At 67.3% G+C, this 55,072-nt stretch carries 59 protein-coding genes and 1 tRNA gene (2 of these 60 cut by a window edge); 24 read left to right on the top strand and 36 right to left on the bottom strand.

Annotated elements, in window-relative coordinates; all coding sequences use genetic code 11:
- Positions 1-497: the 3' portion of an efflux RND transporter permease subunit gene (locus ASG37_RS01830; RefSeq protein WP_055755562.1), read on the top strand. 2,710 nt of this gene lie to the left of the window's left edge; only the last 497 of its 3,207 coding nucleotides appear in the window; its start codon lies beyond the left edge, outside the window; the stop codon is at positions 495-497.
- Positions 498-503: 6 nt separating this feature from the next.
- On the opposite strand, the gene pncB is transcribed toward ASG37_RS01830, so the two are convergent.
- Positions 504-1,808 (bottom strand): nicotinate phosphoribosyltransferase, encoded by a 1,305-nt coding sequence (gene pncB, locus ASG37_RS01825; protein ID WP_055755561.1) that lies wholly within the window; start codon positions 1,806-1,808, stop codon positions 504-506.
- 3 nt (positions 1,809-1,811) lie between these two features.
- On the bottom strand, positions 1,812-2,492 hold the full coding sequence (locus ASG37_RS01820; RefSeq protein WP_055757197.1) for an NUDIX hydrolase: 681 nt from the start codon (positions 2,490-2,492) through the stop codon (positions 1,812-1,814).
- A gap of 68 nt (positions 2,493-2,560) precedes the next feature.
- Here ASG37_RS01820 and ASG37_RS01815 point away from each other — a divergent pair, with 68 nt between their 5' ends.
- Both ASG37_RS01815 and ASG37_RS01810 read left to right on the top strand, forming a co-directional pair.
- Positions 2,561-3,193: an isochorismatase family protein gene (locus tag ASG37_RS01815; RefSeq protein ID WP_055755560.1), complete on the top strand. Its 633-nt coding sequence runs from the start codon at positions 2,561-2,563 to the stop codon at positions 3,191-3,193.
- A gap of 74 nt (positions 3,194-3,267) precedes the next feature.
- Positions 3,268-3,897 carry a response regulator gene (locus ASG37_RS01810; RefSeq protein WP_235525099.1) on the top strand — a complete coding sequence of 210 codons (630 nt, stop codon included), beginning with the start codon at positions 3,268-3,270 and terminating at the stop codon, positions 3,895-3,897.
- Positions 3,898-3,907: 10 nt separating this feature from the next.
- On the opposite strand, the gene ASG37_RS01805 is transcribed toward ASG37_RS01810, so the two are convergent.
- The gene (locus ASG37_RS01805) at positions 3,908-7,021 is read right to left on the bottom strand and encodes an ATP-binding protein (protein ID WP_055755558.1); all 3,114 of its coding nucleotides are present in this window, start codon (positions 7,019-7,021) and stop codon (positions 3,908-3,910) included.
- 236 nt (positions 7,022-7,257) lie between these two features.
- Positions 7,258-8,334 (bottom strand): GNAT family N-acetyltransferase, encoded by a 1,077-nt coding sequence (locus ASG37_RS01800; protein WP_055755557.1) that lies wholly within the window; start codon positions 8,332-8,334, stop codon positions 7,258-7,260.
- Positions 8,335-8,418: 84 nt separating this feature from the next.
- Here ASG37_RS01800 and ASG37_RS01795 point away from each other — a divergent pair, with 84 nt between their 5' ends.
- The 4 genes from ASG37_RS01795 to ASG37_RS01780 all read left to right on the top strand — a co-directional run bounded on the left by ASG37_RS01795 (position 8,419) and on the right by ASG37_RS01780 (position 12,647).
- Entirely contained in the window at positions 8,419-8,880 is a 462-nt protein-coding gene (locus ASG37_RS01795; RefSeq protein ID WP_055755556.1) for a DUF2721 domain-containing protein, read from the top strand.
- Positions 8,877-9,296, top strand: a complete 420-nt coding sequence (locus ASG37_RS01790) for a DUF4345 domain-containing protein (protein WP_055755555.1) — start codon at positions 8,877-8,879, stop codon at positions 9,294-9,296. Before ASG37_RS01795 ends, ASG37_RS01790 begins: the two co-directional genes overlap by 4 nt.
- A 345-nt stretch (positions 9,297-9,641) precedes the next feature.
- Complete coding sequence (locus tag ASG37_RS01785) at positions 9,642-11,540, top strand: ribonucleoside-diphosphate reductase subunit alpha (protein WP_055755554.1); 1,899 nt, start codon at positions 9,642-9,644, stop codon at positions 11,538-11,540.
- A gap of 162 nt (positions 11,541-11,702) precedes the next feature.
- Complete coding sequence (locus ASG37_RS01780) at positions 11,703-12,647, top strand: class I SAM-dependent methyltransferase (protein WP_055755553.1); 945 nt, start codon at positions 11,703-11,705, stop codon at positions 12,645-12,647.
- A gap of 68 nt (positions 12,648-12,715) precedes the next feature.
- Here ASG37_RS01780 and ASG37_RS01775 read toward each other — a convergent pair whose 3' ends face one another.
- Positions 12,716-12,991, bottom strand: a complete 276-nt coding sequence (locus ASG37_RS01775; RefSeq protein WP_055755552.1) for a DUF2171 domain-containing protein — start codon at positions 12,989-12,991, stop codon at positions 12,716-12,718.
- Between the two features lie 53 nt (positions 12,992-13,044).
- Between ASG37_RS01775 and ASG37_RS01770 the strand changes: the two genes are divergently transcribed.
- Positions 13,045-13,242, top strand: a complete 198-nt coding sequence (locus ASG37_RS01770; RefSeq protein ID WP_055755551.1) for a hypothetical protein — start codon at positions 13,045-13,047, stop codon at positions 13,240-13,242.
- An 87-nt stretch (positions 13,243-13,329) separates the two neighbouring features.
- Positions 13,330-14,379 (top strand): ribonucleotide-diphosphate reductase subunit beta, encoded by a 1,050-nt coding sequence (locus ASG37_RS01765; protein ID WP_055755550.1) that lies wholly within the window; start codon positions 13,330-13,332, stop codon positions 14,377-14,379.
- A gap of 237 nt (positions 14,380-14,616) precedes the next feature.
- Here the strand turns inward: ASG37_RS01765 and ASG37_RS01760 are convergent, their stop codons facing one another.
- Positions 14,617-14,952, bottom strand: coding sequence for an HNH endonuclease (locus tag ASG37_RS01760; protein WP_235525098.1), 336 nt, complete (start codon positions 14,950-14,952; stop codon positions 14,617-14,619).
- Positions 14,953-15,140: 188 nt separating this feature from the next.
- Here ASG37_RS01760 and ASG37_RS01755 point away from each other — a divergent pair, with 188 nt between their 5' ends.
- Positions 15,141-15,449: a hypothetical protein gene (locus tag ASG37_RS01755; RefSeq protein WP_055755549.1), complete on the top strand. Its 309-nt coding sequence runs from the start codon at positions 15,141-15,143 to the stop codon at positions 15,447-15,449.
- A gap of 332 nt (positions 15,450-15,781) precedes the next feature.
- Here ASG37_RS01755 and ASG37_RS01750 read toward each other — a convergent pair whose 3' ends face one another.
- Positions 15,782-16,414, bottom strand: coding sequence for a hypothetical protein (locus ASG37_RS01750; protein WP_055755548.1), 633 nt, complete (start codon positions 16,412-16,414; stop codon positions 15,782-15,784).
- Between the two features lie 318 nt (positions 16,415-16,732).
- Between ASG37_RS01750 and ASG37_RS01745 the strand changes: the two genes are divergently transcribed.
- On the top strand, positions 16,733-18,016 hold the full coding sequence (locus tag ASG37_RS01745; protein WP_055755547.1) for an NAD(P)/FAD-dependent oxidoreductase: 1,284 nt from the start codon (positions 16,733-16,735) through the stop codon (positions 18,014-18,016).
- 178 nt (positions 18,017-18,194) lie between these two features.
- On the opposite strand, the gene ASG37_RS01740 is transcribed toward ASG37_RS01745, so the two are convergent.
- On the bottom strand, positions 18,195-18,497 hold the full coding sequence (locus tag ASG37_RS01740) for a hypothetical protein (RefSeq protein WP_055755545.1): 303 nt from the start codon (positions 18,495-18,497) through the stop codon (positions 18,195-18,197).
- An 11-nt stretch (positions 18,498-18,508) separates the two neighbouring features.
- The gene (locus ASG37_RS01735) at positions 18,509-21,361 is read right to left on the bottom strand and encodes a M16 family metallopeptidase (RefSeq protein ID WP_055755546.1); all 2,853 of its coding nucleotides are present in this window, start codon (positions 21,359-21,361) and stop codon (positions 18,509-18,511) included.
- A 329-nt stretch (positions 21,362-21,690) separates the two neighbouring features.
- On the opposite strand from ASG37_RS01735, the gene ASG37_RS17530 reads away from it, so the two are divergent.
- Both ASG37_RS17530 and ASG37_RS01730 read left to right on the top strand, forming a co-directional pair.
- The gene (locus ASG37_RS17530; RefSeq protein ID WP_156349015.1) at positions 21,691-21,930 is read left to right on the top strand and encodes a hypothetical protein; all 240 of its coding nucleotides are present in this window, start codon (positions 21,691-21,693) and stop codon (positions 21,928-21,930) included.
- A 93-nt stretch (positions 21,931-22,023) separates the two neighbouring features.
- Complete coding sequence (locus ASG37_RS01730) at positions 22,024-22,485, top strand: hypothetical protein (RefSeq protein ID WP_156460574.1); 462 nt, start codon at positions 22,024-22,026, stop codon at positions 22,483-22,485.
- Between the two features lie 122 nt (positions 22,486-22,607).
- Here the strand turns inward: ASG37_RS01730 and ASG37_RS01725 are convergent, their stop codons facing one another.
- Positions 22,608-23,609, bottom strand: coding sequence for a hypothetical protein (locus ASG37_RS01725; RefSeq protein ID WP_055755542.1), 1,002 nt, complete (start codon positions 23,607-23,609; stop codon positions 22,608-22,610).
- On the bottom strand, positions 23,606-24,382 hold the full coding sequence (locus tag ASG37_RS01720; RefSeq protein WP_055755541.1) for a glycosyltransferase family 2 protein: 777 nt from the start codon (positions 24,380-24,382) through the stop codon (positions 23,606-23,608). Before ASG37_RS01720 ends, ASG37_RS01725 begins: the two co-directional genes overlap by 4 nt.
- A 78-nt stretch (positions 24,383-24,460) precedes the next feature.
- On the opposite strand from ASG37_RS01720, the gene ASG37_RS01715 reads away from it, so the two are divergent.
- From ASG37_RS01715 to ASG37_RS17525, 3 genes are read left to right on the top strand one after another with little or no spacing between them, the layout of a single operon-like run.
- Positions 24,461-25,516 carry a glycosyltransferase gene (locus tag ASG37_RS01715; RefSeq protein ID WP_055755540.1) on the top strand — a complete coding sequence of 352 codons (1,056 nt, stop codon included), beginning with the start codon at positions 24,461-24,463 and terminating at the stop codon, positions 25,514-25,516.
- Positions 25,513-26,280, top strand: coding sequence for a glycosyltransferase family 2 protein (locus ASG37_RS01710; RefSeq protein WP_055755539.1), 768 nt, complete (start codon positions 25,513-25,515; stop codon positions 26,278-26,280). Before ASG37_RS01715 ends, ASG37_RS01710 begins: the two co-directional genes overlap by 4 nt.
- A 22-nt stretch (positions 26,281-26,302) precedes the next feature.
- A complete protein-coding gene (locus tag ASG37_RS17525) occupies positions 26,303-26,749 on the top strand; it encodes a hypothetical protein (RefSeq protein ID WP_156349013.1) in 447 nt (148 codons plus the stop codon).
- A 36-nt stretch (positions 26,750-26,785) separates the two neighbouring features.
- Here ASG37_RS17525 and ASG37_RS01705 read toward each other — a convergent pair whose 3' ends face one another.
- The 7 genes from ASG37_RS01705 to ASG37_RS01675 form a co-directional block, all read right to left on the bottom strand.
- Positions 26,786-26,983, bottom strand: a complete 198-nt coding sequence (locus ASG37_RS01705; protein ID WP_055755537.1) for a sulfurtransferase TusA family protein — start codon at positions 26,981-26,983, stop codon at positions 26,786-26,788.
- On the bottom strand, positions 26,980-28,356 hold the full coding sequence (der, locus tag ASG37_RS01700) for a ribosome biogenesis GTPase Der (RefSeq protein WP_055755535.1): 1,377 nt from the start codon (positions 28,354-28,356) through the stop codon (positions 26,980-26,982). The genes ASG37_RS01705 and der overlap by 4 nt, the downstream gene beginning before the upstream one ends.
- Before the next feature lie 193 nt (positions 28,357-28,549).
- Positions 28,550-29,881: a PQQ-like beta-propeller repeat protein gene (locus tag ASG37_RS01695; protein WP_055755533.1), complete on the bottom strand. Its 1,332-nt coding sequence runs from the start codon at positions 29,879-29,881 to the stop codon at positions 28,550-28,552.
- 30 nt (positions 29,882-29,911) lie between these two features.
- Entirely contained in the window at positions 29,912-30,607 is a 696-nt protein-coding gene (locus ASG37_RS01690; RefSeq protein WP_055755531.1) for a tetratricopeptide repeat protein, read from the bottom strand.
- A 214-nt stretch (positions 30,608-30,821) separates the two neighbouring features.
- Complete coding sequence (gene panB, locus ASG37_RS01685; protein ID WP_055755530.1) at positions 30,822-31,682, bottom strand: 3-methyl-2-oxobutanoate hydroxymethyltransferase; 861 nt, start codon at positions 31,680-31,682, stop codon at positions 30,822-30,824.
- A gap of 23 nt (positions 31,683-31,705) precedes the next feature.
- Positions 31,706-32,146: a hypothetical protein gene (locus ASG37_RS01680; RefSeq protein WP_055755529.1), complete on the bottom strand. Its 441-nt coding sequence runs from the start codon at positions 32,144-32,146 to the stop codon at positions 31,706-31,708.
- A gap of 73 nt (positions 32,147-32,219) precedes the next feature.
- Positions 32,220-32,570 carry an ArsC family reductase gene (locus ASG37_RS01675; protein ID WP_055755528.1) on the bottom strand — a complete coding sequence of 117 codons (351 nt, stop codon included), beginning with the start codon at positions 32,568-32,570 and terminating at the stop codon, positions 32,220-32,222.
- Between ASG37_RS01675 and ASG37_RS01670 the strand changes: the two genes are divergently transcribed.
- Positions 32,564-33,037: a hypothetical protein gene (locus ASG37_RS01670; RefSeq protein ID WP_156349012.1), complete on the top strand. Its 474-nt coding sequence runs from the start codon at positions 32,564-32,566 to the stop codon at positions 33,035-33,037. The two genes, ASG37_RS01675 and ASG37_RS01670, sit on opposite strands and share 7 nt — an antisense overlap.
- Positions 33,038-33,263: 226 nt before the next feature.
- Here the strand turns inward: ASG37_RS01670 and ASG37_RS01665 are convergent, their stop codons facing one another.
- Positions 33,264-35,024 carry a methyl-accepting chemotaxis protein gene (locus ASG37_RS01665; RefSeq protein ID WP_055755526.1) on the bottom strand — a complete coding sequence of 587 codons (1,761 nt, stop codon included), beginning with the start codon at positions 35,022-35,024 and terminating at the stop codon, positions 33,264-33,266.
- Positions 35,025-35,189: 165 nt separating this feature from the next.
- On the opposite strand from ASG37_RS01665, the gene ASG37_RS01660 reads away from it, so the two are divergent.
- Together ASG37_RS01660 and ASG37_RS01655 are read left to right on the top strand one after the other, a co-directional pair.
- Positions 35,190-35,618, top strand: coding sequence for a hypothetical protein (locus ASG37_RS01660; RefSeq protein WP_055755525.1), 429 nt, complete (start codon positions 35,190-35,192; stop codon positions 35,616-35,618).
- A 9-nt stretch (positions 35,619-35,627) separates the two neighbouring features.
- On the top strand, positions 35,628-36,446 hold the full coding sequence (locus ASG37_RS01655; RefSeq protein WP_055755524.1) for a ferredoxin--NADP reductase: 819 nt from the start codon (positions 35,628-35,630) through the stop codon (positions 36,444-36,446).
- Positions 36,447-36,685: 239 nt separating this feature from the next.
- On the opposite strand, the gene ASG37_RS01650 is transcribed toward ASG37_RS01655, so the two are convergent.
- From ASG37_RS01650 to ASG37_RS01625, 6 genes are all read right to left on the bottom strand, one after another.
- Entirely contained in the window at positions 36,686-38,821 is a 2,136-nt protein-coding gene (locus ASG37_RS01650; RefSeq protein ID WP_055755523.1) for a TonB-dependent siderophore receptor, read from the bottom strand.
- Positions 38,822-38,860: 39 nt separating this feature from the next.
- Positions 38,861-39,322 (bottom strand): GNAT family acetyltransferase, encoded by a 462-nt coding sequence (locus tag ASG37_RS01645; RefSeq protein WP_156349011.1) that lies wholly within the window; start codon positions 39,320-39,322, stop codon positions 38,861-38,863.
- The gene (locus tag ASG37_RS01640; protein ID WP_156349010.1) at positions 39,292-40,176 is read right to left on the bottom strand and encodes a hypothetical protein; all 885 of its coding nucleotides are present in this window, start codon (positions 40,174-40,176) and stop codon (positions 39,292-39,294) included. The genes ASG37_RS01645 and ASG37_RS01640 overlap by 31 nt, the downstream gene beginning before the upstream one ends.
- An 83-nt stretch (positions 40,177-40,259) precedes the next feature.
- Entirely contained in the window at positions 40,260-40,832 is a 573-nt protein-coding gene (locus tag ASG37_RS01635) for a hypothetical protein (RefSeq protein ID WP_055755521.1), read from the bottom strand.
- Between the two features lie 95 nt (positions 40,833-40,927).
- Entirely contained in the window at positions 40,928-41,233 is a 306-nt protein-coding gene (locus ASG37_RS01630) for a hypothetical protein (protein WP_235525097.1), read from the bottom strand.
- A 107-nt stretch (positions 41,234-41,340) separates the two neighbouring features.
- Complete coding sequence (locus ASG37_RS01625; protein ID WP_055755520.1) at positions 41,341-42,084, bottom strand: Bax inhibitor-1/YccA family protein; 744 nt, start codon at positions 42,082-42,084, stop codon at positions 41,341-41,343.
- Positions 42,085-42,200: 116 nt separating this feature from the next.
- Here ASG37_RS01625 and thpR point away from each other — a divergent pair, with 116 nt between their 5' ends.
- The 4 genes from thpR to ASG37_RS01605 all read left to right on the top strand — a co-directional run bounded on the left by thpR (position 42,201) and on the right by ASG37_RS01605 (position 44,996).
- The gene (gene thpR, locus ASG37_RS01620; RefSeq protein ID WP_055755519.1) at positions 42,201-42,734 is read left to right on the top strand and encodes an RNA 2',3'-cyclic phosphodiesterase; all 534 of its coding nucleotides are present in this window, start codon (positions 42,201-42,203) and stop codon (positions 42,732-42,734) included.
- 185 nt (positions 42,735-42,919) lie between these two features.
- Positions 42,920-43,237, top strand: coding sequence for a glycine zipper 2TM domain-containing protein (locus tag ASG37_RS01615; protein WP_055757189.1), 318 nt, complete (start codon positions 42,920-42,922; stop codon positions 43,235-43,237).
- A 79-nt stretch (positions 43,238-43,316) separates the two neighbouring features.
- Positions 43,317-43,742, top strand: a complete 426-nt coding sequence (locus tag ASG37_RS01610; protein WP_055755518.1) for an OsmC family protein — start codon at positions 43,317-43,319, stop codon at positions 43,740-43,742.
- A gap of 81 nt (positions 43,743-43,823) precedes the next feature.
- Positions 43,824-44,996, top strand: a complete 1,173-nt coding sequence (locus ASG37_RS01605; RefSeq protein ID WP_055755517.1) for a glycosyltransferase — start codon at positions 43,824-43,826, stop codon at positions 44,994-44,996.
- Here ASG37_RS01605 and ASG37_RS01600 read toward each other — a convergent pair.
- From ASG37_RS01600 to yajC, 4 genes are read right to left on the bottom strand one after another with little or no spacing between them, the layout of a single operon-like run.
- Positions 44,984-45,349 carry an Mth938-like domain-containing protein gene (locus ASG37_RS01600; protein WP_055755516.1) on the bottom strand — a complete coding sequence of 122 codons (366 nt, stop codon included), beginning with the start codon at positions 45,347-45,349 and terminating at the stop codon, positions 44,984-44,986. The genes ASG37_RS01605 and ASG37_RS01600 overlap by 13 nt on opposite strands.
- 2 nt (positions 45,350-45,351) lie before the next feature.
- Positions 45,352-46,314, bottom strand: coding sequence for a protein translocase subunit SecF (secF, locus tag ASG37_RS01595; RefSeq protein WP_055755515.1), 963 nt, complete (start codon positions 46,312-46,314; stop codon positions 45,352-45,354).
- Between the two features lie 12 nt (positions 46,315-46,326).
- Positions 46,327-47,919: a protein translocase subunit SecD gene (secD, locus tag ASG37_RS01590; protein WP_055755514.1), complete on the bottom strand. Its 1,593-nt coding sequence runs from the start codon at positions 47,917-47,919 to the stop codon at positions 46,327-46,329.
- Positions 47,919-48,263, bottom strand: a complete 345-nt coding sequence (gene yajC / locus ASG37_RS01585; RefSeq protein ID WP_055755513.1) for a preprotein translocase subunit YajC — start codon at positions 48,261-48,263, stop codon at positions 47,919-47,921. The genes secD and yajC overlap by 1 nt, the downstream gene beginning before the upstream one ends.
- A 160-nt stretch (positions 48,264-48,423) precedes the next feature.
- Between yajC and ASG37_RS01580 the strand changes: the two genes are divergently transcribed.
- Positions 48,424-48,500, top strand: a tRNA-Pro gene (locus tag ASG37_RS01580).
- 39 nt (positions 48,501-48,539) lie between these two features.
- Here ASG37_RS01580 and folP read toward each other — a convergent pair.
- The 7 genes from folP to glmM all read right to left on the bottom strand — a co-directional run.
- Positions 48,540-49,622 (bottom strand): dihydropteroate synthase, encoded by a 1,083-nt coding sequence (folP, locus tag ASG37_RS01575; protein ID WP_055755512.1) that lies wholly within the window; start codon positions 49,620-49,622, stop codon positions 48,540-48,542.
- A 179-nt stretch (positions 49,623-49,801) separates the two neighbouring features.
- Positions 49,802-50,917: a site-specific DNA-methyltransferase gene (locus ASG37_RS01570; protein ID WP_055755511.1), complete on the bottom strand. Its 1,116-nt coding sequence runs from the start codon at positions 50,915-50,917 to the stop codon at positions 49,802-49,804.
- Positions 50,918-51,101: 184 nt separating this feature from the next.
- Positions 51,102-51,695 carry a ribonuclease HII gene (locus ASG37_RS01565; RefSeq protein WP_055755510.1) on the bottom strand — a complete coding sequence of 198 codons (594 nt, stop codon included), beginning with the start codon at positions 51,693-51,695 and terminating at the stop codon, positions 51,102-51,104.
- Positions 51,688-51,996: a hypothetical protein gene (locus ASG37_RS01560; RefSeq protein ID WP_055755509.1), complete on the bottom strand. Its 309-nt coding sequence runs from the start codon at positions 51,994-51,996 to the stop codon at positions 51,688-51,690. Before ASG37_RS01560 ends, ASG37_RS01565 begins: the two co-directional genes overlap by 8 nt.
- Complete coding sequence (gene thiD / locus ASG37_RS01555; RefSeq protein ID WP_055755508.1) at positions 51,989-53,143, bottom strand: bifunctional hydroxymethylpyrimidine kinase/phosphomethylpyrimidine kinase; 1,155 nt, start codon at positions 53,141-53,143, stop codon at positions 51,989-51,991. The genes ASG37_RS01560 and thiD overlap by 8 nt, the downstream gene beginning before the upstream one ends.
- A gap of 215 nt (positions 53,144-53,358) precedes the next feature.
- Positions 53,359-53,544 carry a DUF1272 domain-containing protein gene (locus ASG37_RS01550; protein WP_414887741.1) on the bottom strand — a complete coding sequence of 62 codons (186 nt, stop codon included), beginning with the start codon at positions 53,542-53,544 and terminating at the stop codon, positions 53,359-53,361.
- A gap of 190 nt (positions 53,545-53,734) precedes the next feature.
- Positions 53,735-55,072: the 3' portion of a phosphoglucosamine mutase gene (glmM, locus tag ASG37_RS01545; protein ID WP_055755507.1), read on the bottom strand. 3 nt of this gene lie beyond the right edge of the window; 1,338 of the gene's 1,341 nt are visible here — the last part of the coding sequence; the start codon falls outside the window, past its right edge; it ends in the stop codon at positions 53,735-53,737.

The raw sequence follows: 55,072 nt of genomic DNA, 5'->3' as shown, positions 1-55,072 counted from the left end.
TGATCGTCGTGCCGCTGTGCTTCGCGGGCGTGTTCGCGCTGCTGTATCTGGCGCTCGGTGGCTGGGTGCGGGCCGCCGTGGTGTTCAGCGCGGTGCCGATGGCGCTGGCCGGTGGGGTCTTCGCGCTGCTGTTGCGCGGTATCCCCTTCTCGATCACCGCGGCGGTCGGCTTTATCGCGCTGTCGGGGGTCGCGGTGCTGAACGGCCTCGTCATGATGAGCGCGATCGGCCGGCGGCAAGCGACCGGCGTGGACGCCGCCACCGCGATCGTCGACGGGGCGATGGAGCGGGTCCGCCCGGTGCTGATGACCGCGCTGGTCGCCAGCCTCGGCTTCGTGCCGATGGCGCTGGCGACCGGCACCGGCGCGGAGGTCCAGCGCCCGCTGGCCACGGTCGTGATCGGCGGGTTGATGACCGCAACTGCGCTCACATTGCTGGTGCTGCCCGCAATCGTTGCGCTCATCGCCCGGCGTGGCAGCACGGCGGTCGCGGCGTAGCGACGGCTACACCGCGACCGGCTGCGCCACGCGCCCGCCTTCGCCGAAGATGCGCAGGTAGCGGGCGATGTCCTCCGGCCGCCCGGTCGCCTTGGCCGGGTTGTCGGACAGCTTGACCGCGTGGCGTCCGTTCGCCTCGACCACCTTGCACACCAGCGAGATCGGCTCCAGCCCGCCGGCGCCCAGCGGATCGCAACCGCGAAAGTCGTTGGTCAGGTTGGTGCCCCAGCCGAAGCTCATCCGCACCCGGCCATGGAAGTGGTGGTAGGTCGCGGTGATGCTGTCGACATCCATTCCGTCGGAAAAAATCAGCAACTTGCTGCGCGGATCGACGCCCTGGGCGTGCCACCATGCGATGATCTGCTCGCCGCCCTCGATCGGCGGCATGCTGTCGGGGCGGAAGCCGGTCCACTGCGCCAGCCACGCCGGCGCATCGCGTAGGAACGCGGTGGTGCCGAACGCATCGGGCAGCGCGATCAACAGGTTGCCGCCATAATGCCGCCGCCACTCCTCCAGCACGCGATAGGGTGCGGCGGCGATGCCGGCATCGTCGTCGGCCAGTGCCGCCTCGACCATCGGCAGTTCATGCGCGTTGGTGCCGACTGCCTCCAGCCCGGCCTGCATCGCCAGCAGCACGTTCGACGTGCCGATGAAGCGGTCGCCCAGCCCCTCCTGCAACGCCTCGACGCACCAGCGCTGCCACAGAAAGCCGTGCCGCCGCCGCGTGCCGAAGTCCGACAGGACCAGATCGGGCAGGTCGCGCAACCGCTCGACCTTGTCCCACAACCGCGCCTTCGCCCGTGCATAGGTGACGTCGAGCGCGAAGCGGCCGTGATCGGCCAGCGCCGCGCGGGCACGCAGTTCGTTGAGGATGGTGAGCGCCGGGATTTCCCATAGCGACGTCTCAGCCCATGGCCCCGCGAAACGCAGCTCATATTGCCCGTCGCGCACCGACAGCTCGTATTCGGGGAGGCGAAAGTCGGCCAGCCAGTCGATGAACCCCGGCGCGAACATCCGTTCGACCCCATAGAAGCTGTTGCCCGCCAGCCAGATCAGCTCCTGCTTCGAGAAGCGCAGCGTTCGCGCATGGTCGAGCTGGGCGCGCAATTCGCTCTCGTCGATCACCTCGGCCAGCCGTACCGCCTTCGTCCGGTTCAGCACCGCGAAGGTCGCCTGTACGTCGGGGCGGACCTCGCGGATCATCTGCACCATCAGCAGCTTGTAGAAATCGGTATCGAGCAGGCTGCGCACCACCGGGTCCAGCCGCCAGCCATGGTTCCAGACACGGGTGGCAATATCCGTCATCACCATCGATCAATCCTTTATGGTGCGGGTATAGAAGGCGGCGGGGCGAAAGGCGGTTCCCGCCTCGCGGTCGCCGGTGGGCGTGATCCGCCCGCTGTCGAGCATCCGGCGGCGAAAGGCGGGCTTGTTGAGCGCGCGGCCCAGCACCGCTTCCTGCACGCCCTGAAGATCGCGCAGCGTGAAGCGATCGGGCAACAGCGCGAAGGCAGCGTCGTCGATCCCGCCACGCAACCGGTCGAGCGTCAACGCGACGATCGCGGCATGATCGAAGCCAAGCGCAATCGCATCGCCATCGATGCGGACCGCGCCGGTCGCATCGATCGTCGCAAGCCGCTGCCCCGCGTCCAGCGTCAGCCCGGCAAGCTCCGCCGGGGTCAGCAACACGCGATGCGCGATGCTGACGATCCGCATCCGGGGATCGCGATCGACCGCGCCGAAGCAATGGACCTGTTCGGGCACCGGGCCGACCAGCCCGCCCTTTTCCGCCAGCACCCGTCGGGCTGCCGTCTCCAGCGCCTCGTCGATGCCGACGAACCCGCCGGGCAGCGTCCATCGACCGGCGAACGGCGACTGCCGACGCCGGGTCATCAGCACGACCGGACGGCCATCCATGATTCCCAGCACGACAATATCGACCGTCACCGATGGGCGATCATAGCGCCCGGGATCATATGCTTCGGAGGATGCCATGCCTTCCATGCACTTTACATATATCCTTATAGCATATATGTCCAGTATCGGATGACAGGAGCTGGAAGATGCGCGATCTGATCGTGGTGGTGGATACCCAGGCGGATTTCATGCTGGCGGACGGGGCTTTGCCGGTGCCCGATGCCGACCGGCTGGCCGCGCCGATCCGCGCATGGCTCGGCCGGCGGCAGGCGGCGGATACGGCGGCGGTAGTGTTCACCTTCGACACCCATTTCGCCGATACCTATCCGACCAGCGCCGAGGCGACGCTGTTTCCGATCCACTGCGTCCATGGCACGCCGGGCTGGCGCAATCTGGTCGGGGCCGATGTCGTGGCGGCGGACATTCCCTGTCTCGGGCTGGAAAAAGGCGTGTTCGACATGTGGGCCGAACCGGGGCTGACGCTCCACAACCTGCGGCAGCCGGCATCCATGGCGGTGGCGCGCGACGGTTTCTTCGCCGGGTTGCGCGCGGCGGGTATCGACCGCGCGATCGTGGTGGGAGTCGCCGCCGACTATTGTGTCCGCTGGGCGATCGACGGGCTGGTCGCGCGCGGCTTCGTGGTCGAGGTGCCAGCCGACCTTACCCGCGGGATCGAACGGTCGATCGACCAAGTGATCGAAACCGACTTCGCCGGTGCCCCGGTCGTGCTGTCCCGCGACAAGACGGTCGCATCTTCAATCACTTCGCCCTTCAACTGACCCGCCTTTGTGATATGGCCTGTCAAACCGGTTCGCGGTATCGCTACGGTGCCGAAACGGAATGGAGGCCCTCGATGTCGCAAATCCTCGTCGCCGACGACCATCCGATGTGTGCGACCGCGCTGGCGATGGCGGCGCGGGTCGTCGATCCGGCTGTGACGATCGACAGCGCGACGACGCTGGCCGAGGCGGAGGATTTCGCCCGCATCCGTCCGCACGACCTGATCCTGCTCGACCTGATGCTGCCCGATGTGCAGGGGTTCGCCGGTCTGGCGGTACTGCGTGCGGTGCGGCCGGCCGCGCGGATCGCGATCGTGTCCGGTCGGGACGATCCGAGCGTGATCCGTCAGGCGGTGGCGCGGGGCGCCAGCGGCTTCATCCCCAAATCCTCGCCGATCGACGAGATGGTGGCGGCGATCCGCAACCTGCTCGCCGGCGAACGCTGGATTCCCGCAGGAATCGACATCGGCGCGAGCGACGACCGGCGCGCAGACCTCGCGCAGCGGATGGGCACCTTGTCGATCGCGCAACTGCGCGTGCTCCGCGCGATTGCCAACGGGCATCAGAACAAGCAGATCGCCTATGACCTGCAACTCGCCGAACCGACGGTGAAGTCGCACCTGTCGGCGATCTTCCGCAAGCTGGGCGTCAGCAACCGGACGCAGGCGGTGCTGGCGCTTCAGGCATTCGACGCCGAGGACTGACCTTCACGCATCACGCCTGGTCGCTCACCGCGCGCGCGGCGGCGACCACCGCCTGCGCCGCGCGATCGATCGTGTCGAGCCATGCCGGATCGATCGGCGCATCCTCCCGCGCGTCCTCCACCACGCGGAGCGCGGCCACCAGCGCCTGCGCACCGACACTCGCCGCCGCACCGCGCAGGGCATGCGCCTCGCGCCGGGCGAGATCGCCCCGCCCGCCGCCGACCAATGCGCGGAGACGCCCCGGAATACGCTGGGCATCCTCGACCAGCAGGCCGAGCAGCGTGTCGCGCGCCGCCGGCCCCAGCGTCTCGCCGAGCGCGCGGACCCGTCCGGGATCGATCGCCGCCACGTCCGGTGTGGTATCGTGTTCCTCGTCCTGCTCCACGGTCACGCCCGCGATCGCATGACGCAACGCCGCGATGTCGACCGGCTTGGCAAGGACACCGTTCATGCCCGCCGCCACGACTTCGGCACGGCGTTCGGCCGACAGATCGGCGGTCAGCGCAAAGATCGGCACGCGCGCGCCGGCGCCGCTCCACGCCCGGATCGCCCGGGTCGCGGCGATCCCGTCCATGACCGGCATCTGCACGTCCATCAGCACCAGATCGATCGGATGCCCCGCCCGGTCGGTGACATATTCCACCGCGCGCGCGCCATGTTCGACCGCGACGACATGGTGGCCCAGCCGGCGGACGATCTCGGCGATCAGATAGCGGTTGGTGTCGTTGTCCTCGGCGACGAGGATGCTGCGCGGGCGGACCGGCGCGGCGGGCGGCGGCGGGGCGATCTCGCTGGTCGCGGCGACGGTGGCCGGCAACGGAAGGGTGAACCAGAAGCGCGATCCCTCGCCCGCGCGGCTGTCGACGCCGATCGCACCGCCCATCGATTCGACCAGCATCCGGCTGATGCTGAGGCCCAGGCCCGTGCCGCCATAGCTGCGCGTGGTCGATGCGTCGGCCTGCACGAACGGCTCGAAGATCGCCTCCAGCCGGTCGTCGCGGATGCCGACGCCGGTGTCGGCGACATCGAAACACCATAGATCGCCGCCGCTCGCGGTCGCGGTGATGCGGACCGATCCGGCACGGGTGAACTTGATCGCATTGCCGACGAGGTTGGTCAGCACCCGCTGCAACCGCGCCGGATCGCCGATCACCCGGCCAGGGGCAATATCGGCCTCCAGCGCGATGCCATGCGCCGCCGCGTCGGTCGCGAACATGCCGGCGATACCGGCGATCAGCGCGTCGGGCTCGAACGCGATCGCCTCCGCCTCGCCCTGCCCTGCCTCCAGCTTGGAAAAGGTCAGCACGTCGTCGACGATATGCGACAGCGTCCGTCCGGCCTGTTCGAGCGAGTCGAGATGCCGCATCCGTTCGACCCGCTCGGGCGTGTCGCGCAGCAATTGCGCGGCGGCGAGGATCGCGGTCAGCGGGGTGCGGATCTCGTGGCTGATCGTCGCGACGAAGGTGGCGCGCGCCGCCAGCGCGCGTTCGGCCGCCTCGCGCGCGGCACGCAGTTCGGCCATCGCCGTGACCTGTTCGGTAATGTCCTGGAACACGCCGAACAGCCCGACGGTCGTGCCGTCCGGCCCCTGTTCCGCCTGTCCGCGTGTCGATACCCAGCGCAGCGCGCCGTCGTTGCGGTGCAGCCGCGCCTCGAACGCGAACGGTCCCTCGCCCGCGAACGTCTGCGCGATCCGCGAGCGGACCATCGCGCGGTCGTCGGGATGATAACAGTCGACCGCATCGCCCAGCGGCGGGGCGTCGCCGACCGGCAGGCCGTGGATGCGGAACACCTCGGGCGACCAGAACAAGCGCTGTCCGTCGTGATCGATGCGCCAATGGCCGATCTGCGCCGCCGCCTCGGCCATCGCCAGCAGGCGCTGCCGCTCCTCCAGTTGCGCGATCGCCGCGGTCGCGGCCTGCTCGGCGGCCTGACGCAAGCCGATGTCGCGCACCGTCGCAACGATTTCCCCCACCGGCCCGTCGCCCGGCGTCAGGCGGAACGCGCCTTCCAGCCACACATACTGGCCGTCGCGATGCCGCTGGCGATAGCGACGTACCACGCCGACGCCGTTTTCGGTCAGCGTCAGGCAGGCCCGGCGCATCCGTTCCTTGTCGTCGGGGTGCATCCGTTCGAACGAACTGCGCCCGACCAGCTCCTCGGGCGCATAGCCGAGCAGTTGCTGCGATGCGGGCGAGGCATAGCGGCGGATGCCGTCCATGCCGATGCGCAGGATCAGGTCGGTCGAATGATCGGTCAGCAGGCGCAACTCGCGCTCGGCGGCGCGGGTCTGTTCCAGCGCGCGATCGCGGTGGTGGAGCAGCGTCGCCATCGGAAAGGCGGTCAGCGTGATCGCCGACAGGAACAGTTGCAGGAACAGGAAGCGATCGATGGTTTCGGGAAAGCTCGCCGCGATCGGCCCGTCGCCGTGGACGGTGAAGATCGTGGCGACGATCGCGATCGTCAGCGTGGTCAGCGCCGCGCCGCCGAAACCGTGGTGGAAGGCGGCGAACACCCCGCACGGCATCAGCAGGAACAGCAGCGGATAATTGCCGATGCCGAACACCAGCGTCGCGACGAGTGCCGCGATCGACGGCAGCAGGACGAGCGCGACCGGCCCGATCGTGCCTTCGCCGGGCAGGTCGCGGCGGCTGGCGCCGAGTGCCGGCACCACGATCACCATGCCCATCACGCTGGCGGCGAACCAGCGGGCCATGGCCAGCACCGACACCGGCCCGCCGACCGCCGCCGACAGTCCGGCGGCCAGCGGCGTGCTGACGGCCGCGCCGGCCATCGCCGCAAGGATCGTCAGCGCATAGCCGCGCAGCCGCATCGGATCGGCGCCCGAGCGCCGCAGCAGTGTGGCGACGACGGTGATCTCGATCAGGTTGATCGCGCTGAACCCCAACGCCAATCGCGTCTCGATGCCGAGCACGACATGCGACAGCAGCATGGCCACGGCGGTGACGGCCAGCCACTGCGGCAGCCGGGCGACCGGCTGTCGGGTCAGCATCGAAACCGCGACCGCATTGACCGGCCAGATCAGCACCGCCCCCGCCATCGCCGACGCGAACGACAGCGTCGCCGTCGCCAGCAACAGGATCACCGCGCCATAGGCTGCCATAGCGATCGGCAATCGGGTGAAGGCAGGCGGAAGGAACGACATGACGGACCATTTGCGCGGGAAGGTTCGGTGGTCCGGTACGGGCGGCCATGGATCGATCGGCCCGCGCCGGACGACGTCCATGATCGCCCTTCGACCCCGCGCGACATGTTCGCGATTCGGTGGTCGCGCTCAATCATCCAAAGGATGCAGCCAAGGCAAGTGATTGATCCGAAACGCAGGTCCCGAGCAGATGGCTATTGCCCGCTGGCGCTCCAACGTCGTCGCAGCAACCGGCCGATCAGCGCGGGCAACCCCGGCCGCAGGAACAGCCAGTCGCGGATCGCCGGCCCCTGCTGCGCGCCGATGACCCGCTTGTAGCCGCTGTCCCCCGCCCCCCAGTCGACCAGGGTGATGCCGTCGGCCATCCCCTGGACCAGATTGCGGTAATAGAGCAGCCGCCCCGGCGAATGTTTTGCGAAGGCGGGGTTATAGCTGTTGGCGATGGCGTATTTCAGGTGGCCGGCGTTCAGATCGAACGAGAAGGCGGCGGGCACCCCGTCGATGCGCAGCACCGCCGCCCACAACATACCGGCGATCACTGGATCGGCGGCGGCGGTCCGCCAGAACGCGCCGTGCCCTTCACCGGTGAACTTGGCGTCACTGCCGTCAGTCCGCTCGGCGATCCAGCTCCGCTCCTCGACCGTGGCGAGCGCATCGAACACGGCTGCATTCCAGTCGCTGCCGCTCACGAACGACCAGTCGAGCGCGCCATGGCTGGCGAGATGCTTTTCGTGGAAACGGTTCTTCTTCAACGTCGAGCCGCGCGGCCATGCGCCCTCCGCCTGCACGGCGGCGATGTCGAGCAGGAAGCTGTCGGCGACGAAGCGCGGCATCGCCCGCCAGCCCGCACGGCCGGCGGCGGCGAGCAAGCCGGTGAGCGCGGGGTCGCCGTCATAGATTGGGCCGAGCCGGAACCCGCGCACTGCCCGCCCGGTGGCGGCGAGCAGCGTATCGAATTCGGCCGGAGTCGCATCGGCCGCGACCGGCAGGCTGCGGAACGGCCAATAGCATCCCGGCACCTGCCCCAGGCGCAGAATGCCGGGGCCGAGCGGCACCAGCGGCAGTGCCGCGACCGGCGCGTCGCCGCGCGCGACCGTCACCGTCCGCGCGACACCGCCATAGGCCGTCAGCGCGGCGGCGAACCACTGGCGGCGCAGGAAACGATGCGACGGTGGCGCCGCCGCCGCGACCAGATCGATCGCGGGCGACAGGCCATCGACGATCCGGGCATCGGGCCGGGCGTCGGGAACGGAAACGGTGGAGCGGGTCATCGCCGGGCAAACTGGCGGGCAGACGTTACGATCCGGTGGAGAAGCCGCCTTGCCCGTATCGGTCGCGGGCGTCATATCGCTGTCGTGGAATTCGAACCCGTCCTTTCGACCGTCGCCAAGACGATCCAGACCGCGATCGCGCCGGTGTTCCTGCTGGCCGGAATCGGCGCGATCCTGAACGTCATGGTCGGGCGGCTGGCGCGGATCGTCGACCGCGCGCGCGATCTGGAGAAGCTGCACCCCAGCTCGATCGGGCCGGAGCATGACCGCCACGTCTTCGAACTGCGCCTGCTCGACCGGCGGATCCGGGTCATCAACAGCGCGGTGTTCCTCGTCGTACTGTCGGCGGTCGCCAACTGCACCGTCGTGGCGATGCTGTTCACCGCCGAACTGCTCGACCTGCGGCTGGGCAAGGCGGTGGCGATCGCGTTCATCCTGTCGATGCTGCTGCTGATCGGCGGGCTGACGTGGTTTCTGGTCGAGGTCCGCATGTCGGTGCGCGCGATCCGGGTACGCGCCGAACTGCTGGAGCGCGAACGGCAATGAGTCCCCGGCGCGAACGCACGCTGTTACAGGCGGTGGTGGCGCTGGCGTGCATCGTGCCGCTGACGACCGGCACGATCGGGATCGTGCGTGGCGCGAGCTGGCTGCAAGCCGGTCCGGCAGTCGATCTCGACAGCCATTTCCGCTATCTCTCGGGCATCTTCGTGGTGATGGGGCTGGGGTTCGTCGGCTGCATCCCCGGGATCGAGCGCAAGGGCACGCGGCTGCGGCTGCTGGGCGCGATGGTGGTCGCGGGCGGCATGGCCCGGCTGCTGTCGCTCGCCGAGCTGGGAATACCCTCGACCGGGCATGTCGCGGGGCTGTGCATCGAACTGATCGGCGTGCCGCTGATTATGGGATGGCAGACTCGCGTGGCGCATCGGTGCCGGATGCAGGACGCCGCCCCGGCCCGCCGCTGAGCGCTTCGACCGCCCCGTATTTTTTCGCAGGTCCCCAAAACCTCTCTTGCATTTTCGCGACACGGCGGACGAGCGCGCGTCGCGTCCACACGGCGGTTCGCGACATGCCGGTTCCCGCGTTCCGCAAAAAATTCGCGGCTTGCACATCCCGCGATTTCCTACAATTAGTGGGCCAGACGGCCGACCAGCCGCTACACATAGTATTCTGTCCGATACCACCGGGACCGACGCCACCGCGCCTCGACCCGTCCGCCGGACCGACCATGGCGCAGCCCCGTATCCGGCGGCGCGCCCGAACCATTGCCGGAGGCGCTGCCCCCGGACGAACACATGAGGAACGGGACAATGACCTTCGCCGACAGTCAGGACGCCCAGACAGCCGAACTCCCCCTCGCCGAATCGACCCCTGTCCCGGCCCCCGTCGTGCGGACCAGCCACACCGTCGATGCCCAGCTCCACGCGGTCGAGGTCGATCATTCGCGCGACGCGCTGCTGACCGATTTCGGCAAGGATACGCTCAAGGACCGCTATCTGCTGCCGGGCGAATCCTATCAGGACCTGTTCGTCCGCGTCGCCTCGGCCTATGCCGATGATGCCGCCCATGCGCAGCGGCTGTACGACTATATCTCGAAGCTGTGGTTCATGCCGGCTACGCCGGTCCTGTCGAACGGCGGCACCGGGCGCGGCCTGCCGATCTCCTGCTATCTCAACTCGGTGCCCGACAGCCTTGAGGGCATCGTCGAGACGTGGAACGAGAATGTCTGGCTGGCGTCGCGCGGCGGCGGCATCGGCACCTATTGGGGCAATGTGCGCGGCATCGGCGAGCCGGTCGGCCTGAACGGCAAGACCAGCGGCATCATCCCGTTCGTCCGCGTCATGGATTCGCTGACGCTCGCCATCTCGCAAGGGTCGCTGCGGCGCGGGTCGGCGGCGTGCTACCTCGACATCAGCCACCCGGAAATCGAGGAGTTCCTCGAAATCCGCAAGCCCAGCGGCGATTTCAACCGCAAGGCGCTGAACCTGCATCACGGCGTGCTGATCCCCGATGCCTTTATGGAAGCGGTGCGCGACGGTGCCGAATGGCAACTGAAGAGCCCGAAGGACGGGTCGGTCCGTGCCACGGTCGACGCCCGCTCGCTGTTCCAGAAGCTGGTCGAAACCCGCCTCGCCACCGGCGAGCCGTATATCGTGTTCAGCGACCATGTGAACTCGACGATGCCCAAGCATCACCGCGACCTGGGCCTGAAGGTGTCGACCTCGAACCTGTGCAGCGAGATCACGCTGCCGACCGGCAAGGATCACCTCGGCAACGATCGCACCGCCGTGTGCTGCCTCTCGTCGCTCAACCTCGAGACGTGGGACGAGTGGAACGGCGACAAGCGCTTCATCGAGGATGTGATGCGCTTCCTCGACAATGTGCTGACCGACTATATCGACCGCGCACCCGACGAAATGGCGCGGGCGCGCTATTCGGCGGAGCGCGAGCGTTCGGTGGGACTTGGCGTCATGGGCTTCCATTCGTTCCTGCAGGCGCGCGGCCTGCCGTTCGAAGGCGCGATGGCCAAGGCGTGGAACCTCAAGGTGTTCCGCCACATCAGCGCGCAGGTGAACGAGGCGTCGATGCAGCTCGCCGGCGAGCGTGGGCCCTGCCCCGACGCCGCCGACATGGGCGTGATGGAGCGCTTTTCGTGCAAGATGGCGATCGCCCCGACCGCGTCGATCAGCATCATCTGCGGCGGCACCAGCGCCTGTATCGAACCGATCCCGGCGAACATCTATACCCACAAGACGCTGTCGGGCTCGTGGTCGGTCAAGAACCCGTATCTCGAAAAGCTGCTGATCGCGAAGTCGAAGAACAGTGACGCGGTGTGGAACACGATCCTCGAGCGGGGTGGTTCGGTCCAGCATCTCGACTTCCTGTCAGTCGAGGAAAAGGACACGTTCAAGACCAGCTTCGAGATCGACCAGCGCTGGCTGCTCGAACTGGCCGGGGACCGCACGCCCTATATCGATCAGGCGCAGTCGCTCAACCTGTTCATCCCGGCCGACGTCGAGAAGTGGGACCTGCTGATGCTCCACTTCCGCGCGTGGGAGCTGGGGATCAAATCGCTCTATTACCTGCGCTCGAAGTCGGTGCAGCGCGCCGGGTTCGCGGGCGGCGTGGAAGCGGACAATACCTCCGAACTGGCGAAGTTCGATCTGGGCGAGACGACCGATTATGACGAGTGCCTTGCCTGTCAGTGAGCGGACGGCATCGATTTGCGTAAGCAAATCGATGACTCGTCACGTCGGGCAGCGGGGCGGCGCAGCCGTCCCGTCTGACGGCGTGACGTAAGACGACAGGTCGCGGATCGGTTCGACGTATCCTAGAGGAGACACCTCGAGGTACAGGAACGGGAAGATGGAATGGCCAAAACCAATTCGTCCGGCAAGGTCGGACCGATCGAGAAGCTGCGCTATGCCGCCGCGCTGATCCGCCATCGCGTAAGCGAAGCCAGCGGCGAGGAAGCGGCGCTGCACGAGCTGCGCGAACTGCAAGGCTATGTCGCATCGTTCGAACAGGCGACCGGCAAGCGCGCCGCCGACTCGAGCGTGGTCGAGATCGGTTTCGGGCCACGACCGCGCCGGGCGTTCCTGCTGAGCGGGATGTTCGCACAGGTCCATGCGATCGACCTCGACGCGCCGATCCTGTCGCTGGGCGATGCGCTGCGCACCGCGCGGACCAACGGCATCGAACGGGCGGTCAAGAGCGTGGCGCGCTATGCGCTGTTCGACCGGCGCGAGTGGCCGAAATTCCATGCGACGATCCGGCGCGAACTGCCGGGCTATGCGCCCGACAAGGTTCGGTTCACCATCGGTTCGGCCGGTGACGAGGCGACATGGGCAGCGATCGGACAGGCCGATCTGATGATCTCGTTCGACGTGTTCGAACATATTCCGCCCGAGGAACTCCGCCTTATGCTCGGCACCGTCCGGTCGCACCTGCGCCCGGGCGGGATGGTCATCTCGCGGCCCTGCGTGTTCACCGGCATCACCGGCGGCCATACCGTCGAATGGTATCCGCAGCATGCCGAACAGCAGCCGTCCGGTGACACCGCATGGGCGCATCTGACCGACCCGGACTTTACCGTCGATACCTATCTCAACCGCATGTCGCGTGCCGATATGCGCGCGATGTTCGAGGCCCAGGGGTTCGAGGTGACGCGCGACCATGCCGAACTTGGCCGGTTCTGCGAGGTGCATCTAACGCCCGAAAAGCGCGCGCTGCTGAAAGGCTATGACGATTACGAACTGTTCTCGAACAACGTCGAATTTCATCTGAAGCCGCGGCACGACCGGGTCGCGGCATGACGATCAAGCGCGCCTCGGACCATGCGGGGGCGGGTCGCCCTGCCCCGCGCACGGCCGATGCACTATATTCAGATCGCCGAGCCGTCCTCTTCGGTCTCGAACGTTACCGCGACGTCGGCGTTGGCCGACAGGCGGACGGTGTCACCCTCGACCTCGGCGACGAGGCCGCCGTCGATGTAATGGTGGTGCCCTTCGTGGCTGGACTCCGCGCCTTCGACCTGTGCGCCGCTGTCTTTCTTCGTCAGCTTGATGCGGTCGCCTTCGACGCGGTCGACGGTGCCGACATGGACGCCGTCGGCGCCGATGACTTCGGCGTGCTCGTTGATGTTGCTCAGATCGGCCATGATGTTTCTCCGTTGGGGTCGGCGGTCAAACGCATGTCCCGGCAGTTGGTCGCATGACGCAGAACGTCCTCATCATGCTGGCGACCGCGCTGGTCGCGGGGGGCCTTGGCGTGTGGCTGCTTGCGCGGCTGCGCGGGCGGGCCACGCCGCAGGCGCGCTATGCCCATGCCATGACCGGCATGATGGCGCTGGCGCTCGGGATCATCCTCGCGATCTTCGGGATCGCGCAATGGTCGTGGGGGTCGGCATGATTTCCTTCGCTTTCGTCCTTCCGGCGCAGGCCGGGATGACGCCATATTTCTTCGATAATCTCTTTTCAGTTTCCCCGGAGTAACCCCATGTCGCTCACCGAAGCCCGCAAGCAGTACAAGCCGTTCGAATACCCCTGGGCGTTCGATTTCTGGAAGCGTCAGCAGCAGATCCACTGGATGCCCGAAGAGGTGCCGCTGGGCGAGGATTGCCGCGACTGGGCGCAGAAGCTGACCCCGCACGAGCGCAATTTGCTGACGCAGATCTTCCGCTTCTTCACTCAGGCCGACGTCGAGGTGCAGGATTGCTACCACGAGAAATATGGCCGCATCTTCAAGCCGACCGAGGTCAAGATGATGCTCGCCGCCTTCTCCAACATGGAGACGGTGCATATCGCGGCGTACAGCCATCTGCTCGACACGATCGGCATGCCCGAGAGCGAATATGGCGCCTTCCTCGAATATAGCGAGATGAAGGACAAGCACGACTATCTCCAGAACTTCGGGGTCGATACCGACGAGGACATCGCCAAGACGCTGGCGATGTTCGGCGGCTTCACCGAGGGGCTGCAACTGTTCGCGTCGTTCGCGATGCTGATGAACTTCCCGCGCTTCAACAAGATGAAGGGCATGGGGCAGATCGTGTCGTGGTCGGTCCGCGACGAGAGCCTGCACTGCGAAGGGATCATCAAGCTGTTCCACGCCTTCTGCAAGGAACGTGACTGCATGACGCGCAGCGTTCGCGACGACATCGCCGACATGTGCCAGACGACGGTGCGGCTGGAAGACAATTTCATCGATCTCGCCTTTGAAATGGGGCCGGTCCACGGGATGACCGCCAAGGAGATCAAGAAGTACATCCGCTACATCGCCGACTGGCGGCTGGGGCAATTGGGGATGAAGCCGATCTATCTGATCGAGGAACACCCCCTGCCGTGGCTCGCCCCGCTGCTGAACGGCGTCGAGCACGCCAATTTCTTCGAACAGCGCGCGACGGAGTATTCCAAGGCGGCGACGCGCGGCAACTGGAACGAGGTGTGGGACGGCTTCGACAAGCGCCAGAAGGCCAAGGCGGTGCCGGCGGCGAACGAGGAAGCCAGCGGCATGGGGGATATGTTCGGCGGGGTTGCGGCGGAGTAAGCGCCGGGCAAGGGGCAGCGTAAGCTGCCCCAAGCCGCACAAGGCGCGGCCGGCCGGCGGCGCCCAAAGCGCCGACCGACGGCACGGGCTTTGCCCGTGCCAGCCCGCCAATCCCCCCCAAAGTTTACAAAGTTTACACTAACGACGTGTTGCTGTTCGGATTGCGTAGCATTCGCAAAAACCTCCCGTTCGCATTCGCCGGAAGTGTATCGGCGCACGCCGTTGTAGGACAGCGCGCTATCGCCCCCGCCTAACCGGCGCGCGAAAGTCGGCGGGTTTGTCCCGCACCCATGCCACGAAGCGCGCGACAGCCGGTACGTCGCGCAAGCTGTCGAGATCGGCGAGCGGCCCGGCCAGTTCGGCGTTGGTGGCGCTGGCGTGGATCGTGCGGTGGCAGATCGGGTGGAGCGGCACCGTCTCGCGCCCGCCCTCGCACTTGGGGATGCGATGGTGCCATTCCACCTGTGCGCCGATCGGGCGGGCGCACAGCGCGCAGACCGGCGGCGCAATCGAGCGATCGGCCAGCGCCTCGGCCGCCGCCAGTCCCGCCTTGCGCTTTACCCGTCCGGCCATGTTCATCGTGCCCTAATGATGCCTGCGACAACATCGGATGCCTGTCGCCGTCGTACAAGTCTTGCGGCCATGCCCCGGTTGATCGGACAATATCGAGGGGGCGTCGGGCAGATGAACGACAGATGAAGGAACCGTCCGCAGCGTACAATGGTTGTCGCTCGGCAAGTTCAGTATCAGGGAGACGACCCATGAACCGCACGACATTGCTTCTGGCCGCAACCGCCGCCGCGCTGACCGCCACTCCGTCGCTGGCGCGCGATCGCTCGGTGCCGGTCTATTCGGACTACAACCCCTATTACCTCGACTACAAGACCGACATTTCCGAGGCGAAGCGCGAACTGCGCAAGGATTTGGCGCGCGCCAGGGATGCTTCGTCGCGCGAGGATGCGTGGCATGAATATCGTCGCGAGGTGGCCGATGCCGAACATGATTTCCGCAAGGAGATGGCGGAGCGCGGCATGGTCGTCCGACGCGGCCGGGTGACGGTCGAGGAATAAGCTTCCCTGTTGTCCTACGGGGAATGGCCGCCGGGTTCGCGCCCGGCGGCTTTTTGTCGTTCCACGCCGGATTAACATCCAGCCAGACAGCGGCTCGTGGCATCTCCCCTCCCTGAAAGGGAGGGACCGGGGGTGGGTCGGCTGATACGGAAACACAAGCGCGCCACAACCGGCCTACCCACCCCCGAACCCCTCCCTTGTCAGGGAGGGGAGCAGGTAGCTCCCGAAGCTACCCACAACAAAAAACCCCGGACGTTACCGTCCGGGGTCTTTCGATACGCAATCACCGGGGCGGGTCCCGATACGCCGGACCCGCCCAATATAAGCCGTCTTTAGAAGTGGGTCGTCAGACCCAGCATCGGACGGAAGCTGTGCGCTGAACCGAAGGTCGACACTTCACCGCGCAGGCGGACGCCCGAGTTGCCGGTGATGCCGCCCAGACCGATGTCCTTCGGGCCGACTTCGAAACCGGCGCCATAGGTCATTTCGTGATAGTCGCGGCTGTCGTTGCCGAACGCTGCGAAATTGACCCAGCGATAGCCGACCTTGCCGTAGATCAGGCCCGAGTCACCGGCGCGGACGCCGAAACGACCGGCTGCGCCGTAATCCCAATCGATGTCGCCCGAGATACCCTTCGACGCGCTGCCTTCGGCACCGACGAACACCGGGCCGAGCGGCACGTTGAAGCCGAGGATGCCTTCGACGAGGCTGCCGTTCAGCTTGTTGTCGCGCGGGACGAGCGGGATGCCGGCCTTGGTCCGCTCGGAATCGAACTGTTCCCAGCCGCCGAGGATCGCGACATAGGGTTCAAAGCCGATGCCGCTGGTGCCATCGGGAGCCTCGACCGCCGGGGCGGGCTCGGTGGCGGTGGCGGCGGGATCCTGCGCATAGGTGGCATCCTGCGCGAAAGCCGGCGCGGCGACGAACGCAGCGGCTGCGGCGGCAACAGTGATAAGCGTACGCATACATGACCTCACTTGAGAACTAACGGTTCCGGCATCGAAGGCGCGCCGGTTGTCCCGTGGCCCCTCTGAACCCCGCACTCCGGTGGTTGTTGCATCGCGAAGTACGATTGGGCACGGAACCGTATATCTGTTGCACAACTGCAACGGTATCTGTCGCTTCCATGAACGAACCAAGGCGCGAATGCCCGATTTCCGGTGAATTTGCGGCAGGGCCGGTTCGGCGATGCGGCAGGCAGCGACAGGGAAACCTATGCTGCGCTGCGGGTTGAAGCCGTGAGGGGCCGCCGCCATGCGGCCTTTTGGGGGAGAGCGAACGACATGCCCGAACGGATCGTGATCGTGGGTGCCGGCTTCGGCGGGATCGCCGCCGCGCAGGCGCTGCGCCATGCCGATGCGCAGGTGACGCTGATCGACCGGACCAACCATCACCTGTTCCAGCCGCTGCTGTATCAGGTGGCCGGCGCGGCGCTCTCCCCCGCCGACATCGCCACCGCCAATCGCGCGCTGCTCCGGCGCAACCGCAATACCCGCGTGCTGATGGCCGAGGTCGCCGGGGTCGATGCCGCCGCGAAGCAAGTGCGGCTGAACGACGGGCGGCGCTTGCCGTTCGACCGGCTGATCCTCGCCACCGGGGCGGCGTACAGCTTCTTCGGGCATGACGACTGGGCGGAGCATGCCTTCGTGCTGAAATCGATCGACGATGCACTGGCGATCCGCGCGGCGGTGCTGGGCGCGTTCGAACGAGCCGAACAATGCGACGATCCGGCGGAGTTGCGCCGGTTGCTGACCTTCGCCGTCGTCGGCGGCGGGCCGACCGGGGTGGAACTGGCCGGAACCATCGCCGAACTGGCGCGCACGACGCTGGCGCGCGATTTCGCCCATGTCGATCCGCGCGGGGCGCGGGTGGTGCTGTGCGAGATGGGGGATCGCATCCTTGCCGGCTTCGATCCCGCGCTGTCGGCATCGGCGAGGCGCGCGCTGGAGTCGCTCGGCGTCGAGGTGCGGACCGGTGCGGCGGTGGAAACGATCGACGACGGCGGGCTGACCGTCGGCGGCGAGCGGATCGATGCGGCGGCGGTGCTGTGGGCGGCGGGCACGGCGGCGCGACCGGTGGCCAGGTGGCTGGGCGCCGACGCCGCGCGCAATGGCGCGGTGAAGGTGCGGCCCGATTGCTCGGTGCCGGGGCACCCCGACATTTTTGCGATCGGCGACGTCGCCAGCTTTCAGGGCGACGACGGCCCCCTCCCCGGCCTTGCCCCGGTCGCCAAGCAGCAGGGGAAGTATGTCGGCCGGCTGATCGCGGGGCGGATCGCCGGCACGCCCGATCCGGGGCCGTTCCGCTACCGCGATTATGGTTCGATGGCGGTGATCGGCCGGTCGCGTGCGGTGGCGGAGATCGGGGGGATGAAGCTCAAGGGGTTCGTCGCGTGGCTGGCGTGGTCGCTCGTCCACCTGATGCTGCTGGTCGATTTCCGCAGCCGGGTGGCGGTGTACGTCAACTGGTCGTGGTCGTGGTTCACCTATGGCCGGGGGGCGCGGTTGCTGACCGGCTATGCGCCCGATCCGGGGGAGAAGCCGAAGCCGCCGGTGCTGGAGGGATGATGCTCCCCTCCCTGGCAGGGAGGGGTTGGGGGTGGGTCGGGTTGCGTGGGAACGGCGGCGCTTGACCGAAGCCTACCCACCCCCGGCCCCTCCCTTGTCAGGGAGGGGAGCAGTCCCAAACGCAAACGGCCCGCCCGCATCGCTGCGGACGGGCCGTGTGTCGTCGGTCAGCGCGAGATCAGCCGACGCGCGATCCGGCCATCGGGAAGCTGCCGAACGCGCCCGCGCCGACCGTGCCCGAAATCGTGTCGCCCTCGACGGTCGCTTCGCAGTCGAGCGTCATCGGCATCGGCACGACGATCGCGACCTTCCACGACAGCTTGTCGCCTTCGACCTTGCCGTCGGTGATCCCGGTCGATCCCATCGCGCCCGAATAGCTGCCGGTGAAGGTCGCGCCGTCGCTCTTGACGGTCAGCGTCGCCTTTTGATCGCCCATCGGCGATTTGGTGACGGTATCCCAGCTTCCATCCACATTGGCCATCGTCGCTCTCCTTACTTGCTGCCGCCGGTAGCGGACGTCGCAGCCGCTGGCTGCACGACTTCCACCGGCAGGCCCAGCGCGTCAAGCTGCGGCCGGACCGTCGCGGCGTTGCCGACCACGACATAGACGAAGCGATTGGGGTCGATCGACGCGCGTGCCGCAGCGTCAAGCGCCTGCGGGGTCAGCGCGCGATATTTTTGCGGCAGCGTCGCCTGATAGTTATCCGGGCGGCCGAGGAAGTCGTTGCTGCGCATCGCGCCCAGCACCGCGCCCGACGTTTCGTAGGTGCCGGCGAGCTGCCGCGTCTCGCCATCGATCGAGCGGCGGAATTCGACCGGCGTGACGCCGTTCTGCCCCAGGAACCCGCTGATCTGTTCACGCAGCGATGCGATCGCCGGGCCGGTCTTGTCGGCCTGCACCGGCGCGTTGATGACATAGGGCACCGCGTTCTGCATCAACTGATAACCGCCGCGCGCGCCGTAGGACCAGTGCTTGGCTTCGCGCAGGTCCATGTTGATCCGGCTGAGGAAGCCCGATCCCAGCACCGTGTTGGCGGTGGTGGCCGCCAGCGTGTCGGTGCGGGCGTTGAGCGGCGTCATTTCGGCGGCGACGATCAGCGACTGCGGCGAATCGGGCCGGTCGACCAGCACGATCTTGGGGCTGATCGCCGCGCGCTGCGCCGGGAAGGTCTTGGTGCCCGCCGTGCCGGTCGCACGCCAGTCGCCCAGGCCCGCGTTCAGCGCTGCCTGCACCTCGGCCAGCGGCCGGTCGGATACGACGAACACCTTCGCCTTGTCCGGGCGCAGCCATGCCGCGCGCCACGCCAGCAGGTCCTCGCGCTTCAATGAGGCGACGGCGGCGGGATCGCCCACGCCGGCCGCCAGCTTCGCATATGGCGAATCCGCGCCGTAGAGCAGCGGCGGCAGCGTCATGTCGGCCAGCCCCTGCGGGCTGGTGCGCTGCTGGCCGATCTGCGCCAGCGTCTGGCCGCGCACCCGCTCGATCTCCGCCGGGTCGAACGCCGGGTTCTTGAGGATGTCGGCGAACAGCATCGTCGCGCTGGTCAGGTTGGCGCTTGGCACGTCGAAGCCGAACGTCGTCTGATCGGCCGAATTGCCGCCGCCGACCGACATGCCCAGCCGCTCCTTGGCCTCGGCCAGCGCGATCGAGTTGCGGGTGGTGGTGCCCTCGTCCAGCGTCGCGAGCGTCATGCCGGCGGTGCCGAGCTTGCCCGCCACGTCGGCGGCGATGCCGGCGTCGAACGCCATCGACACTTGGGTGATCGGCACGGCGGTGCGCTGGGCATAGACCAGCTCCATGCCGTTCGACAGGCGGCTGCGCGTGACCTTGGGGAATTGCAGCGCGCCGCCGATGTCGGCGACGCCCGGCATGGCGCCGCGCGTGCCCTTGGCCGGACCTTCGGCGGTGGCCGGCGTCGGCGCGCTGGTGTCGGCGACCTTGGGGGCCGCCTTGGCTTCCTCATAGCCTTCGCGCGCGCCGGGGACGACGACCAGCGTATAGGCCGGGCGCGATATCCACTTCTGTGCGGCGGCCTTGGCGCGCGCCGGCGTCATCGTCGCCAGCTCGTTCAGCTCCTTCTTATAGAAGCCGGGATCGTTCGAGTAGAGTTCGCCCTGCGCCAGCGCGACCGCCTTGCCGCCGAAACCGCCGACCGATTCCAGCCCGCCGATCGTCTGCGACACGTTGGTGGTGGCGACGCGCGCCACTTCGTCGGCGGTAGGGCCGGTGCGCAGATAGTCGGCGATCATCTGGTCGAGCCGTGCCTCGACCTGCTTGGCATCGACGCCGGGGCGCACGACCGCACGGACGATCAGCATGCCGGCCTGCGACAGCGACTGCACGCCCGCCGACACCTGCACCGCCAGCTTCTCACGCTTCACCAGTTCATTGTCGAGCCGCGACGAGGCCAGCCCGCCGAACGCGCTCATCGCCACGTCGAGCGCCGGCGAATCGGGATCGTTCAGACCCGGCACCGGCCAGACCTTCATAATCATCGTCGCGGCGACGCGGTCCTTCATCTCCTCGCGCACCGGCGCGGCCAGCGTCGGCACAGTGATCGTCGGCAGGACCGATTCCGGGCCCTTAGGGATCGCGCCGAAATATTTCTCGACCAGCGGGCGCGCTTCCTTGGCGTCGATGTCGCCGGCCAGCACCAGCACCGCGTTGTTCGGGCCGTAATGGCCACGGAACCACGACTTCACGTCCTCTAGGCTGGCGGCGTCGAGATCGGCCATCGAACCGATGACCGAGTGGCGATACGGGTGGCCCTGCGGGAAGATGCCCTCGGTCATCTTGTAACGCACCAGGCCATAGGGCTGGTTGTCGCCCTGCCGCTTCTCGTTCTGCACCACGCCGCGCTGTTCATCCAGCACGCCCTGCGTCACCGCGCCGAGCAGATAGCCCATGCGATCGGATTCGAGGAACAGCGCGCGGTCGAGCGCGGGCTTGGGCACCGTCTCGAAATAATTGGTGCGGTCGTAGCTGGTCGTGCCGTTCAGGTCGGTCGCGCCGATCGAGCGCAGCGGATCGAAGAAATCGCCCGGCGCATTTTCCGAGCCATTGAACATAAGATGTTCGAACAAATGGGCAAAACCGGTCTTGCCGGTCGGCTCATGCTTCGACCCGACATCGTACCACACCGACACCGCGACGATCGGCGCCTTGCGGTCGGTATGGGTGATGACGGTCAGGCCGTTGGGCAGGGTGAATTTTTCGTACGGAATGTTGACCGGGGCGACGAGCGCCGAGAGCGGCGCGGCCTTCACCGGCGGGGCGGACGGCGCGGTCTGCGCCAGTGCGGGAGCACCGGCGAGCGCGGTGGAAGCGAGCAGGACGGACGCCATGGTACGAAACATTCGAAACCCCCAAACGTTATCGATAAACGGAATATGCGGGGTGTATGGACAGTCATGCCCCTGTGCAAGCGTCGTTTTTGCCCGGCGAGTTGACCGGCGGCGGACGTCCGACATTCGTCGTCATCCCGGGACATGCCGCAATCGGTGAAGACGCACCACTTTGGACCGGAGGTGAAGCAGGTCTTTTCGATCGGTCGCGGCCTTGGCCGGCATCATGATCGAAGACAGGCAACACTTCGCAACAATGCCGGCACTTCCCCGCTAATGCTACACTTGCCTTGCCGGTTGCGCACCGCCGTCTTGCATGACTGTAACATATGATTTCCCGCCCGGTGAACGGAGCGGAAGCTGCGGTGGTGCGTATTCCATTCCTGAAAGTCGCGGTTATGTTGCGATGCGTCATGGATATACCCTACCAAACGCTTCGTTCCTACCTGCCCTCGACCGACCGGTTCGATCGCCTGATGGAGATCGGCTGGGAGGAAACCGGGGGCCTGTTCCTCGCTTTCGGCGCGATCGCGTTCATGACCCTGGTCGGAGCGATCCGGTCGCGCTGAACGCGGGGATGATCGCGGCATTGGCGGCGTGGCGGCAACTTTGCCGCGACGCGGCGGATCGGTGTCGGACTGGCAATTTCAAGAGGATGAACGATGCGAGCAATCGTTGCGACGATGGCCTTTTCCCTGCTGGCGGCCTGCGGCGGCGCGAATTCGCGCGACGTGACCGAGGTTGCGGCGACGGGCGACAATGGCGTCAGCCTGCGCAATCTGGTCGACACGCCGATCGCGGGCGACGGGGCCGAGCGGTACAAGCTGGAGGGTGTCGCGATTCCGACGCCGTCGGACCCGCGCTCGCGCTATGAACTGCTGCGCCAGCGGCGGACGGCGGCGGGAACGACGATCGCGATCCTGCGCCAGCAGCGCGGGAGCAAGGTCGCCTATGCCCGCACCGAACTCGATTGCGAACAGGGGCTGTTCCACATCGTCGGCGTGGCGGACACGCGGGCGCATGTCGAAACCTATACCGCGCACGACGGCCCGCTGCGGCCGACCGAGGGCATGCCGCTGCGGCAGGAACTGTCGCGCTTCATCTGTGAGCGCGCCAACGCCTGAGGTTCGGTTTGAAAACGCGCCGATCCCGGCCACCCATTCAGGATACGCTGTGGGTGGCCGGGAGGGGGAGCGGGCCGGCACCGCGCAGGAAACTCGCGCTTCCGCGAGTTTACAAAAGGCTTCTATTCGTTCGCGGGCGGCGCGCCTGGCGTCGCGATGACCGCCTCGATCGCCGGTTCGTCGGCGATCGGGGCGGGCGAGCCGCTGCGCCGCCGTTCGAAGCTGGTCAGCAGGAAGAACAGCAGGTTGCTGCCCTGCGTCAGCGCGCCGCCCGCCAGCAGCAATCCGGCCATCGCCGCGCGCGGGCCATCGACGATATGGCTCATCTCCAGCGCGGCGGACAGGAACAGCAGGTCGCGGTTGGGCACCACCGGCAGGCGGCTGATGACCATCTGCACCGTCAGGAACGTCACCCACACGCTCCACGGTTCGGTGGGCAACACGACCGCCCATTGCGTCGCCTGCAACAGCACGACGACCGCGATCCGCGCGACATGAATGGCGAACACCGTGCCCGCCGTCGCCCAGGGCACCGACAATATCTGCCGCCGCAACCGCAGCAGCAGCGGCGTCAGGAAGCCGGCGACCAGCAGCGCGGCAAGCACCATGCCGCCCGCCGAATGGAGCCAGTCGGCGATCCACTTCGCCCGGCCGGTCGCCATGAAGATCAGCAGCAGGACCGAGGTGATCCCGGCCGAGGCGAGCGCCGAGAGGATCGCATTGTCCTTGATCGCCAGCAGCAGCGTCTTCGACGCGATTCCCAGCCGCTGGCGTGCCCAGACGAACAGATACAGCTCGCCCGAATAGCCGACGAACGCCGAATTGAAGACGCGCTTGCGCACGAACACCGGCAACCCACCGGGCAACGGACGGCCGAGCAGCAGGCGGAAGATCAGCACTTCGGACAGCGGCAACGCCATGAACATCACGACGAACAGCACATAGAACCATGGCGTGCGCGGCAGCGCGGCGGCGACGTTGCTCCACCCGATCGCGCGGACCTTCAGCACCAGCCACGCCAGCACACCGACAAAGAACAACGCGCGGCAGACGCGGCCGAATATCTTTGCCGCAGGGGTTTCCGACCACGCATGCACGCGGGCGAACCGGTCGGCGAGGGTCACGCGAACACCCCGGCGGCGCGGGAATCGGCGACGAACGCCGTGAACGCGGCACGGGTGGCGGCATCGAGCCGGAAGCGCGAATGGCGCCACACCCCGCCGGGCAACAGGCGACGCAGCGCATATTCGATCGCGGCGGCGGGGGTATTGCGCACCCGGCGCTCGAAATGATCGCGCTCCCACGTATTCGACCCGTGGAACGCGCGGACGAACAGGCCGGGCGAGTCGAGCACGCCGATCGCCTCGCGCGGCCAGTGGTGCAGGAAATCGGTATCCTCGCCGCGCCGCTTTTCCGGGTAGCGCGCGGTCGGATCGGCCAGATGGACGATGCTGCCCGGCACGCCCGGCTCAAGCGTGCCAACGTAAGGGTGGTCGAACCATCCGGGCGCGTCGAGGTGCATCAATGTGCCGCGCAGCACGCACGCCCCCTTGCCCCCAGTGAGTACCGCCGCCTGCCTGGCGAGGCGTTCGGGGTGATACCAGTCGTCGTCGTCCCACTGGGCGACGATCGCCCCGGTCGCGCGGTCGAGCGAGCGATTTCGCAAGCGTCCCAATGTATTGTCGGGCGTCTTGGCCACCCGGTCGTAGATCAGCCGATCGGCGGGAATCGCGGCGAACAGCGGGGTATAGTCCTGCGTACCGTCGTCGACGACGACCAGTTCGCGGTTGCGCCATGTCTGCCTCAGGAAACAATCGACCGCCCGGCGCGCCAGCGCGGCCCGGTTCGCCGTCACCATCACGCAACTGATGCGCGCGCCATCGTCCGACCAGTTCATCGATCGCGCCTTAGGACGTGGTCCACGAAACGGCAATGGCTGGCGCCCTGCGGCCCACGCTGGTAGCCGGGGCGGCTGATGCGTATCATCTTCGTCCTGACCTATCCGACCCATCACGGCATCGCCGATCAGGGCGAATGGCTGCGCTGGGACAATCGCGACCGGCGGATGCCGGGCATCCTTGCCGAGCATGGGGTCGATGTCGAATTGTGGGGGCTGGCGCGCGAGCCGCTCGACACGCTGTCGGCGTTGCCGGGGGTCGCGCCCTATCCGATCCGGCTGTTCGCGCCGTCGAACCCGCAAGCCAAGACCCGCGACCAGTGGAGCGACACGATGGTCGCGGCGGCGAAGGCCGATCCGGCGGACCTGTTCGTGCTGATCGGCAGCAATGGCGGCGCGGGATATGAGCTGTTCGACCGGGTGCTACGGCCCGGGCGGCGTCGGTTCGCGCTCGTCATCGGCGGCGATTACTGGAGCCGGATCGTGCCGCATGCCGATCTGCTGTTCCCGGAGTCGGCGGTGCAGGAGTCGTTGCTGACCGCGCCGGGCTGGCGGTTCTGGCGGCGGGCGATCCCCGGCAGCGGCATGCAGCGGCTGCCCAAGACGATCGATACCGCCCGCTTCGCCCCCGTGGAGGCGGAGAAGCGGTACGACGTCATCGCGACGAGCCGCCTCACCCGCTACAAAAAGTTCGACGAGATCGCCGCGCTGGGTCGGCAGCACCGGGTGGCGGTGATCGGCGACGGGCCGCAGGCGGGCAAGCTCAAGGCGCGGTTTCCGTGGGTCGACTGGCTGGGGCATGTGCCGAACGGACAGGTGCCGGCGATGCTGGCGCAGGCGCGGCTGTTCTTCCACGCCGGGCGGCGCGACTATTTCCCGCGCGCGATCCCCGAGGCGATGGCGTGCGGCCTGCCCGTCGCGGCGTTCGACGACCGGATCGGGCCGGACGTGATCCCGCCCGCCTGTGGCCTGCTGGTGCGCGATGCCGATTATGCGGCGAAGGTCGCGGCGCTGCTCGCCGATCCGGGTGCGCTGGTGGCGATGGGCGCGGCGGCGCGGGCGCATGTCGTGGCGACGCACGGGGCGCGGTCGTCGGAGGCCGCGTGCGCGCGATTGATGGAGCTTTGCCGATGATGCGCTGGACCTTCGTCATCGCCTATTACAACGAGGCGGACTATCTGCCCGCGACGCTGGCCGCGCTGGCGGCGCAGGGGGTGCCGTTCCGGCTGGTGCTGGTCGACAACGCCTCGACCGATGGCTCAGACGCGATCGCGCGGAGCTTCGCGGCACCGGGGGTCGAGGTGGTGCATCTGCGCGAAGCACGGCCGGGCAAGATCCATGCGCTGGAGGCGGCGATGGCGCATCTGACCACCGAGTTCAGCGCGTTCGGCGATGCCGACACCTTCTATCCGCCGCACTATCTGGCCGAGGCGGAGCGGGCGTTCGATGCCGATCCGGCGGTGGTAGCGGTGATGGCGCTGGGGGTCGATGCGTCGGGGCAGCCGCTGCGCCGCGCGCTCTATTCGGGGGTCGTGACGCGGGTGCTGGCGAAGCAGACGCATACCGGCGGTTATGGCCAGGCGTTCCGTACGGCGGCGCTGGTGCAGGCGGGCGGCTTTTCGGAGAAACACTGGCCCTACGTCCTGCTCGACCACGAGATCATGCAGCGCGTCGCGAAGCTCGGCCGCGTCGTCTATCCCTATCGCTTCTGGGCGAAACCATCGCCGAGGCGGGCCGACCGCCGGCGGGTGCGCTGGACGCTGGCCGAGCGGGTGCTGTACCACCTGACGCCGTTCGCGGCGAAGGACTGGTATTTCTACCGGTTTCTCGGGCCACGATTGCAGGCGCGCGGGATCACGCATCTGAATTTGCGCGACAAGCCGTGGGAGGCGAAGTAGCACCATCCAAGGTATCGTAGAGATGCAGCATCGTGGTACTTCTCCCGACAAATCCGCCAGATCAGTATTGCGCGTGAATAAGCGTCTCCTCTTGATGCTACCACCTGCCATCGTGGTCATTGGGGCGGCGTGGATCGTCACAGCGGAAGTCCGCAATACGCCGAGCCGGAAAATCTACGCCGCATTACAGCAGATTATGATGCAATCCGAAACGGACATCGCCCGTCTTCCGATGGCGGTCACTGGACGAAGCGGCATTCGTGCTATCGCGATCGGCAGCGGAAATCCGCAAAGTCCGGTGGTGTGGATAGCGGTGCATGAAACCGACCCATCGGCGGCGGCGGGGATCTTTCGAATAGGCGACGTCGTCCGAAAAACGACGATCTGCCGGTCGCTTGCTCCGATGCTTCGTACCGAACGCCCCGCTCCCGCCGTCGCCCGGTATCTGGTACGGAATTGCCGTCGTTAGAAACCTGCGGTGGTCAGCAGACCACGTCGGCCAATTTCATCGTTCGGCTCTAAATACCCCGTCCGCCACGACGCGCAACGTCGCCCCGACCGCCGCCGCCGCACTCGCCAACTCACCGCCCGCGCGGGGGTCGTCGGCCGTGATTTCCACCACCGTCGCCCCGTCGCGCAGCGCCCGGGCCAGCCGGATGGCGGGCCACGGACAGCGCATGCCGCGGGCGTCGATGTGGATCACTTGCTGTGGTCGAACGGGTTCTTCGGGGCGCGCATGTTGATCCGCACCGGCACCGCGCCGAAGCCGAATTCCTTGCGCAGACTGTTGATGAGATAGCGTTTGTAGCTCTCGGGCAACTGGTCGACGCGGGTGCCGAACAGCACGAAGCTGGGCGGGCGCGACTTGTTCTGGGTGATGTAGCGCATCTTGACGCGCTTGCCGCCGGGTGCGGGTGGCGGATTGGCTTCGAGCGCGCGGTCGAACCAGCGGTTGAGCTGGCCGGTCGAAACGCGGCGGCTCCACGCCTCGCGCGTTTCGAACGCGACCTTCATCAGCATGTCGAGCCCCTTGCCGGTCGCCGCCGACACGGTGAGCAGCGGCACGCCCTTCGCCTGCGACAGTCCGTCCTCAAGCGCGCCCTTGACCCCGTTGAACAGCGACGAGGCATGTTCGGCCACGTCCCATTTGTTGAGCGCGATCACCAGCGCACGCCCTTCCTGCAACACGCGATCGGCGATCTTGATGTCCTGCAATTCAAGGCCGCGCGTCCCGTCGAGCAACAGCACGACGACCTCGGCGAAGTCGATCGCGTGGAGCGCATCGGCGACCGACAGCTTCTCCAGCTTTTCCTGCACGCGCGCCTTCTTGCGCATGCCGGCGGTGTCGATCAGCCGGACCGCCCGGCCATTGCCCTCGCCATCGGTCCATTCCCAATCGACCGCGATCGAATCGCGGGTGATACCCGCTTCCGGCCCGGTGATGAGCCGGTCCTGCCCGAGAAAGCGGTTGATGAGCGTCGACTTGCCCGCATTGGGACGGCCAACGATCGCCAGCTTGAGGACGGCGGTCTGCGGATCATACTCGCTCTCGTCCTCCTCCTCGACCTCTTCTTCCTCGCGTTCGATGTGCGGGCGCAGCGCGTCGAACAGGTCGGCAACGCCTTCGCCATGTTCGGCCGACATCTGCACCGGATCACCGAAGCCCAGCGCCAGCGATTCGATCACGCCGCTCTCGCCCGCGCGCCCTTCCGCCTTGTTGGCGACAAGGACGACGGTGCCGTTCGACGAGCGCAGCCACCGGGCGATCTCCTCGTCGAGCGGGGTGATGCCGGCGCGCGCGTCGATCATGAACAGCGCGACATCGGCCATTTCGACCGCCGCCTGCGTCTGCATCCGCATGCGCCCGGGCAGGGTCGCGGCATCCTCATCCTCGAACCCCGCGGTGTCGACGATGGTAAAGTCCAGCCCGAGCAGGCTCGCCTCGCCCTCGCGCCGGTCGCGGGTCACGCCCGGCTGATCGTCGACCAGCGCCAGCCGCTTGCCGACCAGCCGGTTAAACAGCGTCGACTTGCCGACATTGGGACGGCCGATGATGGCGACGACGGGGTTGGGCATGGGTGTTCCTGGGGTGCGCGGTATGCGCGGAGTGTAGGGAGTATGGGCCGGTGGGTCGAGGGGGTGTCCCGAAACCGTCATTCCGGCGAAAGCCGGAATCCATGGATGGGGTGACGGCATCGCATGATCGATACCACCCGACACAATGGATTCCGGCCTTCGCCGGAATGACGGTTGGGGAAGAGGGGCGGAATTACTTCCAGGCGGTGAGCTGCCCCGCGTCGTCGAGCAGGTACAGCATGCCGTTGGCGACGATCGGCGACAGGGTATAGCCGGCCTTCGACCGGGTTTCCTGCGTCGTCGTGATGTTGCCGTCGGCGGTCGAGGCGGACACCAACTGCCCTTCGGTATTGACGAGGAGCAGGCGGTTGCCCGCGAGGATCGGACCGACCCAGCCGATGGGTCCCTTACGCTTCTTCACGTTGCGGAAGCCCGGCAGTTGCTGGACCCAGCGCAGCTTGCCGCTGCCGCGCGAGATGCACAGCAGGCGCGCGTCGTCGGTAACGACGAAGATCCATTCGCCCGCGACCCATGGCGTCGAGATGCCCGCCAGATTCTGTTCCCACAGCCGCTGGCCCGAAGTGAGTTCAAGCGCGACCATGCGCCCGCCCTGCCCGACCGCATAGACCCGGCCGTTGTCGATCACCGGTTCGGCATCGATGTCGGCCAGCGCCGACACCGAGGTCGACGCCGAGGTGCGCGACAGGCTGTCGGCCCAGACCGAACGGCCGTTTTCGTAGCGATAGGCGTTCAGTTCGCCCGACGAGAAACCGGCGACCACCGTGCCCTGCGCCGAAGCCGGCGCGGCGACGCCGAACACGCCCTGCGCTTCAAGGCTGCCCGACTGGGTCCACACGACCTTGCCGTCGGCCTGATCGAGCGCGAAAAGCTGGTTGTCCTGGCTGACGACATAGACCTGCGCATTGGCCAGCGTCGGGGCGCCACGCAGCGGGCCGCCGGGCTTGGCGCGCCACACTTCCTTGCCGTCGGCGGCGTTGAACGCCACCACGTCGCCCAGGCCATCGCTGGCGAACACGCGCTCACCCTCGGCGCTGACGCCGCCGCCGAAGCGGGCGCGCGGGTTCTCGTCACCCTTGACGGTCTGCGCGGTCCAGAGCTGCGCACCGGTGTCGGCCGCCATCGCGGTGACGACGCCCTCGACATCGATCACGTACAGCTTGCCGTTATCGACCACCGGGGCGGCGGCGAGGCGCGTGCGGGTGTTGCCACCGGCGATGCGCGCCGACCACGCCTGGCGCAGCGTATCGCCCAGCGCCAGATGGCCCATCGACTTCGACGCGCTGCCGCCCGGCTGCGCCCAGCCGGCGTTGGTGGTGGCGAGCGGCAGGACGACCTGCAACTCGGCGAGCGTGGGATCGGCGACCGCGAGTTCCTCCGACGCGAGGATCGGCACGCGCTGGCCGACGATCGGAGTCTTGGGGCCGCCGCCGCCCTTGAACACGCCGCATCCACCGAGCAGCGCGAGCGCGGCGACCGCTGCCGAAAGTTTCAGGTGCTTCTTCATGGAAACGGTATCCGCGTTCAAAAGGAAGGATCAGCGCGCCGCAGCGGGCGTGGGAGCAGCATCGACGCCGAGCGACCCGGCCATCTGCACCGCACGGGCACGGATGGTTTCGGGCACGCTTTCGGTCTGCGCGATCAGGCGATAGGTCTGCCCGGCCTGCTGCGGCTTGTCGAGGCGAAGATAGGCGATCGCCACCATCTCGCCCGCGCTGCCAAGCCACGGGCTATCCTTGTCGGCCAGGCCGCGCAGCCGGTCGATCACCGCCTGCGGCGCAAGGCCGTCATATTCGACCGCCGTCTGGCGGACCAGCGCGAGATCGCGGAACGGCTGCGCCAGCGAGTCGTCGGCGGCGACCTTGGCGAAGGCGGCGGCAGCGCCCTTGCGATCGTCCTTGCCGAGCAGGAGGTCGGCCTGCGTTAGCAGCGCGGTGGCGCGCACCGCATCCCGATCCGACGTGGTCAGCGCCTGTACCGCCGCCGTCGCCTGCGCGCTGCGGCCCGCCGCGACATCATCGAGCGCGACCGCCAGCTTTTCGCCCTGTTCGCCCGCCACCGTGTTGCGGTGATGCTGCCACCACGTCCAGCCGCCGAACGCGACGAGCGCCAGCAGGACCGCACCGATGATCCACAGACCATAGCGCCGGCCGATATGCGACATCTGCTCGCGACGCAGTTCGTCGTCCACTTCGCGAATGAAGGCGTCGTTGTTCTGCGGGGTCAGCGCCAAGGGGAAAGCTCCGGGGGTTCAGTCAAGCGGGCTCCTTTAACCGACGCCCGGCCGAAACGAAAGCGGTTGGTCGCGGGGGAAGTTGTTTGAAAACTTGCGAAGGCGCAAGTTTCCGGACCCACCCGGCCACCCATCAAGGATACGCTGTGGGTGGCCGGGTGGGGGAGCGGGCCGGTGCCGCAAAACGCGCTTCGGCGCGTTTTCAAAAAACCTCTCAACCCTTGGGCGGATAGAGCTGCGCCGCGCCGGGAAAGGCCCGCGACCGGACATCACCGGCATAGGCATCGACCGCGGCGGAAATACGGCCGGCAATATCGCCATAGGTCTTCACGAAGCGCGGCGTCCGCTCGAACAGACCGAGCATGTCCTCGGCCACCAGCACCTGCCCGTCGCATTGGGCCGATGCGCCGATGCCGATGGTGGGACAGGCGATGCGATTGGTGATGTCGATGGCGATCGGTTCGACCACGCCTTCGATCACCACCGCGAACGCGCCGGCCTCGGCGACCGCCGTCGCGTCGGCGACGATCTTGGCGGCCTCCTCGGGGCTGCGGCCGCGCGCGCCATAGCCGCCCAACTGGTTCACCGCCTGCGGGGTCAGGCCGACATGGCCCATGACGGGGATACCCCGCTGCGACAGGAACGCGACCGTTTCGGCCATCGCCGTGCCGCCCTCCAGCTTCACCGCCGCCGCGCCGGTCGCCTTCAGGAGCATCGCCGCGCTTTCAAACGCTTGGGCGGGGCTCGCTTCGTAGCTGCCGAACGGCATGTCGATGACGACCAGCGCGTGATAGCTGCCGCGCACCACCGCCGCGCCATGCGCCGCCATCATGTCGAGCGTGACCGGCACGGTCGACGGCAGGCCATAGATCACCTGCCCCAGACTGTCGCCGACCAGCAGCATGTCGCATTGCGCATCCAGCAACTGCGCCATCCGCACGGTATAGGAGGTCAGCATCACCAGCGGGGTCTTGCCCTTGGCGGCGCGGATCGCGGGGATGGTCAGCCGCTTGGCCGGGACCGGAGTGGGCGTCGCGCGGCTGGTGGCGGTGTCGATGGTGAAGGTCGTGGACATGCCCGCGCTTTAGCGGAGCGCGATCAGCGAAGCCACCCGCGCACGATGCCATGCCGCGCCAGCGCCAGTTGGGCGAGCGCGATGGCGAAGATCACCAGCGGAAACGGCAGGGTGGCGCCGGCCCCCTTGACCGCGATCAGATCGGTCGCGGCGAACACCCACGCGAACTGCACCGCCACCGCCAGCAGCGACACCGCGAACGCCGCCGCCGCCTGTCGCCGCCGCGCGAGGAGCAGCAGCGCGCCGATCAGCCCGCCCCAGGTCGCGGCGGCATAAATCCAGTCGAACCAGCCCGGCCGCACCAGATACATCCGCCGGTCATAATCGGGCAGCGCCGCCAGCGCCGCGTCGCTCATCATCGCATGGCTGTAGAAGGCGAAAATCCCGGCAAGGCCCCACAGGACCAGTAACAGCCCGACGAACCGGAACCAAGGTGGCGTACGTCGACCGATCGCTGACGGCATATGCTTCCCCCAAAGCATGATTCGATGCGGGAGCGTAACGGGTCCGTCGGCGCCGGCCAATCGCTCTTTTGAATCAGGCGGCGAACCGCGCCGCATAGCGATCGGCCTTGAACCCGATCTCGATCCCCGCCCCGTCGACCAGCACCGGACGACGGATCATCGACGGCTGGTCGAGCATCAGGTCGATCGCGCGCGCGGCATCGAGATCGGCACGTGCGGCTTCGGGCAGCTTGCGGAACGTCGTGCCGCTACGGTTGAGCAACGCTTCCCACCCGAGCGCCGCGACCCAGGTTTCGAGCAACGCCCGGTCGATGCCGGCCTTCTTATAGTCGTGGAATTGATAGGCGACGCCGTGCGCGTCGAGCCACGACCGCGCCTTCCTGATCGTATCGCAGTTGGGGATGCCGTACATCGTCAGTGTCATCGATCACCTTTATCGTCGGACAGAGCGCGTCAAAATCCCAAGGTCGCGACCGGGATAGCTCGACCCTGCCCAAGAACCGGGATCGATGGTATCCCGGCAGCATGATGGCGACAAACCGGATGTACGGCTGGCTTCTGGCGTCGATGCTGGTGCTTCCGGGCGGGTGTCAGCAATCCGGCCCTCCCTCGACGCCGCTGTTCGCCGGTATCGAAGGAATGGCATATCGCCGAGGCGAAGCAATGATCCGCGACCGGATCGAGGCGCGACAGATGCGGGGAAGCCCGGAACGCGCGCTGATCGCCTATCTCGAGACGCAAGGACTACAGATCGACCCGAACCGGAAAAGCGCCTCGGTCAAATTCGGCGGCCCCCTCTGCGGCAGCCGGGTCCGCATCGACTGGGAAACGGAACGTACCGGCGAGATCGCCACGATGTTCGTGCTGTACGCCGATACGGGGTGCCTCTAACGAATCGGCATTCGACCATTCCAGTGCGACGCCTGATCGAAAATCCTGCCTTTCGTCGTCACCCCGGACTTGTTCCGGGGTCCACCTGGCCGCGTACGCTGTCGATCATTCTTCGGGCTGCATCGATCGCTGCGCCGTGGACCCCGGAACGAGTCCGGGGTGACGATGCGGTCGTGAATATCGACTGGGCCTAAAGATTCACCCGTAGCCGGCGCCTCATGCCGGCTCACGCCGCCGATCGATAGCGCCGGACGGGCGGGGCCATCTGGACCACCGCCGGTTCCATCGCCAGCCGGAAGCGGGCGACGTGGCGGGCGAGCGCTTCGGCTTCGGCGGCAAGGCTGCGGGCGGCGGCGGTGCTTTCCTCGACCATCGCCGCATTCTGCTGCGTGACCGAATCCATCTCGTTGACCGCCGTGTTGACCTGTTGCAGCCCCAGCGCCTGCTGGTCCGCGCCCGCCGCGATCCGGCCGACCAGATCGCCGATCTCGACGACGCGGGTCACGATCCGGTCGAGCGCGCGGCCGGTTTCGCCGACCAGCGCGACGCCGCTTTCGACCTGCGTGCCGCTCGACTGGATGCGGGCCTTCACGTCGCGCGCGGCATCGGCCGAACGCTGCGCCAGCGCGCGGACTTCGGAGGCGACCACCGCGAAGCCACGCCCGGCGTCGCCGGCGCGCGCCGCCTCTACCCCGGCGTTGAGCGCCAGCAGATTGGTCTGGAACGCGATCCCGTCGATCACCGAGATGATCTGCGAAATCTCGTCGGACGACCGCTTGATCCGGCCCATCGCCTCCACCGCGTCGCGGACGATCCTGCCGCCCGCCTCGGCATCGGCGCGGGTGGCGGCCATCGTCTCGTTGGCCTGCAACGCGCCGGCGGCGGTCTGGCGGACGGTCATGGTGATCTCGTCCATCGCCGCCGCCGTTTCCTCCAGCGACGCCGCCTGATGTTCGGTGCGGCGCGACAGGTCGTCGGACGCGCCGCTGATCTCGGTCGCGCCGGTGCGGATGCTGCCCGCCGAATGCGACACCGCCTGCATCGCATCGCCGACCGCGACCATCGCCTGGTTGAAATCGGTGCGGATCTTGGCGAACGCGCCGGTGAATTCGGCATCGATCCGCGCGGTCAGATCGCCCTTCGCCAGCGCGTCGAGCCCCTGCCCGACCTCGGCGACGACCTGCTGCTGCTCGGCCTCGCGTTCGCGCGCCACGATCGCGGCGTCGCGGAACACCTGCAGCGCGTCGGACATCTCGCCGATCTCGTCGTGCCGGCCGATGCCGGGGATCGCCGCATCGGTATCGCCGACCGCCAGCCCGCGCATCCGGGCGGCAAGCGCCTCGACCGGTTTGGAGATCGACCGGCCGATCGCCTGCGAGAACAGCCCGACGGCCACCAGCACGATCAGCGCCAGCCCGCTGAGAATCGCCGCCGAACGCCACACCGCCGCATCGATCCGGTCGATATAGACGCCCGATCCGATCACCCAGCCCCATGGCGCGAAGCCCATGACGTACGACAATTTGGGCTGCGGCACCGGTTCACCCGGCTTAGTCCATTGATATTCGAGGAAACCGGCACCCTTGTCGCGCACGATCTGCGCCATCTGCACAAAATGCGCCTTGCCGGAGGCATCGCGGTTGTTGGTCAGGTCGGTGCCGTTCAGTTCCGGCTTGATCGGGTGCATCAACATGCGGGGGTGCATGTCGTTGACCCAGAAATAATCCTTGTCGCCATAGCGCAGCGAGCCGAGCGTCGAAAGCGCGGCCTTTTGCGCATCGGCGCGGCTCATCCGCCCGGCGACTTCCTCGTCATGATAATGTTCCACCACGGCGCGCGCGGTTTCGACGACCTGTTGCGTGCTGCGCTCAATATCGTCGTGCATCGTTGCGGAAAGGCGGAACAGACTGATACACAGCAGCGCGACCAGCCCCAGCGCCGCCACGACGCCGATAAGGTTGATACGGCCGCGAACCTTGAATTTCATGGTAGCCCTCCCCTGTCGCCGAGGATGGTGAGGCGTATTGCTGAATATATTATTTAAGCCTCGCCGATCCGACTCCCCGCGCGGCGCCATGCCGCGTCGATCGGCCCTTGACGACTCCGCGTCCCGGCAATAGCCTTTGCGAATGAGTATCAATAGCGAGGCTTCATGTACGATCTGATCGACCGCCCGCTGGCCGCCCTGCCGCCCGGCGACCGTTTTCTGGTACGCGCGATCCGCCTGTGGGTGGCGGCACGAACCGCGTGCCAGCATCCGCAGGCGATGCTGGCCGCACGCTTCGCGCAGGCCGGCGCGCTGGAGGCGCTCGCCGATTTCGACACATGGATGACGCAGCTTTCCACCCACGCCCGCGTGCCGATCCAGATCAACTGTAAATGCGGGCTTGTGACCGACGATGAATCGGTTCTCTTGACCTTGGCGCGCGATCTCGTAACGGGGCGCGATGCGAAGGCACGGACCACGCTTTCGCTGCTGGTCGCCGATCGGGCGATCGCACCCACTTTTTGCGCGCTGGCCCGCACGGCGGCGATGCTCGGCCAGGTCGGGCTTCCCCCGGGCTCCAGCGTCAGGACGTAAGGATTATCGATGAGCGACCGCACCGCCGTAACCCACGGCCTCGAACCGACCAACGCGCTGAGCGTCGAGCGCGTGCGTTCGGTGCGTCACTGGAACGAGCATCTCTTCAGCTTCACCATCACCCGCCCGGCGAGCTTCCGCTTCCGCTCGGGCGAATTCGTGATGATCGGCCTGCCCGGCGACAACGGCAAGCCGCTGCTGCGCGCCTATTCGATCGCCAGCCCGGCCTATGCCGAGGAACTGGAGTTCCTGTCGATCAAGGTGCAGGACGGCCCGCTCACGTCGAAGCTGCAACAGATCGTGCCGGGCGACGAAATCTACCTCGGCAAGAAGCCGACCGGCACGCTCGTCACCGATGCGCTCAAGCCCGGCAGCCGGTTGTTCATGCTGTCGACCGGCACCGGCCTCGCCCCGTTCCTCAGCCTCATCCGCGATCCCGACGTGTACGAGATGTATGAATCGATCGTCGTGGTCCATTCGGTCCGCCGGGTCAGCGATCTCGCCTTCCGCACCACGCTGGAGGCGAACCTCGCCGGCGATCCGCTGGTCGAGGATCAGGCGGCGCAGCAGTTCACCTATGTCCCCACGGTAACGCGCGAGCCGTTCCACACCACCGGCCGCATCGACGCGCTGGTCGACAACGGCACGCTGTTCTCGTCGCGGATCGGCGGCGCGCAGGCGTTCGACCCGGCGACCGACCGGATCATGCTGTGCGGATCGACCGAGATGATCCGCGACTTCTCGGTCTATCTGGAGGGTCAGGGGTTCGAGGAAGGATCGAACGCCAAGCCCGGCGACTATGTGATCGAGCGCGCGTTCGTCGGGTAGGTTGCGGCAGAGTTCACCTGATCGGCATTCGTTCGGAACGCCCGCATAATGGCCCCCCTCCCTGACAAGGGAGGGGCTGGGGGTGGGTCGGCCCGTGAGGAAGGGTGCGCGTTCCACAACCGGCCGACCCACCCCCGACCTCTCCCTTGTCAGGGAGGGGAGAAGGCGAAAACCTCGTCAAAGGTCAATCCGGCCAGGATGACGGGTTCGGCGCGAGGGCGGATCGCTCCGATCTGCCCTCAATAGCTGACCCGCACCGTGCCCAGCACCGTGCGCGGCGCGTTAAAATATCCCTGATCGAAATTGAGCGCGGTCAGCGCCTTGGCATTGTTGATGTTGCGGACATTGGCGCTGAGCGCCACGCGCGGCGTCAGGTCGTACCGGGCCATCAGGTCGAGCGTCGCATAGCCACCTTCCGCGATGCGCACCGGCTGTCCGGTCGTCGCGGTGACACCGGGTTCGAGGTACATGCTGCCCTGATACTGGCCTGACGCGCCGACCTTGAGGTCGGGCAGCATCGTCGGCGACCAGACGATGTTGAGCCGCGCGGTGGTGCGCGGCACGAAGGTCCGCACCGGCCGGTCGTCGGTGCCGCGAATGCGCATCGCGGTGAAACCGCCGGTCGCCTGTAGTCCGGGCGCGAGCTGTCCGCTCATCTCCAGCTCGATACCCTGCGAGGTCGCGTCGACGCCGCGATACAGCGTCTGGCCGATCGTCGCATCGAAGCCGGCGGCCTCCGCCGTATTCTTCTGCCGCGCCTGGAACAGCGCGACGCTGGCGTTCAGCTTGCCCGCGAGCCACTCGCCCTTCAGCCCGGCCTCCAGATTGTCGCCCTCGATCGGGTCGAGCAGGCGGCGCTGCGCATCGACCTGCGTCTGCGGGTTGAAGATCGTCGCGAAGCTCGCATAGGCGCTGATGCTGCCGGTCAGGTCGAGCGTCGCGCCGACGAACGGCAGGAAGCGCGACCGGTCATAGTCGGTCGGCGCGCCATAGGACACGCCCTCACTGAACGCGCGGGTGGCGTTGGCGCCGACCATCACCTTCAGCGCATCGGCCGGGTTGAGGCGGACGAGGCCGTACACCGTCTCGCGCCGGCTGTGCGTGTCGAGGCTGCGGTCGAACGCGGGGAAGTTGGGATAGGGGAATGACCCGTCGAACCCGCCGAACAACGGCAGCGAGACGCCGATCGCCGCCCCGTCATAGGCCGAGTCCTGCGTATAGCGCTGCGCCGACCGGTTCACGCCGAACATCACGTCATGCGCGCGCCCGAACAGCGACACGGTGCCGGCGAGGTTCGCGTCAATCAGCAGGTTGCGCGCGGTGCTGCGGAAACGGCCGGGATAGCTGACGATGCCAAGGCCGGTCGCGCGGTCGGGCGCGGCGTTCACTTCACCGGGCAGTTGTTCGCCATAGACATAGAACAGGCTGTCGTCCTCGTCGATCGCGCGGCGCTGCACGGTCAGCTTCGCGGTCCAGTCGCCGAAGCGGTGGGTCACGTCGCCGAAAATCTGCCGGTCGGTCACGTCGAAGCTCGACCAGTCGGGCGAACTGTTGGCCGATCGCGCATAGTCGATGCGGCTGCCGTCGCTGTAATACAGTGGCAGCGCGCCCCACATCGCCGCGCGGCTCTTGTGGTTCTGATGGCCATAGCCGAGGTTGACGACGGTATCGGGGCCGAGATCAGCCTCGACCGTACCATAGCCGGTCCAGCGCCGCAGACCGTAGCGATCGAGATAGCTGTCGGTATCGAAATACGATCCGACCGCACGGGCGCGGACCGATCCGTTGGCGGTCAGCGGAACGCTGACGTCGCCGTCGAGGCGGAAATGATCGAACGAGCCATATTGGACGCTGGCCGATGCGGCGGCATCGCGGGTCGGGCGCTTGCGGATGAAGTTGATGACCGCCGACGGATTGCCGGTCGACGACAACAGTCCCGGCGCGCCGCGCACTACCTCGATCCGGTCGTACAGCGCGGTATCGACCGATCCGTTCTGGATCTGGAACGGAAACGGCAGGCCGACGCCGTCGATCTGGAACGTCTGGATGTCGAAGCCGCGCGCCGAATAATAGAAGCGGTCGGTTTCCTGCGCCTGCACGTTGACGCCGGGCACCGTCGCCAGCAGCGCGTTGACGTCGTTGAGCTGGAAATCCTCGATCTGCGCGCGGGTCACGACGCTGACCGATTGCGGCGTCTCGCGCAGGCTGAGCGGCAGGCGGGTCGCGGTCGTCTGCGCCTTTACCGCATAGTCGTCGCTGCCCTCGGTCTGCTCGCCGGTAACCACGATCTCATCGCCACGCTGCGGATCGGGAGCGACGGTGGCGGGATCGGACGTGGCGGCGGCTGCGACGAGCAGGGCGACGAAGGCGGACATGCGATTTCCTTGAGCGGTTTCGCACCGGGTACGCGCGGCCTATCGCTTTTGCAAGTGACTATCAGTAGCCGTTAGGAACCGTCCTAGAACGACGACATCCTGCCGTTCCAGCCCCAGTTTCCGATAGAAGCCAAGCGCCGCGTCATTGCCGCCACGCACCATCAACTGGACCTTGGGAATGCCCGCCGCGATCAGCCACGCCTCGGCAGCGGCCATCAGCATGCCGCCAATGCCCTGCCCCCGCCGCTCGGGCACGACCGCGAGATAATAGACCCAGCCGCGATGGCCGTCCTGCCCGACCATGGCGCTGCCGATGATCGCAGCGTCGATCCGCGCGAGCAGGATCGTCGCGTTCCCGGCCATCAGCGCGCGGTCGAAATCGGTGTGCGGATCGTTCCACGGCCGGGTCAGCCCGCAGGCCTGCCACAATGCCACCACCGCTGCGGCATCGGCGGCACCCGCCGCGTCGATCAGCGGGCCAGACAGACGCTGCCCGCCCATAGTTCGGTGACACTGTCCTTCGCGTCATACAGTCCCGACAGGCCGCCGCTGCTGAACTCGCGGCCAAGGCTGGTATCCTCGACCGGTGCATCGATCACCGCTTCGACGTCGGCGCGCTTCGATCCGATGCCGACCCCGGCCATCGTCGTCAGCCCGCGTCCGCGCGCCGCCCAGCCGACGAACCGGCCGTCCTGGAAATACAGGTGGATGCGCGGATAGCTGGCGATGTCGAGCGGCCCTTCGCCGCAATCGGTGTTGCGCGAGCGTTCGGGCAGCGCCTGCATCGCCGCCTCGGCGACGCGCAGGACGATCTCGGCGGGGGTGCCGAAGCCGATCTGGCGACTGCTGGCCCCGGCCACCGTCTGGATGCCGTCGGGTGCGAGGTTGAGTGCCACCGCGTTGCGCGCGGCGGCCTCGGCACCGGCGGGGGCGTCGCAGCGTACGCGACGGGCATTGCCATCGACCCCGGTCAGGTCGAGCGCGCCGCCCTCTGCCAGCGCCAGCCGATAGCGGCGCTGCGCGGTGATCCCCGACCGGTCGGCGACCACATCGACATCGACGGCGCCAGCCTCGGCGGCGGTGATCGATTGGGCGGGATAGTCGGTGCCGGCGATCGTCAGCGTGTCGGCGGCGATCGCCAGCCGTTGCTCGCCCGGAGCGACCGCGCGACACGATGCGGCATCGCTGTCCCAGCTTCCGACGAAGCGCGTCGGGATGGCGGTGAGCGCTTCGGGCGTCGGCGAGGCGATCGGCGCGGGTTGTTCGACTTCCCCAGCGGTGTTGGTCGCGGCCGGTTGCGGGTCCTGACTACAAGCGGCGACCGCCATCGCCGCGCCCATGATCCACCACCGCATCGTCGCCTCCATCGTCGCCTGTCGCGCTATGTGCCCAAAATCGCCGGTTGGCGAAAGTACACCCGCCGCGCGCGTGGCACCGGTCAGCCGGCCGGGACGATGACCGGCGGCGCGCCGAGCGAGGCGTAATAGTCCTTCGCCGGCAGTTCGATCACCGTCACCCGCCCGATATTCGCCGCTTCGAGCGACTGGCTGAACGACCGCGGCTTCTTCATCAGCTTCTTGTCCTCGACGACGGTCAGACCGGCGCGGCGCGCCGCCTCCGCGACGAAATGGACGCAGTTGCGGCGGTTGAGGTTATAGTGCGAATCGCCGCCCGGCCCCCATTCGGCCACCAGCGAGCGGATCGCGGCATATTGCGGATCGCTCAGCACGACCGAGAAATGCGCGTTGCTGCCCGCGATATATTTCGGCTTCGGCCGGTCGATCATCCCGCCGACCGTGCCCATCAATATCGCCGGCGTCAGCGCCTTGGCGGTGAAGCCATAGCTTTCGGCGATCGCCGGACCGCCACTGTCGGGGGTGCCGGCGAGCGTGAAAAAGGCATGCGGGAAATTCTGGCCGAATTCCTGCGACCAGAAGGTTATGGTCACCGCCGCCTGCGCGGGCACGATCCCGCCGAGCACCAGCAGCAGCGCGGCGCACCACCGCATCATTCCACGTATCGACCGGGCCATCATCATATCCCGCAGATACCGAAAACGGCGCGCCGACACCAGTCGACACGCCGTTCTCATCGGTTTGGGACTGCTCAGTCCTGCTGCGCCGCGCGCTTTGCCTCGGCTTCGGCGTCATAGCCCGACGATGGCGCCGGCCCGCCCAGATGCGACGGCTGGCTGATCGATACCGGATCCGACGCATCCATCGTCTCGTCCAGACCCTCGTCCAGCCGTGCGTCGTGATCGTTCGGCTGGTCCTCGACACGGTCGTTGATCGCAGCATCCTCGCCGGCGTCGCCGCGCGCGGGCACGCCTGCGTCCTGCTCGCTGCCATCGGGTGCGACGGCGAGCGAATCCATCGCGTTGTCGTCGAATGCCTTGTTGTCGCTATCCATCATCCCTCACTCCTTCATGCCACTAACGACGGCGGGAGCGGCGCGTTCCGTGCATGAAAAAGGGCCGGACAGTCTCCCGTCCGGCCCCTTGGCGTGTCGGTTGATGTGGATCAGTCGCGGTTGCCGCCCATGAACGACAGCAGGAACTGGAACATGTTCACGAAGTCGAGATACAGCGACAGCGCGCCGAGGATTACGGCCTTGCCCGCGAAATCGGTGCCGGCGACCTGATAATACATGTTCTTGATCCGCTGCGTGTCATAGGCGGTCAGACCGGCGAACAGCAGCACGCCGACGCCGCTGATGACGAGGCTGAGCATGCCCGACTGGAAGAACAGGTTCAGCAACGACGCCACGATCAGGCCGACGACACCCATGATAAGGAACGTACCGAAACCGGTCAGGTCCTTCTTGGTGGTGTAGCCGTACAGGCTGAGCGCAAGGAACGCGGCGGTGGTCGAGAAGAACGTCAGCGCGATCGACCCGCCGGTGTAGCGCAGGAAGATCGTCGACATCGACAGACCCATCACCGCCGCAAAGGCCCAGAACAGCCCCTGCGCCGCCGTGGTCGACAGGCGGTTGATCCCGAAGCTCATCACCATCACGAAGATCAGCGGCGAGAACATGATGAGATATTTCAGCGGCCCCGGTTGCAGGAACACCGCCGCCGCCGGCGAGCTTGCACCACCCCAGGAAAACAGCAGCGCCACGATGCCGGTCAGCAGCACGCCCGAGGCCATGTAATTGTACACGGACAACATGTAGGACCGCAGCCCTTCGTCGCGCGCCATGTCACGGGTGCGCGTACGGGTGATCGGTGCGGCCGTCGTCCGGGGATCGGACCAGTTCGCCATTGGTAACTCCTATCGCCGACACAGACGTCGGATGGTGGAAATATCGCGCCGCGAGGCATCAATTTCAAGGCAAACGCAAGAAGCAACACTTTGTTACGCACCCGGGAGATTTCACGATGCACCGCCTGTTCGTCGCCCTCCGCCCGCCGCCCGCCATGCGCGACCGGCTGCTCGCCATCATGGACGGCGTCGATGCCGCGCGCTGGCAGGACGATGCGCAGCTTCATCTGACGCTGCGCTACATCGGCAAGGTCGAACGTCCGGTCGCCGAGGACATCGCCACCGCGCTGCAATCGGTCCATGGCCCCGCGCCGATGCTGGCGCTGGACGGCGTCGGCCAGTTCGCGCAGCGCCATGCCGGGCGCGCTTTATGGGCCGGGGTGACGCCGCACGACACGGTCGGCGCGCTCCACCGCAAGATCGATCGTGCGCTGACGACGCTCGGCCTTCCCCCCGAGGGGCGGGCGTATCTGCCGCATATGACCATCGCCCGGCTGAACGCCTCGACCGGTCCGGTCGACGGCTTCCTGCACCGCCACGCCAGCCTATCGTCGTCGCCCGAGCGGTTCGACCAGTTCACGCTGTACGAAAGCCATCTTAGCCATGACGGCGCATGGTATGAACCGATCGCACGCTACCCGCTCGACTGACGCCCGGTACATCTGCGCGAAAGGTTTGGAAGACATTGCAAATGCTCGGCAAGTGCTGACCGGTTCGGTTCGTCGCCGGACAATCTCTTCCTGTCGTTTCGTTCATGAAACTGTCAGGGGATCGCTGCGTTAAGCGATCCAGCACTGATGTTGATGAAAGGACTTGTTCCATGCGTAATATCCTGATGGCAATCGCCGCGGCTTCGTTGCTGGCACCGGTCGGCGCGACCTTTTCCGACAACACGCCGTCGATCGGCACGCAAAAGGCCGAAGCGCAGCGCCGCTCGCGCTATCGCGAATGGCGCGGTCGTGACGGTCGCCGTTATTGCCGCAAGCCGAACGGAACGACCGGCTTGGTCGTCGGCGGCGTCGCCGGCGCGCTGGTCGGCCGCACGGTCGACACGCGCGGCGACCGCACGCTCGGCACGCTGATCGGCGGTGCCGCAGGCGCGCTGGCGGGTCGCGAGATCGAACGCGGCGGCAGCCGTGGCCGTTGCCGTTGAACCATCCACGATCTGACGTATTCTGAGGGGTGGGTCCGGCGACGGGCCCGCCCCTTTTTCATGACAAAGGTTCCCCCGCATGATCCGCAGCGCTTCCGCCCGGTACGAAGGTCTTGGCAAGGACGGCAAAGGCCATGTCTCCACCCAGTCGGGTGTGCTGGCCGACCAGCAATATGGCTTCAACACCCGGTTCGAGGACGGCAAGGGCACCAACCCCGAGGAACTGATCGCCGCCGCCCATGCGAGCTGCTTCACCATGGCGCTGAGCTTCGCGCTCGCCGGTGCCGGCTATAGCGACGGCACGCTGGAGACGACCGCCAAGGTGTCGCTCGACAAGGATGGCGACGGGTTCAAGGTGACGAAGTCGGCGCTGATGCTGAAGGCGAAGGTGCCGGGGATCGAACCGGCGAAGTTCGAGGAGATCGCCGCCGGTGCGAAGGCCGGTTGCCCGATCTCGAAGCTGCTGAACGCCGAGATCACGCTCGACCACACGCTGGAAGGCTGATTCGGGTGCCGGCCGGTATCCTTTGGGATGCCGGCCGGTTCGCGACGATTGGTTCACATTTTCGCGCTATCGTCCCCGGCAATGTTGCGCGTCCTTACCCTCGCCACCCTGTTCCCCGATGCGACCCGCCCCAATTTCGGGGTGTTCGTCGAGCGTCAGACGCTGGGGCTGGCCGGCTTGAGCGATGTCGAGGTGCGGGTGATCGCGCCGGTCGGACTGCCGCCGTTTCCGGCATCGATCGCCGCCCGCTATCGTGCCTTGTCCGCCCTGCCCGCTGCCGAGACGTGGAAGGGCCTGAGCGTCGAGCGGCCACGCTTCGTCAACCTGCCGCTGACCGGCGGGCGGTTTCATGCCCCCCTGCTCGCCCGTCGCCTGCGCCCGTTGCTCACACGCATCCGAACGCAATTCGCGTTCGATGTGATCGACGCCGAATTCTTCTTTCCCGATGGTCCGGCCGCTATTGCGCTGGGCAAGGCGTTCGGCGTGCCGGTGTCGATCAAGGCGCGCGGTGCCGACATCCATCACTGGGGCCATGCGTCGGCCACGGCGGCGCAGGTTCGCGCCGCCGGACAGGCGGCGGACGGGCTGCTCGCGGTATCGCGGTCGATGGCCGACGACATCCTTGCGACCGGAATCGATCGCCCGGTGCGGGTGCATCGCACCGGCATCGATCGGACGCGCTTCGGCAGCGTCGATCGCGCCGTCGCCCGCGCGCGGCTGGGCATCGCCGCGCCGCTGGTGGTGTCGCTCGGCGCGCTGATCGCGCGCAAGGGGCACCGGATCGTGCTCGATGCGGTCGCGGCGTTGCCCGGCGTCCATCTGTGGATCGTCGGCGGCGGGCCGGACCGGGCGGCGCTGGCGGCGCGGATCGCCGATCTCGGCATCGGCGATCGGGTGCGGCTGTGCGGATCGCTGCCGCATGACGATCTGCCCGACCTGCTCGCCGCCGCGGATGTGATGGCGCTGGCGTCGTCGTCGGAGGGCCTCGCCAATGCGTGGGTCGAGGCGCTGGCGTCGGGCACGCCGATCGTCATCCCCGATGCGGGCGCCGCGCGCGAGGTCGTCACCACCCGCGCCGCCGGGCGGATCGCCACGCGCGACTCGGCCGCCTTCGCCCAGGCCATTGCCGCCGTGCTGTCGCAGGCCGCCGATCCGGTCGCGACCAGGGCGACCGTCGATGCCTATAGCTGGGAACGCAACGCCCGCGAACTGCGCGATCACCTGGGCGCGCTGGTGAACCGTTACAGCGGGTAGATCGCCGCCGCGATCCAGCGGCCCTCGTCGCGCAACACGCCCCACGCACGGGCGGCGGCGCGGCTGTCCATCGCCTCGATGCCGAGGCCGCGCGCATCGAGCGCGCGGACGAACGCGCGCGACGGCTGGCGCAACGTCGCGCCCGTGCCGAGCAGCAGGAATTCGGGCGCGGGCTGGATGTCGAGGATCGCCGCCAGCGCCGCCACGTCGAGCGCCTCGAACGCCGGCGGCTCCCAGCCCTCGGCGCGTTTCGGCGTCAGCAGCAGCGCCGGGTAGATGCCGTCATCCACCCGGAAACCGCCCGTCGTGATCCCCGAGACGAGCGGCCCGTCACCCTGCCGGACGCGGTCCATCTTCACCGGCGGGTGGCGGGCTTGGTCGGGACCGGTTCCTTGACCGTGCCCTCGCCCACCGGCGCGCCGGGCTTGAGGCCGAGCGTAATCAGCAGCGACGACGATACATAGATCGACGAATAGGTGCCGACGATCACGCCGAGGATCATCGCGGCGGTGAAGCCACGCAGCACATGCCCGCCGAACACCAGCAACGCGGTCAGCGCGAGCAGGATGGTGAGCGAGGTCATGACGGTACGCGGCAGCGTTTCGTTGACCGACAGGTCGATCAGCTCGCGCATCTCCATCTTGCGGAACTTGCGCATGTTCTCGCGGATACGGTCGTCGATCACCATCTTGTCGTTGATCGAATAGCCGATGATAGTCAGCACGGCGGCGACGATCGTCAGGTCGAACGCCATCTGCGTGAGCGCGAAGAAGCCGAGCGTCATCAGCACGTCGTGGATGATCGCGACCGCCGTCGACACGCCGAACTGCCATTCGTAGCGGAACCACGAAAACACCGCGATGCCGACGATCGCCAGCACCACCGCCAGCACGCCGTTCGTCACCAGCTCGTCGGACACCTTGCCCGACACGGTCGAATAGTTGCTGAACGTCGCGCCGGGAAATTCGGTGGCGAGCGCGGTCTTGACCCGTTCGACCAGCCGGTCGGTGGCACCACTGTCACCCTCGGGCACCGGCAGGCGGATCGACACCAGCTTGGGATCGCCGAACTGCTGGATCGCGGGTTCGCCCACGCCCAGCCGCTCGATCGTGGCGCGCACCTTGTCGATCGCGGGCGGCGAGGCGAACTTCTCCTCGATCGCGACGCCGCCCATGAAGTCGACGCCGAAGTTGAGGCCACGGGCAAAGACCAGACCGACCGCCAGCAGGCTGAGGACCAGCGTGACCGCGAACGCGACCTTCCGCACCGCGACGAAGCGGATGTTGGTATTGTCGGGAACCAGTTTGATGAGACGCATGGGGGTATGGCCCTAGATGGTGATGTCGGTCGGGCGATGGCGGCGCATCCATCCGGCGACCAGCATGCGCGTGAAGGTGACGGCGGTGAACACCGAACTGGCGATGCCGAGCAGCAGCACGACCGCGAAGCCGCGGATCGGCCCCGACCCCAGGATCAGCATGATCCCGCCGGCGATGGCGTGGGTCACGTTCGCCTCGAAGATCGTGCGGCTGGCTTCCTTATAGCCCAGCTCCAGCGATTGCAGCACGCTACGCCCTCGCCGCCGTTCCTCGCGGATGCGTTCGTTGATGAGCACGTTGGCGTCGACCGCCGTGCCGATCGTCAGCACGAAGCCGGCGATACCGGGCAGCGTCAGCGTGGCGTTCAGGAACGCCATCACCGCGAGGATCATCAGGATGTTGAGCACGACGGCGATCGTCGAATAGATGCCGAAGCGGCCATAGGTCATGACCATGAACGCGATGACCGCGATCGTCGCGATGATTGCGGCGGTGACGCCTGCCTTGATCGAATCGGCGCCCAGTTCGGGGCTGACGGTGCTTTCCTGCACTACGGTCAGGTCGACCGGCAGCTTGCCCGAACGCAGCGCGATGGCGAGCTGGTTGGCGCCGTCGACGGTGAACCCGCCCGAGATCGACGCCGATCCGCCGAGGATCGCCTCGTTGATGTTCGGCGCGGAGATCACCTGATTGTCGACGATGATCGCGAACGGCTTGCCGACGTTTTCCTGCGTCACGCGGGCGAAGCGGCGGCCGCCTTCGGCGTTGAAGTTGATCGTGACGTTGGGCTGACCGTTCTGGTCGTACGACTGACGCGCGTCGGCGACTTCGCTGCCCGAAATGATCGTGGTGCGCTTCACCGCGATCGGCGCGCCGGCACCGGCATAGGGCAGCACCTGGCTGCCGGCCGGCGCGCGGCCCTGCGCCACGGCGGCGGGATCGGCGGCCTGATCGACCAGCTTGAATTCCAGCCGCGCGGTCTTGCCGAGCAGGTCCTTGAGCGCCTTGGGGTCGCTCAGGCCCGGCACCTGCACGACGATGCGGTTGCTGCCCTGCTGGATGATCGTCGGTTCGCGCGTGCCCAGCGCGTCGATGCGGCGGCGCACGACCTCGGTCGCGTCCTTCATCGCATTCTCGACCGCAAGGCGCAGGCCCGCCTGCGTCGGGGTCAGCACGAAGCGCGTGGTGTCGCGCACCTCGATGTCCCATTCGCGCTGGCCGGTCATCCCCGCCCCGCCGCCGGTCAGGCCCAGCAGCTTCTCGCGCGCGGCATCGACCTGCGAAGCGTCGCGCACCATGAAGCTGATCTGGCCGTTCCGCGTCGAAATGTCACCGACGCTGACACGCGGCGCGCGGCGCATCTCGGTCGCGATCATCTCGCGCATCGCCTCGATCCGGGTGCCGGCGACATCCTCGGTCTTGGCTTCGAGCAGGATGTAGCTGCCGCCGGCCAGATCGAGGCCGAGGTTGATCGTCGGCGCAGGCACCCAGCCGGGCAGCTTCGCACGGGTCGCCTCGGGCAGCAGGCTGGGCACCGCGAACAGCGACAGGAGAATCACGGACGCCCAGATGGCGATCCGTTTCCAGCGGGGAAAGTCGAGCATCAGTCGTTCGCGGGCTTGGCGCCGGCCGGCGTCGTGATCTCGGCGATGGTCGCCTTGACCACGCGCACGCGGGTGTTGGCGGCGATCTCGACCTCGACGATCGCGTCCTCCACCTTCGTCACCCGGCCGAGGATGCCGCCCGAGGTGACGACGGTGTCGCCGCGCTTCACCGATGCGATCGATGCCTGCAACGTCTTCATCCGCTTCTGCTGCGGACGGATCAGCAGGAAATAGAAGGCGACGAAGATCAGCAGCAGCGGCGCGATGCCGATGAGCGTGCCGGCGAAGCCGCCCGCGCCGGCAGGGGCGGTCGCGGACTGGGCAAAGGCGGAAGGTACGAACATTGCTGGCCTGGATTTTCCGAAAAAGCGAACGCCGCGATTGCGGCATCCTGTCACGCGGGGCAGCTATCATTTGCCACGAAGCGGCGCAACATATGCCGCTGACCCCACGCTTCGGGCTTGCATGCTGCGAAAAGCCCGCCTAAAGCGCCCGCTCTCTGATCGGGGCGTAGCGCAGCCTGGTAGCGCATCACACTGGGGGTGTGGGGGTCGCAGGTTCGAATCCTGTCGCCCCGACCAGAGAATTTTCCGGTTCGCCGATGCGAATCGGACCGCGACCTACCCGGCGACCAGCGCCGCGTCGCGCAACCCCCGCCATACCCGGATCGCCTGTACCGTCTCGGCCACGTCATGCACCCGCACGATCTGCGCGCCACGCTCGACTCCCGCCAGCGCCAGCGCGACCGATCCGCCGAGCCGCTGGTCGGCCGGCGCCTCGTTCGACAATGCGCCGATGATCCGCTTGCGACTGGCCCCGAGCAGCACCGGGCAGCCAAGGCCATGGAACAGCGCCAGCCCGTTCACCAGCGCGAGATTGTCGGCCAGCGCCTTGCCGAAGCCGATGCCCGGATCAACGACGATCCGGTCGCGTGACACGCCGGCCGCGACGACCGCCTCGACCCGCGCCTCCAGCCAGTCGAACACGTCGAGCAGCGGATCGGCATAGCCCTTGCCGCCATGCGGCCCTTGCGTCGGCGCGGGCGAGTGCATCAACACCACCGGACAACCCCGCGCGACGACCAGCGGCAGTGCCTGTGGGTCGAAGGCGAGTGCGGCGACGTCGTTGACGACCCCCGCCCCGGCATCGAGCGCGGCGGCCATCACCGCCGCCTTGCGCGTGTCGACCGACACCGCGACTCCGGCGGCGGCCAGTCGCGTGGCGACCGGTACGACGCGGGCGATCTCGTCGCCCTCCCACACGGTCGTCGCCCCCGGCTTCGTCGATTCGCCACCCAGATCGATCAGCGCCGCGCCCGCCGCCGCCATCGCGACACCCGCCGCCGCCGCGCCCGCCGGATCGCCGACATGCGCCCCACCGTCCGAAAAGCTGTCGGGGGTGACGTTGAGGATGCCCATCACCTGCGGCTGGTCGAACCGGATCACCCGCTCGCCGAGGCGCAGCGGCGGTCGTGGCGCGGTGACACGCGCATGGATGCGCCGCGCGCGTTCGGCCTCGGCGGAGGGTAGGGCATCGATCCATGCCGGCAGGTCCGCGATGGCAACGACCGCGCGCCGTCCATCGCGCCAGCGCGCCTCATAGGCGGCAAACCACAGCATCCCGCCGGCGAGTCGGGTAACGCTCCCGTCCGGCAGGCCGATGGGGGAGTCGATGAAGCGCACGGGGCGGAGGTAGAAGCTCATGGGCACCGCCCTGCCCCAACGACGGGTGCAGTATCAACCGCCATTCCCTACGCATTCATCGTCATTCCCGCGAAGGCGGGAATCCATATCCGCCGACGTTCGTGTTGGATTCGCAACCGTCACGTTTATGGATTCCCGCCTGCGCGGGAATGACGAAGTGTCGAGCTGAACGCCCCCGGTTACGGCTGCGTCGCGAGCAGCCACTGTTGCCGCAACGTATCGATCGGCGCGAGCTTGCCCGCGCCCGCGACATGCCAGAAGGTCCAGCCGTTGCACGTCGGCGCACCCTGCAACCCCGATCCCAGCTTGTGGATCGATCCGGCCATGCCGCACTCCGACAGCAGCGATCCATCGGCCAGCACGCTCGCCCGCCAGCGGCGCTTCGCATCGGTCAGCACCGTACCCGGCGGCACGAGGCCGTTCTCCACCAGCACGCCGAAGGCGACGCGCGGCGGCTTCGTCGGCGCGCGCATCGCGCGGATCGCCGATTCGTCGAGCGGCAGCGCCGCCTCGATCCGCGCCGTCGCCGCCTCGACATAGCCCGCATCGCGTTCGATGCCGATGAAGCGCCGCCCCAGCCGCTTGGCGACCGCGCCGGTGGTGCCGGTGCCGAAGAACGGGTCGAGCACCACGTCGCCGGGCTTGGTCGACGCCAGCAGCACGCGGTACAGCAGCGCCTCGGGCTTTTGCGTCGGGTGGACCTTGGTCCCGTCCTTGCGCAGCCGCTCCGGCCCGCCGCAGATCGGGAATTCCCAGTCCGATCGCATCTGCAATTCGTCGTTCAGCGTCTTCATCTGGCGATAGTTGAAGGTGTAACGCGCCTTCTCGCCCATCGACGCCCAGATCATCGTTTCATGCGCGTTGGTGAAGCGCGTGCCCTTGAAATTGGGCATCGGGTTCGACTTGCGCCACACGATGTCGTTGAGAATCCAGAAGCCCTTGTCCTGGATGATCGACCCGACACGGTAGATGTTGTGATAGCTGCCGATGACCCAGATCGTGCCGTCGGGCTTCAGGATGCGTCGCGCCTCGGCCAGCCACGCCTTGGTGAAGGCGTCATAGGCGGCGAAGCTGTCGAATTTGTCCCAGTCGTCGTTGACCGCGTCGACCTGACTGCCATCAGGGCGCAGCAGGTCGCCGCCCAGTTGCAGGTTATAGGGCGGATCGGCGAAGATACAGTCGATCGACTTCGCCGGCAGCGACTGCATCGCGGCGATGCAGTCGTCCATCAGGATCCGGTCGAGCGGCAGGCTGACCGTCTTTGGCTCCCGCACCCGGATTTTCGTCGCGACCATCGTATTTCTTCCCCTTGCAGCCCGCTATTTCGGCCAATCCGCGAGTCGCGGTCAAGGGGGTGGGGTTGACTCTTGTGGTCGAAGCGATTCGTTCCCGCGCCGAATCGAGTCGCTTCCGGCCACATATGGAGTCTGTCGTGTGCCGGCGGACTCAACATCTGGTAAAAAACGGTTCGTCGCAAATCTACAGCAGCAACGCCTGCGCGACCGGCGCGAAGCTGCGCCGGTGTAGCGGCGTGACGCCCAGCGCGCGCAATCCGGCCAGATGCACCTTTGCGCCATACCCCTTGTTCGAGGCCCAGCCATAGCCGGGATATTCGGCATCGGCGGCGACCATCATCGCGTCGCGCGTCTCCTTGGCGACGATCGACGCGGCGGCAATCGACAGGCTCAGCGCATCGCCGCGCACGATCGCGAAGCTCGGATAGCGCCACTTCGGACAGCGATTGCCATCGACCAGCACCATCGCCGGCACGACATCAAGTGCCGCGACCGCGCGCTCCATCGCCAGCATGCTTGCCCACAGGATGTTGAGTTGGTCGATCTCCTCAACGCTCGCCACGCCGACGCCGACCTGCGCGCATTCCATCAACCGCGCATGCAGCACCGCCCGCCGCTTCGCCGACAACGCCTTGGAATCGTCCAGCCCCTCCGGCACGTCCGCCGGATCGAGGATCACCGCCGCCGCGACCACCGGCCCGGCCAGCGGCCCGCGCCCCGCCTCGTCCACACCCGCCACCAGTCCGGCATGGCGGGCCTCATGCGCGAAATCAGGCATCGGGTAACTTCCACAGATCGGCGATCAACGTCATGTCACGCCGTTCGAGCGGCTCGGCATCGTGCCGCCGCAATGCCGCGACGCGAGGGTCGTCCGCCAACACCGCGAACGCGCGGTCGCGGGTCGCCGTATCCGGCCAGCGGGCCAAGGCGCACAGGACCCCGTCGCCGGCATCGAACAATGCCGATCCGGACGACCCTTGCTCCAGTAGCGCCTCGGTAATGATCCGCCAGTCGGCCTCGAACGCAACGCGCACTGCATTCGCCACGCGCCAGCGGAACAACGTCGCCAGTTCAGCCACCGCCGATCCGCCACGGCGGGAAGCGGCGCATCTCGCCCGCCTGATACAGACAGACCTCGTTGCCCGCCGGGTCGAGCAGCCGCGCCTCGCGCCAGCCCCATGGGCGGTCAACCGGTTCCTGGGTGAACGACAGCCCCTGCCCTTTGAGGAACGGCACGATCACGCCCAGATCGCCGACCTCGAAGAACACCAGCGGGCGTTTGCGTTCCTCGGTCATCTCGATCGAGAAGGTAGCGCCGCCCTCGGTCTCGAACCGGGCATAGCGGCGGCTGGAGCGGACGATCTGCTTCAACCCCAGCAACCGGTAGAAATGCTCGCTGGCCGCCACGTCGTCGGCGGGCACCGTCACCTGATTGAGCATCGGCGACCAGCGCGACTGGTTGAGGTCGAGCCGCACGCCCTGCTGCGCCATCGGCCCCGCGCCGCGCCCCAGTTCGTTGGCGCCGAGCATCGAGATCCGCACGAAGTCGCGCGCGCGGCCGATCGCCTCGGGCAGCATCCATTCCTTGGCCAGTTCGCAGGCGATTCCCGTGGACAGGGTGCAGCCGGTGCCATGCGTCGCCATGCCGTCGATGCGCGGACCGGACCATTCGATCACCGGCGGTGCGCCGCTGCCCGACTGGTGCAGCCGGTCGATCACCACCTCGCCCTCGCCGTGCCCGCCCTTTTCCAGCACCGCGCGCGCCTTGCCCAGCATCGCGGCCACCCCGCCCAGCGCCTTCGCCTCGGGAAGATTGGGGGTGGTGACGGTGGCCAGCGCCATTAGCCGGTCGAACGCGGCGATCGTCGCCTCGTCGGCCAGCCGCGCGCCGCTCGACGCTATCATCACCGGATCGAACACGATCGGCACGCCCGGCAGTTCGGCCAGCTTGTCGGCCACGGCATGCGCGGTCCGCGCCGATCCGATCATGCCGATCTTGATCGCATCGACGCCGATGTCGCGCACCACCGCGTCGATCTGCGCGATAACGATGTCGACCGGCACGGCATGCACCGCATCGACGCCCAGCGTGTTCTGCGCGGTGACGGCGGTGATCGCGGTCATCGCATGGCAGCCCAGCATCGTCGCGGTCTTGATGTCGGCCTGGATGCCGGCGCCGCCGCCGGAATCGGACCCGGCGACGATGAGGATACGGGGAGTGGTCATGACCGCTGCGTTAGCATCCCGCGCGCGGCGATCAAGCTACCCCTTTTTCGGCTGGCGGACAGAATCGAGCGGATCGACGCGGACTTCCACGCCCCTGCAAAGCCGGGACTTACAAGAAGCGGTCAGCACGCTATATCGGTCATGAGCCAGCGGAACCTTGCGTCGTCACTTCGGGTGGTCGTGCGCCTGAATCCGCTGGCTCACCGTCGCGAAACTCAACGCGCGCCGCTTGCCTTTTTTGGCCGCGCCGGCCGGTCGACCAGCTCGCCGCGACACTTGGGGCACACCTCGTCCAGTTCGTCGGCGCAATCGGCGCAGAACGTATCCTCGAACGAACAGATGAACGCCCCGTGCGCATGGGGCGCGAGCGGCGTGTCGCACCGCTCGCATGCCGGCTTCATGTCTAGCATTTGGGTCCAATCGATATTCAGGTGCAAAGCCAGCAACATTGCTCCCCTCCCTGGAAGGGAGGGGCTGGGGGTGGGTCGGCCCGCGCGGGAAGGCAAGCGTTCGACAACGGGCCAACCCACCCCCGCCCCCTCCCTTCCAGGCAGGGGAGTGGCCGAGCGCCCCGTTGCGTGTCGATCGGTTTCAGGCAGCGACCTGCCGCACCGCGTCGCAGATGCGGTCGACCACCGCCTCGACATGGCGCGCGTCGTCGCCCTCGGCCATCACCCGGATCACCGGTTCGGTGCCCGACGGCCGCAGCACCAGCCGCCCGCGGCCGGCCAGTTCGGCCTCGACGCCCGCCACCACATCGCGCACGCGCGGATCGTCGAGCGGCTTGCCGCCCGAAAACCGCACGTTCTTGAGCAGTTGCGGCAGCGGATCGAAGCGGTGGAGCACCTCGCTCGCCGGCGCGCCCGCGCGCTTGATCTCGGCCAGTACCTGCAACGCCGCGACCAGCCCGTCGCCGGTGGTCGCATAGTCGGACAGGATGATATGTCCCGACTGTTCGCCGCCGACATTGTAGCCCGAGCTGCGCATCTTTTCGAGGACGTGGCGGTCGCCCACGGCGGTGCGCACCAGCCCCAGCCCCTGTGCCGATAGATGCCGTTCGAGGCCGAGGTTCGACATGACGGTCGCGACGAGCCCGCCGCCCTTCAGCCGCCCGGCGCGCGCCCAGCCGGCGGCGATCGTCGCCATCAACTGGTCGCCGTCGATCACCTTGCCCTGTTCATCGACCACGATCAGCCGGTCGGCGTCGCCATCCAGCGCGATGCCGATCTGCGCGCCCGACGCGACGACCGTCTCCGACAACGTCTGCGGCGCGGTGGAGCCGACGCGGTCGTTGATGTTCTTGCCGTTGGGCGACACGCCGATCGCGACAACCTCCGCGCCCAGTTCCCACAGCGCGGAGGGCGCGACGTTGTACGCCGCGCCATTGGCACAATCGAGCACCAGCTTCACCCCGTCGAGCCGCATGTCGCTGGGGAAGGTCGATTTGGCGAAGTGGATATACCGGCCGCGCGCATCTTCGATCCGCTTGGCGCGGCCGATGTCGCCCGGCGCCGAAAGTTCGATCTCGCTCTCGATCAGCGCCTCGATCGCCAGTTCGGCCTCGTCGGACAGCTTGTAGCCGTCCGGCCCGAACAATTTGATGCCGTTGTCGAAGAACGGATTGTGGCTGGCGGAGATCATCACGCCCAGGTCGGCGCGCATCGACTGGGTCAGCATCGCCACCGCCGGGGTCGGCATCGGGCCGACCAGCACCACGTCCATGCCGACCGAGGTGAACCCCGCGACCATCGCGTTTTCGAGCATATAGCCCGACAGCCGGGTGTCCTTGCCGATCACCACCCGGTGGCGGTGATCGCCGCGCCGGAAATGCGCGCCGGCGGCCATGCCGATCCGCATCGCCATCTCCGCCGTCATCGGCCGGGTGTTGGTCAGCCCGCGAATGCCGTCGGTGCCGAAATATTTCCTTGC

The sequence above is a fragment of the Sphingomonas sp. Leaf407 genome, assembly GCF_001425385.1.
Classification (GTDB): Bacteria; Pseudomonadota; Alphaproteobacteria; order Sphingomonadales; family Sphingomonadaceae; genus Sphingomonas.
This window is presented reverse-complemented; position numbering and strand designations above follow the sequence as displayed.

Bases quoted from the DNA above. Each gene is read 5' to 3' on its own strand.
- ASG37_RS01635 (WP_055755521.1), bottom strand. From the start codon at position 40,832: ATGATGCGGTGGTGCGCCGCGCTGCTGCTGGTGCTCGGCGGGATCGTG.
- ASG37_RS01790 (WP_055755555.1), top strand. From the start codon at position 8,877: ATGAGTCCCCGGCGCGAACGCACGCTGTTACAGGCGGTGGTGGCGCTG.
- ASG37_RS01640 (WP_156349010.1), bottom strand. From the start codon at position 40,176: ATGCGGTGGTGGATCATGGGCGCGGCGATGGCGGTCGCCGCTTGTAGT.
- der (WP_055755535.1), bottom strand. From the start codon at position 28,356: ATGCCCAACCCCGTCGTCGCCATCATCGGCCGTCCCAATGTCGGCAAG.
- ASG37_RS01680 (WP_055755529.1), bottom strand. From the start codon at position 32,146: ATGCCGTCAGCGATCGGTCGACGTACGCCACCTTGGTTCCGGTTCGTC.
- ASG37_RS01775 (WP_055755552.1), bottom strand. From the start codon at position 12,991: ATGGCCGATCTGAGCAACATCAACGAGCACGCCGAAGTCATCGGCGCC.
- ASG37_RS01675 (WP_055755528.1), bottom strand. From the start codon at position 32,570: ATGACACTGACGATGTACGGCATCCCCAACTGCGATACGATCAGGAAG.
- ASG37_RS01650 (WP_055755523.1), bottom strand. From the start codon at position 38,821: ATGTCCGCCTTCGTCGCCCTGCTCGTCGCAGCCGCCGCCACGTCCGAT.
- ASG37_RS01615 (WP_055757189.1), top strand. From the start codon at position 42,920: ATGGCAATCGCCGCGGCTTCGTTGCTGGCACCGGTCGGCGCGACCTTT.
- ASG37_RS01715 (WP_055755540.1), top strand. From the start codon at position 24,461: ATGCGTATCATCTTCGTCCTGACCTATCCGACCCATCACGGCATCGCC.
- ASG37_RS01750 (WP_055755548.1), bottom strand. From the start codon at position 16,414: ATGCGTACGCTTATCACTGTTGCCGCCGCAGCCGCTGCGTTCGTCGCC.
- ASG37_RS01735 (WP_055755546.1), bottom strand. From the start codon at position 21,361: ATGGCGTCCGTCCTGCTCGCTTCCACCGCGCTCGCCGGTGCTCCCGCA.
- ASG37_RS01815 (WP_055755560.1), top strand. From the start codon at position 2,561: ATGCGCGATCTGATCGTGGTGGTGGATACCCAGGCGGATTTCATGCTG.
- panB (WP_055755530.1), bottom strand. From the start codon at position 31,682: ATGTCCACGACCTTCACCATCGACACCGCCACCAGCCGCGCGACGCCC.
- ASG37_RS01805 (WP_055755558.1), bottom strand. From the start codon at position 7,021: ATGGCAGCCTATGGCGCGGTGATCCTGTTGCTGGCGACGGCGACGCTG.
- ASG37_RS01695 (WP_055755533.1), bottom strand. From the start codon at position 29,881: ATGAAGAAGCACCTGAAACTTTCGGCAGCGGTCGCCGCGCTCGCGCTG.
- ASG37_RS01660 (WP_055755525.1), top strand. From the start codon at position 35,190: ATGTACGATCTGATCGACCGCCCGCTGGCCGCCCTGCCGCCCGGCGAC.
- secD (WP_055755514.1), bottom strand. From the start codon at position 47,919: ATGCTCGACTTTCCCCGCTGGAAACGGATCGCCATCTGGGCGTCCGTG.
- ASG37_RS01800 (WP_055755557.1), bottom strand. From the start codon at position 8,334: ATGACCCGCTCCACCGTTTCCGTTCCCGACGCCCGGCCCGATGCCCGG.
- yajC (WP_055755513.1), bottom strand. From the start codon at position 48,263: ATGTTCGTACCTTCCGCCTTTGCCCAGTCCGCGACCGCCCCTGCCGGC.
- thiD (WP_055755508.1), bottom strand. From the start codon at position 53,143: ATGACCACTCCCCGTATCCTCATCGTCGCCGGGTCCGATTCCGGCGGC.
- ASG37_RS01570 (WP_055755511.1), bottom strand. From the start codon at position 50,917: ATGGTCGCGACGAAAATCCGGGTGCGGGAGCCAAAGACGGTCAGCCTG.
- ASG37_RS17530 (WP_156349015.1), top strand. From the start codon at position 21,691: ATGATTTCCCGCCCGGTGAACGGAGCGGAAGCTGCGGTGGTGCGTATT.
- ASG37_RS01605 (WP_055755517.1), top strand. From the start codon at position 43,824: ATGTTGCGCGTCCTTACCCTCGCCACCCTGTTCCCCGATGCGACCCGC.
- ASG37_RS17525 (WP_156349013.1), top strand. From the start codon at position 26,303: ATGCAGCATCGTGGTACTTCTCCCGACAAATCCGCCAGATCAGTATTG.
- ASG37_RS01810 (WP_235525099.1), top strand. From the start codon at position 3,268: ATGTCGCAAATCCTCGTCGCCGACGACCATCCGATGTGTGCGACCGCG.
- ASG37_RS01625 (WP_055755520.1), bottom strand. From the start codon at position 42,084: ATGGCGAACTGGTCCGATCCCCGGACGACGGCCGCACCGATCACCCGT.
- ASG37_RS01565 (WP_055755510.1), bottom strand. From the start codon at position 51,695: ATGCCTGATTTCGCGCATGAGGCCCGCCATGCCGGACTGGTGGCGGGT.
- secF (WP_055755515.1), bottom strand. From the start codon at position 46,314: ATGCGTCTCATCAAACTGGTTCCCGACAATACCAACATCCGCTTCGTC.
- ASG37_RS01760 (WP_235525098.1), bottom strand. From the start codon at position 14,952: ATGGCCGGACGGGTAAAGCGCAAGGCGGGACTGGCGGCGGCCGAGGCG.
- ASG37_RS01770 (WP_055755551.1), top strand. From the start codon at position 13,045: ATGACGCAGAACGTCCTCATCATGCTGGCGACCGCGCTGGTCGCGGGG.
- ASG37_RS01655 (WP_055755524.1), top strand. From the start codon at position 35,628: ATGAGCGACCGCACCGCCGTAACCCACGGCCTCGAACCGACCAACGCG.
- ASG37_RS01720 (WP_055755541.1), bottom strand. From the start codon at position 24,382: ATGAACTGGTCGGACGATGGCGCGCGCATCAGTTGCGTGATGGTGACG.
- ASG37_RS01550 (WP_414887741.1), bottom strand. From the start codon at position 53,544: ATGAAGCCGGCATGCGAGCGGTGCGACACGCCGCTCGCGCCCCATGCG.
- ASG37_RS01645 (WP_156349011.1), bottom strand. From the start codon at position 39,322: ATGGGCGGGCAGCGTCTGTCTGGCCCGCTGATCGACGCGGCGGGTGCC.
- folP (WP_055755512.1), bottom strand. From the start codon at position 49,622: ATGAGCTTCTACCTCCGCCCCGTGCGCTTCATCGACTCCCCCATCGGC.
- ASG37_RS01785 (WP_055755554.1), top strand. From the start codon at position 9,642: ATGACCTTCGCCGACAGTCAGGACGCCCAGACAGCCGAACTCCCCCTC.
- ASG37_RS01755 (WP_055755549.1), top strand. From the start codon at position 15,141: ATGAACCGCACGACATTGCTTCTGGCCGCAACCGCCGCCGCGCTGACC.
- ASG37_RS01600 (WP_055755516.1), bottom strand. From the start codon at position 45,349: ATGGACCGCGTCCGGCAGGGTGACGGGCCGCTCGTCTCGGGGATCACG.
- ASG37_RS01780 (WP_055755553.1), top strand. From the start codon at position 11,703: ATGGCCAAAACCAATTCGTCCGGCAAGGTCGGACCGATCGAGAAGCTG.
- ASG37_RS01610 (WP_055755518.1), top strand. From the start codon at position 43,317: ATGATCCGCAGCGCTTCCGCCCGGTACGAAGGTCTTGGCAAGGACGGC.
- thpR (WP_055755519.1), top strand. From the start codon at position 42,201: ATGCACCGCCTGTTCGTCGCCCTCCGCCCGCCGCCCGCCATGCGCGAC.
- ASG37_RS01740 (WP_055755545.1), bottom strand. From the start codon at position 18,497: ATGGCCAATGTGGATGGAAGCTGGGATACCGTCACCAAATCGCCGATG.
- ASG37_RS01665 (WP_055755526.1), bottom strand. From the start codon at position 35,024: ATGAAATTCAAGGTTCGCGGCCGTATCAACCTTATCGGCGTCGTGGCG.
- pncB (WP_055755561.1), bottom strand. From the start codon at position 1,808: ATGGTGATGACGGATATTGCCACCCGTGTCTGGAACCATGGCTGGCGG.
- ASG37_RS01745 (WP_055755547.1), top strand. From the start codon at position 16,733: ATGCCCGAACGGATCGTGATCGTGGGTGCCGGCTTCGGCGGGATCGCC.
- ASG37_RS01710 (WP_055755539.1), top strand. From the start codon at position 25,513: ATGATGCGCTGGACCTTCGTCATCGCCTATTACAACGAGGCGGACTAT.
- ASG37_RS01730 (WP_156460574.1), top strand. From the start codon at position 22,024: ATGCGAGCAATCGTTGCGACGATGGCCTTTTCCCTGCTGGCGGCCTGC.
- ASG37_RS01820 (WP_055757197.1), bottom strand. From the start codon at position 2,492: ATGGCATCCTCCGAAGCATATGATCCCGGGCGCTATGATCGCCCATCG.
- ASG37_RS01630 (WP_235525097.1), bottom strand. From the start codon at position 41,233: ATGATGGATAGCGACAACAAGGCATTCGACGACAACGCGATGGATTCG.
- ASG37_RS01765 (WP_055755550.1), top strand. From the start codon at position 13,330: ATGTCGCTCACCGAAGCCCGCAAGCAGTACAAGCCGTTCGAATACCCC.